We start from the raw sequence: 57,671 nt of genomic DNA on the forward strand, positions 1-57,671 counted from the left end.
GCGGATCTGTTAAACAGTGGCAGCAGCAACATTACTGTGACTGGCAGCAACGGTATCTTAACGATTACCGGTTACAACGCAGGCACGGGTGTCGTGAACTACAGCTACGATCCAACCGGCACCAGCACGGATCATGACACTGATAATGATGGCACTCAGGAGAACATCCTGGAGAGCTTTGGCCTGACAGTGACCGATATCCATGGGGATACGGACACCAACAGCGCGAGCCTGGATATCCTGATCACAGACACGGCGCCAGTGGCGAATGCGGATACCCGCACCGTGAGTGAAGATGACACAGGCATTACCGGAAACGTTGAAACGGGTGTCAACGCGACAGCGGATACGCTGGGTGCGGACAGCGCGGACATTACCGGCGTACAGGCAGGCACCACCAGTGCAGATATCAGCAGTGGGGTAGGCAGTGGCATCGCTGGTACATACGGGACACTGACCATCGGTGCAGACGGTGCGTACACATACGTGTTGAATGCAGCGGCACAGGCCCTGAATGATGGCGACGTTGAAACCGATACGTTCAGCTACACCCTGAAAGACAGCGACGGCAGCTTCAGCACCACGACAGTGACGTTCACCGTGAACGGTGTCTCTGAAGGTGTGCCAACGGTCAGCGTGCCGAACGACGGCACCGGTGTTGCCGGCAGCGATACCAGCGTGGCGGAAGATGCGACGGTAACTGGCACGTTCAGCATTACGGCACCGGATGGCTTACAGTCAGTGACTGTCGGCACGGCGGTGATCAGCACCGCGGATCTGTTAAACAGTGGCAGCAGCAACATTACTGTGACTGGCAGCAACGGTATCTTAACGATTACCGGTTACAACGCAGGCACGGGTGTCGTGAACTACAGCTACGATCCAACCGGCACCAGCACGGATCATGACACTGATAATGATGGCACTCAGGAGAACATCCTGGAGAGCTTTGGCCTGACAGTGACCGATATCCATGGGGATACGGACACCAACAGCGCGAGCCTGGATATCCTGATCACAGACACGGCGCCAGTGGCGAATGCGGATACCCGCACCGTGAGTGAAGATGACACAGGCATTACCGGAAACGTTGAAACGGGTGTCAACGCGACAGCGGATACGCTGGGTGCGGACAGCGCGGACATTACCGGCGTACAGGCAGGCACCACCAGTGCAGATATCAGCAGTGGGGTAGGCAGTGGCATCGCTGGTACATACGGGACACTGACCATCGGTGCAGACGGTGCGTACACATACGTGTTGAATGCAGCGGCACAGGCCCTGAATGATGGCGACGTTGAAACCGATACGTTCAGCTATACCCTGAAAGACAGCGACGGCAGCTTCAGCACCACGACAGTGACGTTCACCGTGAACGGCGCTGATGATCCAACTAGTCTGACAATCACAGCTAACTCTGTTGATGAGCAAGGCCTGGTTACCGGAACAGGTGAGCTGGCAGATGGTAATGCTTCTAATCAGAGTGACCAGTCAGAAGTTACTACCGGTAACTTCAGTTTCACTTCAATTGATAATCCTGCAGTCATCACTATTGCATATAATGGCAGCTCTATTACTGCTGCGGTTGGCCAGACTTTGGCTGGTCAGTACGGTACGTTAGAGATTACTTCGGTTACTGGTGGGCAGGTAGGTTATACCTATACGCTTACTAGTAATGCAAGCCATGCAGGAGGTGCAACACCGCAGGAATCATTTGCAGTTACTGTATCGGATAACGATGGTAACAGTGGCGATGACTCTACAGGTAATCTGGTTATTAACATTGTTGATGACGCACCGGAAACTGCTAATCAGACTCGGGTTATACCGATTAAAGTCGATACCATTAAAATTGATAACTACGAAGGTAGCTTTACTAATACTGTAGGTACTAACAGTTCTACGCCAACTCAGACAGATAATGACGCTGATGCCGGAATCGATCAGTTACGTTGGGGTAACAGTACTGGCAGCGGTCGTTCAGGCTATGACCTTGTTGATAACACTACCTATGTAAATGGTAATGGTACGAACAATGAAGTACATGTTGGTGACCTGATTCAATTTGGTACATTTACCCATCAGAACTTCCCGGTTACCGGTAATTCGCTGCAATCAACAACGCTTACTATTTCTATGGATATAGAAATTAACGGTGTTGTTACTGCTATATCGCTGAATGTACCGATTACTCATACGGAAACACCTAACAGTGGTGCAGATCCACGAGATATTATCTCTTTACCTAGTACCAGTCAGACAGTGACTGTTGGTGGCCAGGATTACATGGTTAGCCTGGTAGGTTTTGTTGATCCAAGTGATCCGACAAATCCTGACGGTACACCTAAGCTTGCAACTACCATCCTTACTGATGAAAATGCCAGTAATACCTTTAATTTGGTCGGTCAGGTAACGTCTACTGATCCGCTTCCGCAGATTGAAGGCCAGGTACATTTCACTGAAGGAGCTGATAACGACGCGACTACCGACGATGTGGTTTGGGCTACTCCTGCTAACACAGGCTACGGTACTTTTACTGGTAATGCCGATGGTTCTTACAGTTTCCAGATAAATCGTGAAACTAAAGATTCCCTGGATACCGGCGAAACTGAGACCTTTACAGTAAATTACACTGTTACAGATACTGACGGGACTGCCAGCACCAGTACCTTGTCGATTCTGTTGACAGGTAAGGGCACTATTGCTGGTACGAATGGCAGCGATACGCTAAATGGTACAGCAGGAAATGATGCGCTGTTAGGTGATTCAGGTAGCGATACTTTAGATGGTAATGGCGGTAATGACCTGCTAATCGGTGGTACTGGCAACGATATCCTGACTGGCGGTGCCGGTGATGATATCTTTGACTGGAATGCTGGTGACCAGGGAGCCTCAGGTAGCCCTGCTTTTGACCGGATAACTGATTTTGATGCTGCTAACGATAAGATTGACCTGTCAGATATGTTAGATGATATGGGTATTACCAATGGTACTGATTTGTCTACGTACCTGGACTTCCAGGATGGAGCAGGCGGTGTTGTGCTTAATGTCTCAAATTCATCTAATCAGGTTCAGCAGCAAATTCGTTTTGACGGAAAAACTCTGAGTGATCTACAGGGTGATACAGGTACTTCTAACGAGACCGAACTGTTGAATAAACTTGTGGCAGATACCACTTTAATAGTTTAATACGCGAAGGAGATAAGCCCCGTTGTTTTGTTTGAAATGAAGCAGCGGGGGTATTACATGGATCAGACTTACGATGGAGTCTATATAAAGTGACGCAGTTAGACGCTGACTGGGCTGTAGGTTCACGGCAAGAACATTTTGTCGACCCTCTGCTTGATGCGCTAGTATCTTTATCCAGGTATTACGGTATGCCGGCCTCTGTCGATTCTCTGACCAGTGGTTTACCTCTGGTTGATGGGCAGTTGAACGTAGAACTTTTCCCCCGGGCTGCTGATCGGGCTGGATTGTCAGCCAGACTGGCACGACAAAGTCTGCACCAAATCCATAACCTCTTGTTACCTTGTGTATTACTGCTCAAAGGACGGCGCTGCTGTATTCTGCTCAAGCTTGACCGTGAAAAGGGTGAGGCGCATATTCTTCAGCCTGAAGTTGGTGATGGCGAGATGGTTTTGCCAATCGATGAGTTGTCTGAAAACTTCAGTGGCAACGTTTTTTACGTTAAGAAAAAATATCAGTTTGATCAGCGTAGCCCAGATGTCCTCGGTGATAAAAAACAGCATTGGTTTTGGGGAACTGTTTCTCAGGTTACGCCTATATACAGAGATGTGTTGGTCGCTTCGTTGCTAATCAACTGTTTCGCTGTTGCATCACCTTTGTTTGTAATGAATGTTTATGACCGGATTGTACCAAACCTGGCATTCGATTCACTGTGGGTACTGGCTGTCGGTGTCTCTCTGGTGTTTTTGTTTGATTTTTTATTACGCAAACTTCGTTATTACTTCATAGATGTTGCCAGTAAAAAGCTTGATTTGCAGTTGTCTGCAAAAATTTTCTCCAGAGTAATGGGGATCAGGCTTGAAGCTCGGCCATTATCTGTAGGTGCTTTTGCTAATAACCTACAGTCATTTGAGTCGATAAGGGAGTTCATTACTTCTGCAACTATTAGTGCGTTGGTTGATCTGCCTTTCACTATAATATTCCTTTTGGTTATCTGGGTTGTCGGAGGGCATTGGTAGCAATACCGATTGTGGTTATTCTGATATTGCTGGGTTACAGCCTGTATCTGCAAAAGCCACTGGCAGAGCAAATAGAATTAACGTCTAAGCTATCTTCGCAAAAACAGGCAACCCTGATAGAGGGCCTATATGGCATTGAGGCAATAAAGATCACTGATTCGCAGAGTAAGTATCAGGTGCTTTGGGAGCAATCTATCAGTGAGATGGGTAAGCATGATATTAAAACTCGTCGTCTGACTAACAGTGCATCCAGCCTTTCTAATTTCTTGCAGCAGATGATGACAGTAGCCGTGATTATTGTGGGTGTTTACCTGGTTGCTGCGGGTGAGTTAACAATGGGCGGCATTATTGCTGCAGTGATGTTAGGCGGCAGGGCTGTAGGGCCTATGGCTCAAGTGTCATTACTGGCAACTCGTTACAATCAGGCAAAGTCTTCTATGACGCTGATAAATCAAGTTATGGAAATGCCACTTGAGCAGGAAGAAGGACGTAAATACGTCAGTCATTCTAAGCTAGATGGTAAAATCGAATTTGATAATGTCAGCTTCTCGTATCCCGGTTATGAGTCCACCGCACTAAATAATATAAGTTTCACTATCAACCCTGGCGAACGGGTTGCTCTCATCGGCAGTATCGGTGCAGGTAAAAGTACGCTTGAGAAACTGATTCTTGGTTTGTATGTACCAACCGGGGGCGATATTCGTATTGATGGTGTGAATATTCAGCAGCTTCATCCAGCTGAGCTTCGCCGTAATATTGGTTGTATCACTCAGGATACGCAGCTGTTTTTTGGCAGTATTCGCGACAACATTGTTTTAGGCACGCCGTTTGCCTCGGATGAAGCTTTATTACGTGCCGCTGACTGGGGCGGTGTAACAGAGTTCACGAATTATGATCCGGATGGATTGGAACGTCAGGTAGGTGAAGGTGGTCGTCAGCTTTCAGGAGGTCAGCGTCAGGCTGTTGCAGCAGCACGGGCGATGATAATGGATCCGCCGATTTTTGTACTTGATGAACCTACCAGTCAGTTGGATCGACGATCTGAACAGCGATTGCTTGAACAGCTTAAGAAACTGGATGAGACAAAAACTATTTTCCTCAGTACTCACAAATCAAGCATGTTGGATGTTGTAGACCGTATTATCGTGCTGGAAAAAGGTCGTTTGATTGCTGATGGTCCTAAGTTGGAAGTTATTAACTGGCTGCGAGAAGGTGGGCCGCGTAGTGGTCAGGCCCAGCAAAGGGATAATCGTTGATGACTAAGCAACAGGACCATTCAGCAATGGTAAAGCCGCCACTTGATAAAGATGTGCCCGATAATAACGAAACTGATGGCGAAGAGCTGAATAGTGAAGCAGTTAACGCTGATGGCCAAGATGCGGATATAAAAAATTCAGCGCAGGGAACTGCGAAACAGGCAATGTCTGAAATGTCCCGAGCATCAAAACTGGCAAAGCAGGAAAGTGTCAGTGTTGATCCTGAACTGCATGAATTTATAGACAGTGCTGCAGAGGCTGTTTTGCTGGATACGCCGCGCAGCTCGAGAGTGCTGTTGTGGGCTGTATTCGCGTTTTTAGTTGTGATTGTTGTCTGGGCATATTACGCAGAACTGGATGAAATTACTCGCGGCGAAGGCAGTGTTATTCCTTCTCAGCAATTGCAGGTTGTGCAGTACCTTGAAGGCGGAATAGTAGAAGAAATTTTTGTTAAAGAAGGCCAGGAAGTTTCACCTGGGCAGCCTTTGGTACGGATCGATGATACGCGTTTCTTATCTGATTTTAGGGAGCGGGAACAGGAAGCTGCGTTTCTTAAAGTATCAGTTGCTCGCTTACGTGCTGAATTAAAAAGTGTAGATATTGATGATAATGCTGCACCGGATGATTGGCAGGACAATGTAAAGATTATTGCTTCGCCAATAGATATTGAAGAGAACATACAGGCACAGTTTCCTTTAATGGTGGGTCGTGAGCAAGCGCAGTTGGCTGAGTACCAGCGGAATCTTCGCAATCAACTAAGTATTATTGGTAGTCAGATAGATCAAAAAGTTCAGGAACAGCGAGAGCTGGAGTCACGCATAAGTCACCTTGAACGTTCTTATAGTTTGAGTCTTGAAGAGCTTAAAATAACCAAGCCTTTGGCTGAGCAGGGTGTGATTCCGCGCATTGAAGTATTGCAGTTGGAACGGGAACTGAATGGGTTTAAGCAGGAACTTGAAGGTGCTCGTTTAGTTACACCGAAAATTCAGTCCGGTATTAAAGAAGCGGTGAACAAGCGCCGTGAAGTTGCATATGCGGCGCGATCAGAGAGTTTGGGCAAACTTAATGAGATGTTAGCCAGGCTGAATCAGACTAAAGAGGCGCAAGTAGGTCTTAAGGATCGGGTTGAAAGAACAACAGTTGTATCACCGGTTCAGGGAACGATTAAAACATTACTGGTTAATACACTGGGTGGCGTCATCCAGCCGGGAATGGATTTAGTCGAAATCGTTCCAACGGAAGATCAGTTACTAATTGAAGCGAAAATTGCACCGAAGGATATTGCCTTCCTTAGGCCTGGCTTGAAAGCCATCGTCAGGCTGACAGCATATGATTTTGCAATCTACGGTGGGCTTGAAGGTAAACTTGAGCATATCAGTGCCGATAGTATCGAAGATGAAAAAGGTAATGTGTATTACCTGATAAGAATTCGCACTGAAAACAGCAGTTTGGATAAAGGAAAAGACAATCTGCCAATCATTCCTGGAATGATGGCTACTGTCGATATTATGACGGGTAAGAAGAGTGTTTTAGATTATTTGCTAAAACCAATTTTTAAAGCTCAACAACGAGCGCTGAGGGAACGATGAAACTAACAGGGAAATTAGTTCGGGGGGAAAAGGGGAATATGTTTAAACTATCTAGGTATGGCCTGGCAGTTATGGTGGCTTGCGGAGGAGCCGCTCATACTCAGGCGCAGACGTTAATGGAAGCTGCAGCATATACAATCGAGAGTTCACCGGATGTTGGCATTATTAAAAGCCAGTATCTTAGTCGGACCGAGCAGATTGGCGTATCAAAAGCCGGCTTCTTACCTACAGTGGATCTAGCCTTGGGATATGGTCAGGAATGGACTGATAGCCCAAGTACGCGGACGCCACAAAACGGTCATGAAGATGTTGAGCTGACTCGTAAGGAAGCTTCGCTGACTCTGTCTCAGTTACTTTATGACGGCAGCCGAACCAGCAATGAAGTGGATCGGGTGAGTTCAGAAGCTACGGCTCATCGTTACCAACTTTGGTCTGCTGCAGAAAATATTACACTGGACGTCGCAGATGCATATCTGAATGTTATCCACGCACAGAATGAGCTGGAATTAGCCGAACAGAATCTAAATGACCACATTGAGATTCTTGAAGGTATCCGTGAGCGTTCTGAGTCTGGGCTGAGCTCTGCTTCCGATTTGTCTCAGGTGAAAGGTCGTTTAAGCCGTGCTCATGCAAATTATTTATCCACTGAAAATAACTTGCTGGATGCGAGAGCACGATTCTTCAAAATAGTTGGCCAGGATGCTGATAACCTGCAAGCTGTAAATGCAGTTGATGACAGCATGCCTCTTTCTTATGAAGATGCTCTGACAAATGCAGGTAAGGTACATCCGACTCTTCAGGCTGCACGCTTTGATGTAGATGCTGCCGAAGCTCAGCTACGGGTTCAGGATGCTGCTTTCCGTCCGGATGTACGTTTGGAGCTGGGCGGTACCTGGAACGATGATCTTGATGGTACTGTTGGTCATAATAATGACCGTACAGCAATGATTCGTATGCGTTATAACCTGTTTAATGGTAATGCAGATACGCACCGTGAGAAGCAGGCTTATCATCAACTGATGGAAGCCAGCGGTATTGAAGAGCGGGCTCAGCGGCAGGTTGCGGAAGGTTTGAGTCTTGCCTGGAACGCATATCAGCTACTTGATAAGCAGATGGTATTTCTGACAGGTTACGTAGAAGAAAGTGATAAAACACTTGTCGCGTATGAACAGCAGTTTGAGCTAAGCCGCCGTACTTTGGTTGACTTGCTTGATGCAGAAAATGAACTGTTTGAAGCCCGTCGTCAACTGCTGGCAGCTGAGCGTGATTTTACCTTATCAAAATATCGTGTACTGAATGCTATGGGTGAGTTGCTGGCTGTACTGAATATTGATCGCGCCAGTGTATTGTCTGAGGCGGAAGTTCAGCAAATTCAGGCGTTGAACTGATAGAGCCAGAGTTTGATAAACATCAATTGTAGATATTGATACCGAAAGCACCTTTTCTGAAAAGATCAGGTGCTTTTTTATTGCCTGTCATCCAGTCGATAAAGATCTGCGCAGAGTCAAACTCTGCCTGGCAGATATACTGCTAATGGCAATGAATTCCGTTATAATCGCCGCTTTTCAGAATCAACGTGAAAGTAACACCATGAGCGAAGCGCTGGACAAGGCAAACAAAACCCGGTTAAACAAGCTACAGAAGCGGTTACGTCGGGAGATGGGTCGCGCCATCGAAGACTTTAATATGATCGAAGACGGCGACAAGGTCATGGTGTGCCTGTCTGGTGGTAAAGATTCTTATGCCATGCTCGACATACTGATGAATCTGCAAAAAAGCGCACCCATTCATTTTGACATTCTGGCAGTGAATCTTGACCAGAAGCAGCCAGGCTTTCCTGAACATGTGTTACCGGAATATCTGTCTGAAGTTGGCGTGCCTTTCCACATTATTGAGCGCGATACTTATTCAGTTGTAAAAGAAGTTATTCCTGAAGGTAAGACGACCTGTTCTCTGTGTTCACGTTTACGCCGTGGTACTTTGTATGGCTTTGCCGAAGAAGTGGGCGCTAACAAGATTGCCCTGGGTCATCATCGCGATGACATTCTGGAAACCTTCTTTCTGAATATGTTTTATGGCGGCAAGCTGAAGTCTATGCCACCTAAACTGGTCAGCGACGATGGTAAGAACATGGTTATTCGTCCGCTGGCGTATGCCCGTGAAAAAGATATTGAAGCTTATGCGCAGTTGCGTGAATTCCCGATTATTCCTTGTAATCTCTGTGGTTCACAGGATGGCCTGCAACGTCAGGTTGTTAAAGACATGTTGCAGAGCTGGGATAAAACACACCCAGGGCGTATAGAAACAATGTTCAGATCCTTGCAGAATGTTGTACCTTCGCATTTGGCTGACATCGAACTGTTTGATTTTAAAGGTCTGCAGCGTGGATACGCCCACGGTATAGCAGATCCTGAAAATAAAGGCCTGAATCAGGCTGAGCCGGCAGCTATGCCAGAAATGATCGATATACTGGCTCTCTGATGACAGAAGCAGTTGAAGCACCGTTAACCGTTTGGGTTGATGCAGATGCCTGCCCAAATGTCATTAAAGACATTTTATATCGGGCTGCAGAGCGAAAGCAGGTACCTACAGTGCTGGTTGCTAATCAGTTCCTGCGGGTTCCTCAATCGGCTTATATACGTTCAGTTCAGGTAGCGGCGGGCTTTGATGTTGCAGATAACTACATAGCAGCTCACTGTCTGGGTGATGATCTGGTAATTACTGCAGATATTCCGCTTGCGGCTGAAGTAGTTGAAAAAGGTGTGCTGGCTATCAATCCCCGGGGTGAATTGTACACCGCAGAGAATATTCGTCAGCGGCTGAACATGCGTGATTTTATGGCTGAATTACGTGATGCCGGAATGGTCAGTGGTGGTCCACCTAAGCTCGGTCAGACGGATCGGCAACAGTTTGCAAATCAGCTGGATCGCTTACTGACACGCTTATTGCGTAAGCGATAAACTGTTAATTTGTTCAGATTGTTACATATACATCTTTAGGTGTATTTCTCAGTTTTTTACTGCTCAGCGTATCTCAATTTGCTAACTTCATAGCTTCTTATACTCATTTCTGAGGAAGCTATGGAACAGTCATTAGTAACACTTGATCGTCAGGATGCTTTGGTAATTCTGCGTCTTAACCGCCCACAGGCATATAACTCCCTTTCTCTTCAATTACTGGAAGCTTTACAAGCAGCTTTAATAGAGCTGGCGGATGACGAGAGTATAAGTGTCTTGGTTATTGCCGGAACCGGTCGCGGGTTTTGTTCGGGTCATGATCTGAAAGAAATGCGTAACGCTGAAGATGCCAGCTTACATCAGCGAATTTTTTCTACCTGTTCGGCAGTTATGCAGCAAATCATTGCGATGCCGATGCCTGTTATTGCCCAGGTGCACGGAATTGCAACTGCAGCCGGATGTCAGTTGGTTGCCAGCTGCGATCTTGCAGTAGCAGCAGATACCTCACGCTTTGCTACGCCGGGCGTGAATATAGGTTTGTTTTGCTCAACACCTATGGTTGCTCTCAGCCGGGCTGTGCAACCCAAACATGCGATGGAAATGCTATTGCTGGGAGACATGATCAGTGCACAGCGGGCAGCAGAAATAGGTCTGATTAACTGGTGTGTGCCAGCGGCAGATCTGGAAAGTTACACTCTTGAGGTTGCGAATAAAATTGCAGCACATTCCAGAGCAACCGTCAGGCTGGGTAAACAGGGTTTTTATCAACAGCTGAATCAGAATGTTGAAGATGCTTATGACAACTGTAGCCAGCGGATGGTGAATAACATGCAGCTTGAGGATTGTGTTGAAGGTATCGATGCCTTTGTAAATAAGCGCCATCCGGAATGGCAACACCGTTAGCTTTATCTATTTTTAAATCCTCCGTAAACATTATTGATTGATACTTGTTAGCAGGTTCGGTCGTCTGGTACATTTAGCCTTATGAAATTTTATAGCTAAAAGTTGTTTGTATATTTCGTTTAGTTATATTTTATTCTTATCGGCTATAAGGTCTCATGGCACAACAGGCATCGACTTCCAGTTTCGATCAGTGCAGTGACTTCAAAACAATAAAAAGCAGTATGGAAGCTCATGTGAGCAACGCTCTCATCAGGCTTCCGATATGCACGAAGGAGGGATTTCGATGCATAAGCAATACATCTCAATGTTTGTGGCAGGCGCAGTATTGTCTCTGGCAGGAGGTGTGCATGCTGCAACCTCTGAGGCCCTTATTGAACAGGGGCGGGATGTTTTCCTGAACAAGTCCAAAGGCAACTGTATTTCCTGTCACCAGATAAATGATCCGGGCGCCAAACTTGCCGGTCATCAGGGGCCGCCAATGGTTGCTATGGCTCAGCGGTTTCCGGATAAGCGAAAATTGCGTGCTCAGATCTGGGATCCGACAGTTAAAAACCCTTTGACAATCATGCCACCACTCGGCAAACACTGGATTCTGTCTGAAGATCAGATTGATGCAGTGGTTGAATATATTTATCAGTTTTAAGTTGCGCAAAAGCGCGTATTTGAGGACACGATTATGACTATGCATCGTCGTACTGTGGTTAAAGCTATGCTTGCCTGCGGTGCTTTAGTGGGTTTGGGTGCGGTAATTCCGGGAGTAGCATTTGCTGCCCGTAACAAAGGTGCGTTCGGTTCGGACGATCAGGCAAAGGCAATGCAGGCATTATTTGATGCCGAGCCTGCAGACAGCCCCGATATTGTATTAAAAGCGCCTAGCATTGCAGAAAATGGTGCTGTAGTGCCGGTAACAGTCAGCACCGAAATGACGAACGTTGAAAGTATCAGTATTTTTGTTGCTGATAACCCAACGCCTCTGGTCGCTGAATTTATGATTCCAGCTGGTACCGAAGCGAAAGTTGCTACGCGTATCCGTATGGGTAAAACCTCAACAATTACTGCTGTGGTAAAAGCGGACGGAAAGCTATTTAGCACTGCCCGTGAAACGAAAGTCACTATCGGTGGCTGTGGCGGTTAAAAGAATATAACGGAGGGTTTTCCCATGGCGGGTATTTTTAAAGTTAAAGCAAAAGCTAAAGGCGGTGTGACCAAAGTTAAGATGCTGGCAAAGCATGTTATGGAAACCGGTCAGCGCAAAGATAAGAAAACCGGCGATATTATCCCGGCGAAGTTTATTCAGGAACTTACTGTTCAGCATGCGGGCAATACAGTTTTCTCAGGACAACTGGGAACTGCTGTATCTAAAAACCCGTATTTTTCTTTTACCTTTGCCGGCGGTGCAAAAGGTGATGAGCTGTCAATCAGCTGGGCGGAAAATACCGGTACTTCTGCAACTGAGACTGCCAAGATTAAATAAGATCGGTCGTTGCTGAGAAGGGCTTATTGCGGAGAAGGATCATGAGAATAATAACAAGCATAGTGGCGGCGGGAATATTATCGCTGGGAATGCCACTGCAGGCTGCGGACAGTGGTTTTAACCTGGAAACAGTTAACCCGGAAGCTGACCGTCTGGCATTGCAGGCGTACTATCAGAAGCGTTATCCGGGTGTGCCAATAGATGACTATGTAAATGGTATCTATGCGCTGGATGCAGAGTCCCGAGAGCAGTGGGAGGAGATTGAAGAGTTTCCGCCTTATGAGTTTTCCATTGAAGAAGGTGAAGTACTATTTAATACACCTTTTGCAAATGGCAAAAGTTATGCTGACTGTTTTGATAACGGTGGCGTAGGCATCCGTCAGAATTTTCCCTACTGGGATAAAGAAAACGGGACTGTTATAACGCTGGAATATGCGATTAACGAATGCCGTAAAGACAATGGCGAGAAACCTTATAAGTGGGGTAAAGGCGACATCGCCCGTGTTTCCGCTTATATGGCATGGACGTCCCGGGATAATGTTTTCGATATCCAGATTCCGGAAGATGATTCCCGTGCAATGCAGGCTTATCTGGACGGTAAAAAGTTCTTTTATACCAAGCGTGGCCAGCTGAATTTGTCTTGTGCTAATTGTCATCTTCAGGGCTCGAATGTACGGATTCGTGCTGATTTACCCGGTCCTATGTTGGGTCAGGTAACACACTGGCCAGTGTTCCGTTCGAAGTGGGGTAACCTGGGTACACTGCATCGCCGTTATGCCGGTTGCCACAGGGACTCCCGTTCGAAGCCGCTTAAGCCACAGGCAGAAGGTTTCCGTAATCTTGAGTATTTCCAGACCTATATGAGCAACGGTTTAGTTGTGAATGGTCCGGGTGCGCGTAAGTAAACTGACTGCAGGAGATGATCATGAAAAAAGTAATGGCCTTATGTGCAGCAGTATTATTTTCTCAGGCGGTTGCTGCTGAAACCTATCAGGAAGCTTTCGATAAAGCCCGTGCTATGTATGGCAAGGGGCATGAGTTTCAGTGGCAGGGTAAAACGTATCAAACTCTGCATGAAGAAGAAATTGAAGCAGGTGTTGAAGCGAGTGAAGCAAATGCCAGACAGTTACTGGACAAAGCGATTGCTGCAAACAAAAAAGTAGCAGCAGTAGGTTTTGAATGGAAGCTGACAGGCGGTTTGTTGAAAAAGTCTGAGCAGGCAATCACTGATGGTGATTACCGTAAAGCACTGGATTTGGCGGCACAAGCTAAGTATCACGCCCGCATTGGCTTAGCGCAGTATGAGTATTCCGAAGCAAACTGGTATAAAGCAGTACCCCAGTAACCGGACTTGAAAAGTAATCATCTATAGTACTTTTTTAACGCCCAAGTCAGTTGGGCGTTTCTATTTCAGAGAGAAGCAATCATGTCGATGACGCGACGGGAATTCGCGCAGTTACTGGGCCTGGCTGGTGCCGCCGGATTACTGCCATTACAGGGATTTGCAGCAAAGAAACAGCCTGCAGATCTGTATGAGCTGGCCAACTTCGGCAATGTACGTTTATTACATATGACAGATTGCCATGCGCAATTGCAGCCGGTGTATTTCCGTGAGCCAAACGTTAACCTGGGGGTTGGTAATGCATTGGGGAAAGCGCCGCATCTGGTAGGTAAATACCTTTTAGAGCACTTTTCTATTCAGCCGAATACGCTGGAAGCCCATGCGTTTAGCTGTCTGAATTTTCAGCAGGATGCCAGTCGGTATGGCAAGGTTGGTGGTTTTGCTCACATCCGCACCTTAGTTGAGCGTTTACGTCAGAGCTATGGCAGTGAAAATACTTTATTGCTGGATGGTGGCGACACCTGGCAGGGCTCAGGTACCGCGTATAAAGCCCGTGGTATGGATATGGTGAAAGCCGCTAACTTGCTCGGCGTAGATGTGATGACAGGGCACTGGGAATTTACTTACCATCAGCAGGAAATTCTGCAGAATATCCAAGCCTTTAACGGTGAGTTCCTGGCACAGAATGTTTTTATCACTGAAGATGCCTTGTTTGAAGGGGCGGATGAGTATGTCTTTGATGAAGACAGTGGCCGGGTTTTTAAACCTTATACTATTCGCGAAATGGGCGGTGCCCGTGTCGCCGTTATAGGCCAGTGTTTCCCCCGTACCAAAATTGCCAACCCTGCCCGGTTTATCCCTGACTGGACCTTCGATATTTACGATGAAAACTTGCAGGAACTGGTCGATGAAGTGCGTCAGGCTGAGTCTGTAGATGCTGTTATTTTACTCTCCCACAATGGCATGGATGTCGATTTAGAGCTGGCGCGTCGGGTGAGCGGAATTGATGTGATTCTTGGTGGTCATACACATGATGGCATGCCTGAACCGTCACTGGTGAAAAATCAGGGTGGTAAAACCCTGGTATGTAACGTCGGTTCTAACGGTAAGTTCATTGGCGTAATGGATCTGGATATCCGTAACGGCAAAGTGCAGGGTTACCGCTACCGTTTGTTACCTGTATTCTCTGAGCTTTTGCCTGCTGATGCTGAAATGAGCCAGTTAATTACAGATATCCGGGCGCCGCATCTGAGTTGGCTAAACGAAGAGTTGGCTGTTGCCGACGAACTGATGTTCCGCAGAGGTAATTTTAACGGCACCTTTGATCAGCTGATCTGTGATGCATTACGCGAACGGAAGGATGCCGAGATTTCTCTGTCGCCGGGTTTCCGCTGGGGGACAACTGTTTTACAGGGGCAGATGGTGACCATGGAGCATGTTCTGGATCAGACCTGTCTGACCTACCCGGAAACATACGTCCGTGAAATGACCGGCCAGGAGTTGAAGCTGATTCTCGAAGATGTTGCCGACAACCTGTTTAACCCTAATCCGTATCTGCAATCAGGAGGCGATATGGTCAGAGTAGGAGGATTTGATTATGTGTGTGATCCACTGGCACCCATAGGCAAACGTATTTCTCAGATGACGCTGGATGACGGTACGCTTATAGAGGCCGGCAAAGCCTATAAAGTATCGGGTTGGGCAACCGTTGGTGCACGTTCAGAAGGTGCGGACATATGGGATGTGGTTGCTGATTATCTGCGTGACCACAAGACCGCCCGAATAGATAAGTTAAATACACCTAAGTTACTTAATGTTAAGGGTAATCCGGGTATTGTTGATTACAGTTAAATATTGCTAAGCCTGATACAAATCAAGCCGGCTTTATGCCGGTTTGTTTGTATCAGGGTATTCAGTTGGCGGCGGCAGTTCAGTTGTTTAGAATGTGCGGGCGGCAGGGTGATTTTTCGATTTTCCAGAGGCTTCAACTTCATGATGTATCAGCGGATTGTATATGGTCTGGCTATTACGGCGCTATTGGCCGGGTGTAATGGCGCGAATGTTCAGCCTGGTGGCACAGTTGATCAGCAGAGCTTTCCTGCTGAACCTGCGATTGATGCTGCAGGACAACCTGTAATGCAGGCTTCTCAGACAGTACCTCAGGCAACTGCACCCGTTAGTACAGCACCACCTCAGATGGAAGCGTTGGAAAATATTAATAACCGCATCACCTTATTACAGGAACAGATTCTACAGCTGAAAGTGCAAAATGGCGGTCTGGCTGAACGCAGTCAGTTGCTGCTAACCCAGTTTCAGGTATTAGCACAGAATGTAAAGATGGCAGGCCGGGGCTTGGGAGGGCAGCAGAATTCTGCGGGTCAGCAAGCACCAGCCAGTGACGTTGATCAGTTAATTGGTCGTCTTGATCAGCAGCTGATGGCGTTAGAGCAATTAGCACCTGCCCTGGGTGGCGGTAATGCTTTTCGCCTGGCGACAACCTATAGCGCTAAGCGTAAGTGGATTCTGGTGCGTTATAACCGTCTGACCGGTGAAAGCTGGATATCAGAAGGTGGTAGCTGGGAACCATTAGCGGATGATTTTCAATTGCCTATCTCTGAGTACGAAATTCAGATTAAGAGCGCTGGCGGTGATGCCAAAGGCTACGTAGCAGCGCGGATAGACAATAATAACGGCGATACCTGGTGGCTTAATAATCAGCAATGGGTGTCGTACGAATAATGTCAGCCATGAACACATCTCTGTCTGAAACAGCACCGTCTGAGTTCCAGCATTTGCATGCCCCCACGGTTATTCTGGATCAGGATGTACAGCGTTTAATCGAGGTGTTTAACCGCTGTTTCGCTGTTAGCCATAATACTTTGCTTGTCAGTGGCGATGATGAACCGGTTTATCTGCCAGCAGATGAACAGTGTGAATATCATCGAATTATTTTTGCACACGGATTTTTTGCCAGTGCTTTACATGAAATCCATGCATCTCTTTTAAGGTTGACATACTAAGAAACTCTTGTTTGGATGATGTACATCCTGCGGGGATTTAATAAGTATGAAAACCACACTTAATGATCTATTCACATCAACAGCGAGAGTTATCCATTTAAGCCACTTTCATAAGGGGCGATTGATTTGGGAAGAGGGAAAGGCGGTAGACGAATATGAATATCGCTTTTCCCACGTAGAAGGCCGCGGTTATTTTCCAAAGATGCCAGTCATTCTTCAATCAAATGGACTCCCCTGGGATATTGGCAATGCCTACCTGCTAGGCCAATTAGAAAAGCCAAACCTTTCTAATATGAGAACGCTCACAGCAAGAGCAACCCACTTAAAGTACTATCTCCAGTACCTAGAAGACACAGGGCAGCACTTTCTAGATCTTCCTAAACTTTACTACGAACGTGCACCACAAAAATTCAGGGTGTTCATGAGCCAAGTTTTGGACAATCACGATTTTAGTGCTGAAACCATTAATAACGTGCTTTCTACGGTTGCCCACTTCTATAAAAACATCCGCTATGAATCTCTGGTGACTGAAGAAAGTTTAGAAAATAAACCATTCACTCCGATAAGAAAGTCGATAATGATCACCAATAGGGTAGGTTTAGTTCGGAGCACTCAGGTCATTACAAATGACCTTAGAATTAAGAGCAGTAGACATCAAAACTCCCCACTTGGGAAGCTAAGAGACGGAGGGAGCTTGTGTCCTTTAACTCCGGAAGATCAGCAGATTATTTTTGATGGATTTAGAAAAAATTACGCCTCGATAGAACTGGAGTTAATGATTCGAACCGCACTCGAAACAGGAGCAAGGCAGCAAACCGTATGCACTTTAAGTATCGGCTGTATCAAACAAGCTCATGGTGAATTAGAACAAACACCTTCAATGACTCATGTTGTTATAAATGGAGGTCAGCGCTACAAGGCTGACACGAAAGGCAGCAGATTAAATAGGCTAATTTTTAGACGTGAGCTAATTTATGATCTGATGGTCTATATCGACTGTAAGCATGCAGAAGACCGTAGACTCCATAAGAATAGCTTTTATGGTGATACAGACGATAACTATGTATTTTTAACCCGAGATGGAAATCCTTACTATACAGCCCAACGAGAGATACAGGATCGCCAATATCCTAACATAGCCTGGAATACTAACGCGTCCGTCATGGTGCCCAAGAATGGCCAGTCTCTCAGGAATGAGTTAGTTCGGTTTATTTCTCGCATCCAGAAAACCGAAGCAAACTTTAAAGTCTTCACCTTTCATGATCTCAGGGCAACGATGGGTATGAATATCGTGAGATCTATGAGAGCAAACGGCTATCCTGATTCAAAAATCTTTGACCATGTTAGGCAACGTTTAAATCACAGCAATTTTAAAACGACTGAAGGGTATCTCAACTTCGACTCTGAACTTTCCGAGTTTTATGGTATTCAAGAAGCTTTTGGCGAGATGATGCGTGGGTACGACAATGAGTGACTCTATCGCAAGCCGTCCTTTAGTTGAAATCACCTCTAAAAAGTTGCCCCAAGTGTACGCTCCTCAAGCGGTAGTAATAAGGGGAGTCCAGTCGGACGGTATACACTTTAAAGTAGATATTGGCAGAGTCTGTTATTTGGAACGCGCAATGGATTCAGAGGGCTTCCTGAGCGGTAAACATTATATTCCCAGCTCGGTTCATACCAATTCTTTATCGTTAGAAAGAGTAGAGTGGCTAAGAAACTATTTGTATACCGCATTTCACAAAGGGTGGCGCGATGAAACGCTTAGGCAAAACCTGCATTGCTTGCGGCATTTCTTTCACTTTTGTGACTTTGACGGAGGCTTGAAGCCAACCACATTAGCAGGGTTAGTGAGTGAGTATCAGCGCTATCAAAATATACTTGATCAAAAAGGTAGATTGAATGGTAATTCGTCTCTAAAACCATCGTCGATTTTAAAACGCTTAAATACGGCACGAAATTTTATTCAGTGGGCACTTCAGCTATCGGATAATGAGGTTCTTGCTCTTATTCCCAAACGACGTAGCCGGCAGTCTAATACAGTAAACGAAAGCAGGTCTGTAAGCCTTCAAGATGGACAGGACTACTTACGTGCGTGCGCTGTTTATTTCAATCAATTTGCTGACTCTATCTTAAATAATCAATATCCCATTCCGGTTAGCCTACCGTATGATGAGCGTGAACATCTATATTGGCACTCAAATTTAGGAACTTCTTTGGTTAGTTTGCAAAATTGCTTTACTAAAGAAGGAGAACCACTGCCGTTTCAAGCAATAAAAGATGTGCTGGCAATGAACTTTAAAAGCAAGTCATCGGAAAAATTCGAATTCTATAGTAGAGCGCTTGTTCGTAATAGAAATGAATGGATAGGAGGGAAGTTAACGCCTCAAAAGGTCTATGCCTATAACTTAAGCTCATTCTGTTTTTTTCAGATTTATCTTGCGTTCACAGCAGCAAATGTACAGCCAACACTTGATCTTAAAATTACCGATATAGATCTCAGTAAGGTAGGGGCTAGTGCTTTTGCAAAGAAGCATAAATTTCGTGCTGGAAGAATAGTGAGGTTTGAAGCCCCCAGCCATTTAAAGCGAGAGATCATAAAGTTTTTAAAATTAAGAGCTTGGGCTGAATCTCTTGAACTGCCTGGAGATGGCCAAGAGTACCTGTTCGTCAAAATTGGTGAGAGCAATAAGTTACAACGATTACATAGAAGTGCTGGTGCAACCCTCACCAGAAAGTCCCTCCTTTTTAAACGGCTTACAAAAATATCGTCTAGGGATATAAGACAGCTTGTCGGTGAATATTTTATTCGAAAATCACAAGGCAAAGTTTCTCTAGTTGCTAAGAAACTAAACAACTCAGTGACAATGACTGCAAGGGCTTATACGTCAATTGATATAGAAGCTCAGGCTAAGGAAATGAATCGTTATCATGAGGAGCTGAGCTCTCAAGTTAGATATTTTAATCGCACAACTCACACTCCTTTGCCAGTGAACTTTGCAAGTGAAGACGAATCTGAACGAATCGCCTCCGGATCCTGTACCAACATGAACGGCGTAATCCCTTTAAGGGCCAAGGGGTTTAACTCTAAAGCCCCTGAGCCAAGCTGTGGTACGTTCGAAAGCTGTCTTTTCTGTGAATACTTCGCAGTCCATGAAGATTTTGAAGATATCCATAAACTTTTGAGTCTGAGAGAAGCGCTAAATGCCACGTCAATGATTCGAAATGACTCAGAGCATCATGAAGTGGTTGTTAAACCCGCAATATTTAGGATTGATGAAATCTTAGGTTTTGTAAGCAAAAATAATCGTGTGCTTGGGGGGGTGATAAGGCAGGTCGAAGACGAGATAGAAATGGGGAACTATAACCGACATTGGAGTAGGCAGATTGAGATTTTGACCCGTTTGGCTAGCAGCGCAGGAAGAGGGTTATAGTTTGTCGAAATTAATGTCGCGTAACCCTGTTGTTAAAGAGGTCAATCCACTAAATGAATTTTCAGACCTAAAACCTGCTGATGATATGGTGGTTACGATCAATAAAGATGGAAGCCCTAGATCGATATTTCGGGATGATATATGGGATTACAGCGCCACAAGCTCAACGTTGCGATTACTTAATTTCAGAGCAAAGATTGAGAGTATTAGCCCGGTTGAAGGGGTAACACTAGCAAGCAAAAATAGTTTAAATGTCGCTAATGAGTTTCTTAAAACTCTTACGTTAAATTGGATAAGTGCGCTGGGTGGCTGTTCAATGTCCAAGCTTAACGGCGATGTGACGGCAATTTCGTTTTTGGTGCGATACTGTGCAGACAGAGAGATACCCCCGGGAAATATATTTTCTACCCCTGACTCAATCGATTTCTTAGCGAGCCGAGCTTCTACAACAAAACAAGTAGGACTTTTTCTCGGAAAAATTCAGCGTATATCTGATACCGCAACGGTACTCAGCAATAACAGATTCTGGCAAGGAATAAGGCCCTCGGTTGAGTTCCTCAATAGATTGAAAAGAACTCGAAAAAAGTTCCCAGAAACCACGGACTCAGTACAGACGTTACTTATTCCTTCAGATATCTATCAAAGTGTGCTCAAGAAAACTATTGACGATCTGGATTGTTTCTTGCGGCACGAAAAAGCTATAAAGCTTACCTTTGCATTGCGAAGCCTTGCAAGAGATAAAGGGGTTGCGCTGGATAGGAGCTTAGTTCCTACCGCAACAACAAGAGGCCAGAATGGGCGTATCCAATACTACTGGAAAAAGTTACTGCTTGAGAATGTGGATGTTTCTACAGCACTGAAAGAGCTTTATGAAGCAGGTATTTCAAAAAGTGAAAGCTGGGCTGGCCTCGTCGGAAACCTGAAGCGCTGGCAGCTCCGGTGTGCCATTTTAATATCTGCGTTTACTGGTATGCGCAAGAGTGAATTGTTGGCCATTCCTCTTAACGGATTAAAGACAATAAATACCGAAAATGGCCCTGTTCCAGTTGTTTGGTCGACAACAACAAAGCTTGAAGCCAATGGTGCTCCTCGGTTTACTAAATGGGTGACATGCTCAGCAGTCGAAGCTGCTTTTAAGGTTGCAAAGATAATTACTGAAGGTGTTCTTGAATGGTCTGGCGACAGGCGAATAATTGATATCCAAGAACAAGAAATACCTCTTTTTTTGTCAATTGAACACGGGAAAAGCGGTATTCCACACCGACAGTTCAAGTTTACAACAGCCACTTTCTGCTTAAAACGTATTAATGAAGATCTCTACAGTAAAGAACTAACAGTCACAGATAAGGATGTAGCAGAAATAAGTTGGTTTCTGTATGGGGATGGTGTGCCAGAGACTATCAAAGTCGGTAAAGTCTGGCCTCTAACATTTCATCAGTTCAGGCGGTCAATGACAGTCTATGCAGCAGCTAGCGGAATGGTGTCCTACCCAGTACTTAAGGCACAGCTTAAACATATCAGCATGGTGATGACAGTATATTACTCAGACTCCAATTCCAGAGTTATAAATATTCTGGGTGAAGAATCTGAGATTAAATCTTTGCGTGCTGAGTGGTCAGATGCCAAAGCACGTGCTGAAGCGGATAGCATCTATACACTACTAGAAAGTGATCAGCCATTAGAGGGTATCGGGGGCAGAAGGTTGAAAGCCCACAAAGATAGAGATGAACTGCCCATGTTCTTGGAGAGCAGGGCGTCGACTAAGCAAGCGGTAAAAAAGGGAAAATTTCGTTATCGGCCCACATTGGTTGGAGGATGTATATCTGTGGCGGCTTGTAATAAAGGCGCTGGCGTGCTCGCATCCGCCTGTGTCAGTTGCGAAAATGCCGTATTTCTTCCAGGGTCAAGAGCCGCACTAGAGCAGACAAAAGAGTTTTATGAAGCTCAGTTAGCGGAAGGCGCTCCAAAGCGTGCGCGACAAGAATACGGGACCAATATTAAACATATTGATAGCTTTTTGCAGAGACTTGTTGAAACAGAGGAGGTAACTTGAAAACACGCAGTAAAATCGAAGAGGAGTATTGGGAAGCCCTTGAACGCTTGAAGAGTGGTACAACCAAGATTGTCGATACCAAGTCTGTTCGATTTAAATTTACTAAAGATGCAGTGGGGCGTGAGGCTGGTCGAGGAAAAGGGTACGTGCGTTATGAAAGATATCCTTTACTATGTGAAGCCATTGCAGATGCAGAAGTAGCTAGACAGCAAAACACTCCAGCAAAGCCAACGGCGAGCGCTAAGATTGAACAACAGAAAGCGCTAAAACAAAAAGTGATAAGTGACTATAATCAGCTAAAGCAAGAATACGACCTGTTGATGACGGAATACCTTAATGTAGTGAGACGCAATTTCGAGCTTGAAACAGGGATGGCAGAGGCTAAGGATGTTAAAATTATTAGAATGCCAAATATGCGATAAGTACGCGTATTAAAAATAGAACGTTTTTTATCTATCTGTTTTTCGATGCTTTTTCGAGTTGTCAGTTCGTATCAGGAAGTGAATAAATGAGTGTGTGCAGTACCGATGATGAATACTGTGAAAGTTTGATAAGTGCATTTGCGGGCATTCTCCCCAACTTAACAATAAAGGGTGATGCAGATGAGCCATTTTACGAAGCTCCTGCAGCGAATAATCATGCAATTCTATATTTTAGAAGTAACTATCCACGCAGCCTTTTGCATGAATTATCGCATTATTGTTTAGCGGGTGATCGGCGAAGAGGTTTGGAAGATTTCGGTTACTGGTACGCTCCGTGTGGAAGAACAGCCGAAGAGCAGCAGCGTTTTGAAGAAGTTGAAGCGAGGCCACAAGGGTTAGAAAAAGCCATGTGTGAAATTGTTGGCCTCAAGTTTTCACCAAGCCTTGACGATTTTTCAGGGCGGCCAGTGTCGGAAAGTTTTCTGCAAGAGTTAGAACTAGCTTATCAAGAGATGCAAGTAAATCCACCACCCACCGCCAAGAAGGTGTTGTCTGGATTGAAAAGCTATTGGAAAACAAAAGTATTAACTAATCTGAAAATAGTTAGGTTAACCTGATAGGTAGCAGCTTTTCCCTCATTATCAGTATTCCGCGAAGTAAAGATTTAGATCGGGTTTGCTCAAAGCAGACTAAACGTTTAAACAACCGAATGTCTGCAAAGCGCCATTCACTACCTGTCGCGTTTCTGTTGTTGACGCGTCAGGGTAAAGCGAGATCCGAGATCGTAGACGATACAGAACGGGCTGTTAACATGAGTAAGTAATCCTACATGCTATGAGCATGACTGATCCGCATTTGATGGAGATGGGTGTTTACTATGAGTAATCAGACAAATAAGAACGAGAGTAACGCATGAAAAATGTCAAAAATACGGAAGCTAAATCTTCAGGGTGTCGTCTACTCAGCCAGCAAGAAATCCAAGATCTTCGAGAAGATATGCTGCAGGCGAGTAAAAAGATGAAGGAATATCTAAGGAATAAACGTTTGAGTCAGACAAAATTGCAGAAGGCTAACCCTTTTTCTAAAATGTAAAAACTCAGACTAAATTAGACAGTGCCCGCTTTCGATACATACTATAAGCCATGTCCGCTCTGTGACAAAAGATGACATTGTTGTTCGATTACATTGAAATGTTTTATAACTCAATTAGGATGCATGCTACACTAAAAAACTGTCTCTAATCGAATTTTTGAAAAGCAGCAGTTAAGCAACTAGTAGAGTTGTCTACGAAAAGCTGGTCAATTCACTAAAATGGAGTCTCTATAGATCTAGTATAATTGATCATTGCCGAGTAACGAGTTCTGGCATCTTGCAAAGTTTGATAGTATTTAAAAAGTTCACGTATTGCTGAAGCCAAGTCCTTATAAGAAGCAAGAGATGCTACAAGAGCACCTAGTGATAATTTTCCCTCAATTACCAAATACCCACCAACAGTATAAAAAAAGAATGGCGTTAAGTTCATAATAAAATTATTTAAAGACTTCATTATAAACTTTGTTTTAAATAATTTTAATCGCAAAAAGTATAGCTTATTGAACGATAAGCGTATCAGTCTTTGTCCAGCATTAATTTTATTGTCTTTTTCCTTAACTATCTGTTCATTTAAAACTCGAACTTCTTGTAACCTTTCGTATACTAAAGCATTAATTCTACGTTGAAAAATTGGAATAACGATCAACTGAACTGGTAATAACGCAATAACAGCAGCTCCCAAAGCTACATTTTGTAAGAGCATAAAAGTTATGATCGTAAAAACTGTCCCCCCCTGAATTAAAGGCACCGCAACCGAATCCCCTGAAAATGCACATATTGGCTCAACCTCCTGTAAGATAACAGGAGCTAAATGCTCTGACCTTTTATCTTTATCACTGCGTCGATGTAAACTAAAAATCATTAGCCTAAGTCTTTTTATTAATCCCTCACTGATACTCCCTTTGTAAAAATTCAAAATAAATTTAAGACCACCATTTACAGCAAGCGATATTAAATAAAGACCACACAAAAAGAATAGAAAATTAATTTGGGACAGGGACAAGAAAGTAGTACTCTGATCGTAACTATCACCATCCAATGCATTGTTTATTATTTGCTTTGGCAATTCTAAAGTAGCATAAGTTACAGGTAATATTAACAATGCACCAAGAGCGATATATATCTGTTTCTTATACGTATACTTTTTAATAAACAGAGTTATTCTTCCAGGAAGGTTTAAACTACAAACTTTTGAATTAGAAGAACGATTTTTTCTCTCTACTAATTCCCTGTTTATAACACGATATATATATGTAACCGCTAACATTAATAGCGTTAGAGGTGTGACTACTAATATCAAATGAATAATAACATGCAGCCAATGATGATCATGATCAAAGAACAACAGTGTCAGCTGACTACTTAAAGAGTGTATTTCATCCATTTATTTACTTGATTGCCTTCTTCTTAAAAGCGTTAGAGTTCAAAGATTTGCGAAGTGCAAAATCACATATGTAAATTGCAACCAGCACTTCACCTAAAAAAATTTTAATGATGTCCGCCAGAACTCTTTCCCCTTGCAGTTATAACTTGATACTGCTCTTCAGTCAGGTCTGGTAACCGTTTTATGAAAGCAATCATATTCCAGATTCTTTCATCATCATGACCAGGTGCCCAGGCAGGCATTCCTGATGCTTTAATCCCGTGCTTGATTATCCAAAAATTTCTTTGGTAATAAGCTGTCTCATCAGACATATCAAAGGTTAATTTAGTTAAAGCAGGAGGACTTGGATAAAGCCCTAATGTGAAATCAGTTTCATTAGTACCCGGTTTTAGATGACATCCAGCGCACATATCATTGTAATCGGCACCGCCTCTCAGTAAACGTTTAGGTTCGTTTAAATCTGTAGGTACCTGAATATCACCAGACGCTCTGGCTATGGAGCTTTCACGTAGAGTCTCTAATGCCCAAGTAGTTACATCATAGTGAGGATCATCAGCACCCATTGAATATAGCCCTGAGTAAAGGAAAGCGATCGCCGTAATAAAAAGTGTAACTAAAGTAATTATCAGATGTTTGAAGTATGATGTTTGCTTAATAAACTTCATTATATTCACCCTAATTAAAAACCAGCCCCGTATCGTCAAGACAATAAGGGGCAGGAAAAGCCTCTAGTGATGATCATCCTGATCAGAATGTTTTTTCTTGCCTTCATCACTATGAGAGTCTGATTTATTATTTTCTGGATGGTGATCGTTCATTTTATCCTTACACTGTTCCATCATAGCTACCATTACAGGATCACTCATATCCATTTTACTGTGGTCCATTCCTTTCATAGCCTCACAGTTTGGATCTTCAGCATTTTCCATATGTTCTGCTTCACTATGAGCCTGAACAGTCATCACTGAAAAAACTAAAGGTAATGCAATTAAAGACATGTAAAATTTTTTATTCATAATTCAATCCTAAAAGAAGTCATCGTTCTTATTTATTTTCAAAACCAGAATTTAATACCAACCAGATATTGAGTATCCTGAACCGACTCACCCTCACTTCTCGCAAAGTCAGCTGTTTTACCAAACTTATCAGTCCACTCAATACCTATATAGGGAGCAAACTGGCGGGTAATTTCATAACGCAGACGAAGCCCTAAAGCTGCTTGTGAAAGACCAGAGCCAATTCCATTTATTTCATCATCTTTGCCATAGAAACTAAGTTCAGCACGCGGCTGTAAAACCAACTTCTGAGTCAGTAACAGTTCATACTCAGCTTCCACTGAAAGCGCAGTACGGCCGCTGTCGCCTAAATAGGCAGTCATATCTACTTCAAACCAATATGGTGCGAGACCTTGCATGCCTGCTGCCAACCATTGCCGATCTTTTCCCTCACGAGACTGATCGACTCTGATACCTAACTGTGTATCAAAATATGCGTTATATGCATGGCTCCACAAAATATCGGTTTCGCTCTCCTGAAGACGACCATCTTCAACTTCACCTTCCGACTTTATGTAAAGTCGGTCATATGTTGTTCCATACCATCCCTGTACATCGAAAACTCCAGTTTCACTATCAGTATCGTATTCAAACCGATCACCAATAAATGCCCAAAACTTATGCTCGTCCGCTAGTTTTAACTGGCGCTCTTCCTGCGAATAAGGGCCCCTTTCAAAAGTAAAACCATCTGAATAAGCGTGAGGGTCCCGGGCATCCGGAGGAGCACTTCCTCCCTGAGGTTGCCCGATATCTGTTTCGGCTGAGAAGGCGACACTGGATAAAGTTGTTACAGCTAAAGCAAGAACTGCTTTATGAAAATTTTGCTTTAGTCCGACGATTGACGAATTCATGATACGACCACCTGGCGGAACATACCCGCGTCCATATGAAAGAGAAGATGGCAATGCCATGCCCAGCGACCTAAATCATGAGGCGTTGTCAGAAAGCTGATCCGTTGAGCTGGTTGCACAGAAATAGTATGGCGACGAACTAAAAGCTCACCTTCGGGAGATTCGAGATCGCTCCACATACCATGTAGATGCATTGGATGGGTCATCATTGTGTCATTTTGCAAAATGACCCGAATGCGTTCGCCCTGCTTCATGTATATAGGTGTGCTTTTGCCAAATTCGAGACCATCAATCGACCAGCTATAGCGTTCCATATTGCCAGTTAAATGAAGCTCGATTTCTCTGGTCGGCACCCGGTTATCATCCAAAATTCCATCTACGGATCTAAGATCAGAAAAAGTAAGAACTCTTCGATTATTATTTCTCAGCCCAATTCCTGGATCATCTAAATTAGTGCGGGGCATATCTACACGCATATCGACAGAAGGGCCATACTCAGTACTCGCATGCCGGACTTTCTGTGAAGGAACTGCCAGCGACGATGAACTTCCCTTCATTGAGTGCCCCATCGAACTATGATCCATCTCTGCTGCATCTGATTTCATGCTGTGGCCCATAGCACTGTGGTCCATCCTGGCTGAATCTGACTTCATGCCGTGGCCCATAGCACTATGGTCCATCTTGGCTGAATCTGACTTCATGCCATGACCCATAGCACTATGATCCATCCCGGCTGTATCCGACTTCATGTCATGACCCATACCGTGCCCCATCGCACTATGATCCATAGCTCCCATCATGTCTGACATTTCAAGCCATTGAGCGGAATCAAGCTCTGGAATCTGAGCAGTTACAGCTTCATTAACAGCCAGTGTTCCCCGTGCATATCCAGATCGATCCATACTTTGCGCAAAGATCGTGTAAGCATCATTTTTGGGTTCAACAATTACATCGTATGTTTCACCCGGACCAAAACGGAACTCATCTACATCGACTGGTTTTATATTTTGCCCATCAGCCTGCACAACTTTTAAAGATAAACCCGGTATCCGTACATCAAAGAAACTGTTACTTGATCCATTAATAAAACGTAAGCGAACCTTTTCACCTTGCTTAAACAGAGCACGCCAATCACCAGCTGGTGTTATGCCATTCATCAAGAAGGTAAAAGTTTCAGCTGATAGGTCGGCGAGATCAGTTGGATTCATACGCATCTGATTCCACATCCGCCGCTTTGCCAAAGCTCCGGAAGTTCCCATTGTGGAAACATCGTCAATGAAATCACCAACCACAGGCTGGTTAAAGTTGTAGATATCACTCTGGACTTTGAGCTTAGAAAAAACAGACATAGGATCTTCATCTGTCCAGTCTGAAAGCACTATGATTTGTTCCTGATCGGAAGCAATTGGATCTGCTTCCCGAGGATCTATAATCAATGCTCCATACATCCCGGTCATTTCCTGAAATCCACTGTGTGAGTGATACCAATAGGTGCCGCTCTGCTTTAAAGTGAATTGATACACAAACGTCTCACCAGGCTCTATCCCACTGAAACTGACACCCGGCACGCCGTCCATCTCAAAGGGAAGAATGATTCCATGCCAATGGATTGAAGTAGCTACTTTGAGACGATTTGTTACACGAATCGTAACTTCATCCCCTTCACGAAAGCGCAATGTAGGGGCAGGAATGGAGCCGTTGATAGTCGTTGCTATACGAGTAACACCGGTAAAGTTAACCGGCATTTCTTCTACAACTAAATCAACCACATTACCGCTTAATACGGGCGCTGATCCTAGCTGTGCATTTCCAACACTGGCCTGAAGCACGTTGGGCATTGCAGATAACAAGCCACCTGCTGCCAAACCTTTAACAAAAAGCCTGCGAGAAAAAGACTTCTGGAAAGCTGGCATTGATTTATCGGGTTTCATTTTCTTTTTTTCTCCGGCGTATCCTTTAATAAAGCATCGATAACATGCTTAAAAATTTCTTAATCTATAACTTTCAATAAACATCTTAGTAGCACGTAATTTACTCAAGCATGACCGACACATTACAAAGCTGTAATCTAAGAATTTAGACAAAATAATTGATATATAATGGCTTTATCAGGAAGGGCTAAGAAGGAGACATCAGAGTGCGACTGCTAATAGTCGAGGATCAGGAGAAAATCGGTGATTACATACGCCAGGGATTATCAGAGGCTGGCTTCACTGTCAGCTTAGCCCGAACAGGACTTGACGGTTACCATCTGGCTGTATCGGAACAATTCGATCTGATCATTCTGGATGTCATGCTGCCAGACGTTGACGGCTGGTTCATTCTGAAGTCTTTCAGAGAAGCGGGCCACAACACTCCTATACTCTTTCTGACAGCACTAGACAGTGTGGACGACAAGGTAAAAGGTCTGGAGTTAGGCGCTGATGATTATCTTGTTAAACCTTTTGCATTCGCAGAGCTTCTTGCACGAATCCGAACCTTGCTAAGGCGTGGCACTTCCGCACAAGTTTCAAATCAAATTAGCATTGCAGATCTGACACTTGACCTACCCAAAAGACGAGTAACCAGAAATGGGCAAAAAATCACACTAAGCCAAAAAGAATTTTCCTTATTGGAGTTCCTAGTCCGACGACAAGGAGAGGTACTGACGCGTACACTGATTGCTTCTGAAGTTTGGGATATGAACTTTAGCAGCGATACAAATGTTATAGATGTAGCTATACGTAGATTACGTTCCAAGATTGACGACGATTTTTCACCTAAACTCATTCATACAATCCGAGGCATGGGCTATAAGGTTGAAGTGGAAGATGAATAATACTAACCGTCCTATATCTCTTACACTTCGCACATTAATTTTCGCAAGTATAGCGATCAGTGTAAGCCTGTTAGTTACCGCCTTGTTAATAATGTCATCGGTACGCTATCACTTTATTGAACAAGATATAGATGAACTCAAAGTTATAAAAAAATCAATTGAACGTGTCCTGAAACAAAATAAAGACCCCAATAAACTGACCAACGAATTAATGCATGCAGTCTCAGGACATCATAGCGTTTACTACAGAGTTAAAAGTGAAAGCAATAATTTTACTTTTAATTCTAGCAAGATAAGTTTTCATCAAAACTCGATGCATTTATCACCAAGCAATACAACTAAGAGCGAAGATTTACATGTCTGGAATTATAATGACATAACCCTTCGAGGGATTGTGACGAAAGTAAATATAGGCGATACATCTTATCGGATTACTATAGCTACTGATATGGAACTTCATCTCGAGTTTCTCAAGAAACTAAAACGAAGTTTATGGCTTGTTATGATTGGTACAGGCATTGCTACAATTTTCATGACATGGTTTGGCATTCGGCGAGGACTCATACCTCTTAGAAAGCTAAGTAACAACATGAGCAAAGTAAAAGCTAATCACCTTAACCTAAGCATTGATATTGATACGGTTCCTATCGAGCTACAAGAACTTACAGAATCATTCAATCTAATGATTACCCGCCTGGAAGAAGGCGTTGAGCGCTTGACTCACTTTTCTTCTGACATTGCACATGAGTTAAGAACACCTTTAACAAACCTAACTACTCAAATCCAAGTCACACTTAGCAAGGCAAGAAGTTCAGATATTTATTTAGATTTACTGTATTCCAACCTTGAAGAACTGAACCGCTTAAACAAGATGGTTAATGAAATGCTATGGCTAGCTAAAAGTGATAACGAGCTAGTTAACCTAGACACTGAGTGCTTAAATTTGCTGACAGAAACAGAAGAAATTTGTGACTTCTATTCTGTGTTAGCAGAAGATAAAAATATCACTATTAATATTACTGGTGATTCAGTTTTTGTTTTTGGTGATAAATTACTACTAAAGCAAGCTATATCCAATCTTTTATCTAACGCCATTAACTACTCACCGCCAGAAGAAAATATTTCGATCAAAATAGAAAGTGATGAAGAAAATATTGCAAAAATACAAATTTCAAATACAAGCTACTGTGTTTCCAACAATGATTTAAAAAAGCTATTCAATAAATTCTACCGAGTATCATCTGACTCAAATGAAAATAAGCAAGGTGCCGGGCTGGGCCTTTCTATAACCAGATCTGTTTTTAAAACACATGATGGAAACATTGAAGCATCATTAAAAAACAACACTATAACCTTTGAAGCAAAAATCCCAAGAAACAGATAAAACCTGCCTTAACAAACTTAATAAACGCCAAATAAAATGATTAAAAATATAATAGTTTTACTAACATTAAGCATTACCTTGTCGGGATGCTTAGATAACGAGCCTAAAATTGAAGGTCGTTGGTATACACAAGTCCAAGTCGATCAAGGACAGGAAATATACACTACGAACTGTGCCGTTTGTCACGGTTCTGCTGCACAGGGAACTAGGGAATGGAACAAGCCCTTACCTGATGGTAAATACCCACCACCGCCGCTGAATGGTACTGCACATGCCTGGCATCATCCTCTAAAAGGGTTGAAAACATCTATCAGGGAGGGTGGAGTAAAACTGGGAGGCTCTATGCCTGCTTTTAAAGATAAACTTAGCGAAGATCAACAGGAAGCCGTAATAGCGTTCTTCCAAAATAAATGGCCTCCTCAAATCTATAACGCCTGGCTAGAACGAGGCGGGTTACGCTGACCCCTGTAATGTATAATTTGAAAGCTCTACTTTACTTCAGAAGTAACATATCTCTAATTAATACTCTCTCTTCCCTGTTGGAGAAGCTTTAGTGAAAAGACTGCATCTGGCCCTTGCATCAATATTTGGTATATTTTTTATTTTACTTGGCATCACGGGATCAACGCTTGTTTATCGTGACACTTTTACACAGATATCAGCACCTAAACTGGATATAAACTACCTTGATTACGAAGTGCATGACATAGATAGACTTATCACCGAATTAGAAAGCCACTATACAGAGTTAAAGGTTCGTTCAATCAAGTTGCCTGCTCACCCCAGAGATCACTACCTTTTTTCTATACGCTATCTGAACGATCAACAAGCCCAGTCTACTCAGATCTATATAAATCCCGTCTCAATGGCAATCAGTCCGGCTATCGAGCACAGAAATCCGATTGAAGCATTCGTCTATGAGTTCCATAGCAGCTACTTTATGGAAGAAAACGGAACAACACTTGTTGGTATCACGGGAGCTGGCATCAGCGTACTGGTTCTTATCGGGTTCTATATTTGGATGCCAAGTTCAGGCAGATTTAAACAATCGCTTCGAGTTCCTGAGAAATCAACAGGAGCAGTGCTTCTCTCATGGCTACACAGAACCTCAGGAGCTTGTTTTACCCCACTTCTTTTGATCATTTCATTAACAGGCTTGATGCTCGTCTTCAGGCCAGCCATGATTTTGCCTTTTTCCTCAAGCCCTGTTATCAGTCAGGTAGATAGTAAAACAATCACCTTTACATGCTTTAGCTCTCCAGGCATAGACGACTATCTATACTCAGCTGAACAGCTATTTCCTCAAGCTGATGCTACTCACATCAAATTGCCTAAGCGTGACTCCCGCCTAGTTGAGATAACTTTGCGTCATGATGACGAAGTAAACTCTGCACTTGGCCTTACCAAGGTTTATCTGGATACAAACTGCGCAGCTCCAGTAAAGTACAGAGATGGAAGAGCGCTGACACTAAGTGAGGCACTGACAGAAACAATAGTGTCTTTGCACAATGGCTCATTTTTTGGAGTTACCGGACAACTTATCTACTTATTGACAGGCATCTTGCCTCTATTTTTTGGCTTGAGTGGGGGAATCTTGTGGCTCAGCAGAAGACGTTTAAGAAGAGCTCGATAGTCTGGTGGTTTTACCCCGATTTGTCGGACACCTAGTTAAGAGTAGTTGGACTTACGCCATATCAGCGGACACTCATCTGAGTAATGTGGACTTACGCCATATCAGCGGACACTCATCTGAGTAATGCCATCTGCTCTTCATATGCCACAGGACTGATGTTGCCTATGTGTGCGTGGCGTCTTGCTCGATTATAAAAGACTTCAATATAATCGAATATTTCAGATCTCGCTTCTTCTCTGGTTTTAAATATATATCGACGAATCTTTTCTTTCTTCAGACTGCTAAAAAATGACTCAGCTGCTGCATTATCATAACAGTTACCACGTCGACTCATACTTGGCATTAAATTATGAGAAGCACAGAACCTATACCACTCATCACTGCTGTATTGAGAGCCCTGATCAGAATGAATAATGACTTCTTGTTGTGGGTTTCGCCGCCATACGGCCATTAGGATGGCATCTAATACTATTTCTTTCGCTAAAGTCGCTTTCATTGACCAGCCAATAATTTTTCGTGAATAAAGATCCATCACTACCGCAAGGTACAGCCAGCCTTCATAGGTACGTATGTAAGTAATATCGGTTACCCAAGCTCTGTCTGGCTGGTCAATGGTAAATTGCTGCTGTAGACGATTTGGTACAGCAACTAACGGCTTATGATATTTATAGCCAGGACGCTTATAACCACGTACGGCCTTGATTTTGTTCGCTTGCATGATTCTGGCAACTCGGTTAAGGCTGACTTTTTCACCAATTTCTCGCAAGTCTATCCAGATTCTCGGTGCGCCATAAATTTGATTACTCGCTTGATGAGAATCATGAATCAATTCCAATAGTCGTTGGTTTTCGAGAGATCGCCTGGAAGGCGGCCTGTTCAACCAGTCATAATAACCACTGTGCGAAATACCTAAAGCACGGCACATCCGACGAATGGGATAGCATCCCCGATGTTGCAAAACAAACGCATACTTTAGTCGGGGTTCTTGGCGAAGTATACGGCGGCCTTTTTTAGTATTTCTCGATCTTCTTTAACCCGCTGGAGTTCGGCCTTTAACTTTAGATTTTCTCGCCTGATCTCACGAATTTCTGCTTCGAAACGATCTTTTTCATCAGGCTCACATGCTTTAACCCATTTATATAAACTCTGAGCCGAAACGCCTAACCGCTTCGCTACATCAGGGACGGTATAGCCCCTTTCGATGACCTGCTTAACAGCCTCATCTTTGAATTCTTCGGTAAATCTTGCCTTGGTCATGGATCTCTCCCATATGCTTTAAATTAAAGTATACGAGTGTCCGTCGAAATGAAGGAAGTCCACTGGCTTAACATCAATCATTCTTATAGTAATTGGTTTACCCCACCATATAGGGCACCTGGTTATCATGACTGCTTCTGGCACAAAACAGGCATCCTCAGCTAGATCAGGTCGGACAGGTATTGTCAGATTCAGTCCCGATTTTTACACCTGAGAACGAGGAAAAAGGTCTGCTACATCAATCTCAAGAGCATCGCTGATCTGATAGATTTTTGTAAGTGTGATATTTTTTTCGCCCCGTTCAATGTGTCCCATATAGCTGCGATCAACTCCTGCCAAGGCTGCCATTGCCTCTTGAGACAATCCTCTGTTTTTGCGTAATTCTCTCACTCTTTGCCCGAAAGAAATTAACTTCTCGTTTCGCATCTACTCAGTCCCGCTTCAAAGAGTAGAACTATCACGAGACACTGCATACAATTCCACGGACTATAATACCCATTTGGAGAATTTGGATGCTTTTAGAAGTCAAATCTGATGTGAAAAGTCTTGTTGATTTATGTAAAGACTACTGGCAACTAAATGATCAAGATTCGTTTACCTATACAGTTAAAGAAATTGCCGAAAAGCATTCTATGGAAGCCCATGTCGTTAGCAACCTCGTTAGTAAGCGTGCCTATGTATCGTTCGAGGATATCTGCTGTCAGAGCTGTCGGGTTCCATATCGTCTGACTTCACGTTCTCAGTACAAAAGCCGTAATCTATATGCAGATACCCTCTGTAAGACTTGTTCAGATGCCGAGCATCAAGCGTTGATTTATAAAAAGTTGAGCATTATCGAGTCAATTAAGGGGGCAGTATTAAGTGATCAAAAGGATACACAGCAACTTAGCTTACAAGATAAAGTCTATCTTGCTTCTGCAATACAAGCTTTAGGGCATGAAAACCTAGCGCAACTTACATCATTAGCTGATAACTCATCTTGTAGATTATCACCAGAAACCGCTTACGACAGGATGATTCTGAAGCACCTCATTGATAAGCGAATTTCATGGATTAGTGATAGCACACCACTAACATCGATCCGAATTCAAGACAATGATGTTTTGAATTTAGACTTTGCCAATTGCTGCCTTGAGATACCCTTTCAGTCGTCCAAATTGATGAGTCTTATCGATGAGTTTTCTTTAGATAGTTATCAAAAAGAGCTCAAGCAAAGCGACGAATTTTTCCATCTATGTTCTGAAGTTCAGCTATTCGAGTGTTTAGCATTTCTGAAGTACAAGCTGACCGAGCATCAGTTGCATTTTTCCCCAGGTGACAAAACACGGTTGGTTATGTCTCAGTGCCTTAGATACTTTAGTGTTGCTCAGACGTACAACTTCATATGGCGAGCGGTAAAAGACTCAGCTGCATATTACATGAGAGGTGGGATTGGAAAGCGACAAGCAGCCAACTCCGTAGTAGGAAATATTTGCAAAAATATGGACAGGGCCTTAGTCAACAGTTGGGAAGTGACGCCCTTTAAAAGAAACTACAAGCTGCCTCAGTCAGCAATTAGCCAGCTTTTATTCAATACTGTTTTAAGAACTGATGATGGAGGCTTTCACTATAAGTTGAGTGATCTTAAGTCATTACATTGCGATGTCAGCACGCAGCCTCTTGCAATGGGGTAGGGAGCCGTACAGAATGTGATTAAGGCATCAGCTAGGTTGATGGGTTGTTAGGTACATCACTTAAATATAGACTGAGTTTGATGTACAAATCAGTGTCCCATGAGCGTTTTTTGTACACTTTTAAGCAAATTTCCAATGATTAGCCCGTTTTAACTTTTTCGATATTAACCAGAGAGTTATCTATGTACATTAATGATTATGATGTTAGTAGAGCTCAGCCACTGGTGTGTAGCAGGACCCAACCGTTGGCACTTAGAAGATTTTGGCTACTGGTATAAGCCCGATGGCCGCAGTGCTGCAGAACAAGCTGAATTTGAACGGGTAGAGATAAAACCACAGGCATTCGAATGGTTATTCAGCCATGCTGCCGGACGAAGGTTTCATTTCAGTGCGGATAATCTGGCCAGTGATATCGGTGCCAGTGAAAGCTTTAAACAAAATGTTGTTGCACAGGTTCAGCAGTTTTTATCTGATGGGCTGCCGTCCAGACCTGCATTACTGATTGCTGCTCTGCAGGAAGAGTTTGCAACTGAGCATCTGCAAGCAGAAGAGTTTACCCTGGATTAAAAAAGCGGCTGATATGAATGTCAGCCGCCCTTGCTATCAATGGTGGTGTTTTTTACCCATCGCAGCCATTACTGATTTCACCGGTACGCTGAGTTCCTGTTTGGTGCCATCATCAAACTCAAGTGTCAGATCAATGCTATCGCCTTCAGCCAAAGCCTTTTTAAGGCCAATCAGCATGATGTGATGTCCGCCTGGCTTCAGTACAACACGTTCTTTACCGAACATTGTAATTTGAGGAATCTGGCGCATTTGCATTTCGCCGTTTTCGCCGTGCTTATGGGTGTGCATTTCAACTTTATCAGCCACTGAACTGTCTACTTTAATCAGGGCAACCTGTTCCTTACCTTTGTTGTTCAGGTCCATGAAGGCGGCACTGTTCATTTGTCCCGGTGGCACAGCACGGGCATAAGGGTGATCAACTTCCACTTCCGCAAAAGCAGCACTGCTGACAGTCAGGCCGGCTAAAAATAGTCCGGTTGATAGCAAGCGGTTGAGTGACTGAGGGAATAAATTGCGCATAGTGGTTCCTTTTATGCAGTTGTGCTGATGCGGTTTAATTTTCTGGATGTAACTGGTCAGATTCAGATCAGGTGTGATGAGCCATTTTTGCTTCGGGCATCAGCCCTGAGCCAGCAGTTCACGAATGGCTAAGGCGACATCATCCGGTGAGGTGCCGTGTGACAGTGCTTTCGAAAACTGACCACGCTGATCAATCAGATAAGTGCGTGAAGAATGATCTACGGCGTATCCCATCGCTGAATCGCCCATATCGACTATTTTATAGAATGCACCGTAACGTTTGACGATATCGTCTATCGCGGTTCTTTCGCCTGTCAGGCCAACCATGGTTGGAAAGAAGAACTTGCTGTATTGCGCCAGTTTTTCAGGAGTATCCCGTTCAGGGTCAACGCTGATAAATACCGACTGTACCTGAGCGGCATCTTCAGGGGAAAGGTTCTTCAGTGCCTGGGACATAATTGCCAGTGAAGTAGGGCAGACGTCAGGACAGGATGCGTAACCGATATACATAGCAACGACTTTACCGCGGTAGTCGGAAAGCGAAACTTTGCCCTCAGCAGATTCTAAGGTAAATTCCCCACCTAACTGATTTAAGCCATTAGTGTTAGATTTCTCGGGTGAGAGGTAAAGCGCCACTGCCAAACCTGTCAGCAGGCAGAGTGTCAGAATCAGCAAATTACGTAGCGTAGAAAATGAAGTCATTATTTTGCCTTAAAACCGAACTGAGATTTGATTGTGCCGTTTGGCGTGTCGACTAATACAGTGGCCTGCCAGTGCATTTCTCCGGTGGTGCAAACGCCCAGTACTGCCTGACCCTGAAATAAGCCTGCCTGATCCTGCGCCGGTGAAAATTGTGTCTGATTCGGCCCCATGAACATATCCACACCCTGAAGGTCGAGCATTACGTTACTGGTTTCTATTCCTTCTACCTTAACCTGCCATTCGGTGGGTTGCATAGAAGAGATCTCCGCAGATACCGGTTCTAAGGTGACGCTGAAGCCGTCGCCCTGTGCGGTACAGGCGGACAAGCTAACGTCACAGTCAGGTACAGAGAGTTCGATTTCGGCCGGCTCAAGCAGGTTAAAGTGCTCGGCAAACAGCCAAAGAACAGCTAAAGCTGCAACTAACAGTAAAGTACTGAGCACAGGCAATAAAGACTTCTTGCCAGAAGAAACTGTGTTACTGGTCATCGGGTTACATCTAATATTCAGAATATAGGCTTATTATCGTTATAAATCTGTCAGATAGCTATGTGGCAGATTGTCGCAATTGTGCTGAAGTTGCATTTAGCAGGCGACTTGGCTAACGTCAAAATGACATCAGCGCACCTGTACACAAGGAAATACTGCATGGTTATGCAATGGGATCGGTTACTGACAACAAAGCGTTACGGACACGAGCAGGTAACACCGGAAGAAATTGGCCGCAGCCATTTTCATAAAGATCACGACCGGATCATCTTTTCCAGTGCCTTCCGGCGGTTGGGGCGTAAGACTCAGGTGCACCCTTTAGCGCTGAATGATCATATACATACTCGGTTGACGCACAGTATAGAAGTAGGCAGTGTTGGCCGCAGTCTGGGTATCCGGGTAGGGGAACTGTTACAGGACCAGCTGCCGCACTGGGTATCCGCTTATGATCTCGGCACTATCGTTCAGTCTGCCTGTCTGGCACATGATATTGGTAACCCACCTTTTGGGCATGCCGGTGAATATGCTATCCGCGACTGGTTTAAGCATAAGGCCGGCGACAGGTTACTTGACGGCGTATCGGACCTGCAGCGCAAAGATCTGGAAACCTTTGAAGGTAACGCTCAGGGCTTTCGGGTTGTCACCCGTATTGAAAACCACCTGTTTAATGGTGGCCTGCGTCTGACGTTTCCTACCTTAGGTACCTTACTTAAGTATCCCTGGACGGTTGAAAATGCCAGTACTAAAGGTAAGTTCAGCTGTTTTCTGACTGAGCTGGAAATAATGCACAGCCTGAGTAAAGAACTTGGTCTGGTTCAATTGGGTGATAATCACTGGTGCCGTCACCCGCTGGCGTATCTGATGGAAGCGGCAGATGACATTTGCTATGCCATTCTTGATCTGGAAGACGCTATCGAACTGAATATTCTTGGCTTTGAAGATATCAAACCGATTCTGCTGCAGCTTTGTGGTGACTTGGAATACGACGATGAGATTTTTGCGACCCAGGCGTCTGCCCGCCGTAAAATCTCTGCTCTTCGGGGTAAAGCCATGGAGAACATGGTTGAGTCCACGGTACAGGCGTACATGGCAAACCTGCCTGCCATTATGAATGGCGAGTATCAGGGGGAGTTGTTAAGTGACGGCAGCACCGATGTGCGAGATGGTTTAAAGAAGGCTAAAGCGCTGGCACGGGACAGGGTCTTTCCGGATAACCGTAAAGCAGAATTAGAAGTGGGTGCGTACAGTACATTAGGTACCTTGCTGGATGCTTTTTGTCATGCTGCCTATGAGTTACATTGTGGTGGTCATGAGAACCTGAGCTATCGTAGCCAGAAGATTATCAGCCTGATGGGCATTCACAGTCCGCAACCGGAATGGGATTTATATCCTTCTTACATGCGGGTACTCGATTTCATCGGTGGGATGACCGATAATTACGCAGCCTATCTGGCCCGGCAAATTGGTGGAATGGCAAATTCCTGACCGGGCTGAGTTTATAAATTCTGGAGTATTGAACAGTGTCCATGCGTGATCAGTTAAGTGGCTTGGTATTTTCGACTGAGAAAGGGCAGATGTGTCCGGGATGTCAGCAAGCCGTGGATGAATGTGCCTGTAACTCGCTGGCAGAAGAACAACGCCTGGAACAGTTAGACGGTGTGGTACGTATCCGCCGTGAAACTGCAGGCCGTAAAGGCAAAGGCGTGACTACTGTGACCGGCGTACCGCTGGCCGAGAAAGCACTCAAGCAACTGGCGAAAAAGTTAAAACAGCAATGCGGCACCGGCGGTTCGGTTAAAGACGGCATCATCGAAATTCAGGGTGACCACCGGGATACGCTGAAACTGGCATTAGAAAAGCAAGGCTATACAGTAAAACTGGCCGGTGGCTGAACCTAAAGAACTAACAGGAAGAAAGATGCGATGAAGAAGAGTAAACGTATTTGTACTACCTGCCTGATGCTGAGGTTCATGCTGGTATTTCTTGCCTGTGTTGGCGTGTTCCTGCTGAACGGTGTTTATCAGTTTTGGGGCTGAGTTTCAGTTTCTTATTAACAGTCCGTTTTCGATCCCGTTTTGAAAGTCCGCTTTTAGAGCTCGTATTAAAAGTCAGCTTATAGAGCAGGGTTTGTAGAAACCGGTTTTGGAATTGGAATAAACAAAAAGCCCTGCAAATGCAGGGCTTTTTTGTTGAGAGCTTTTACAAGCTGTTTTATCTAGAGCTTTGCTCTGATGCTATGCCTTGTAAATGTCTCAGGCAATATTAGCCAGCGGTGGCGTATCGAAGTCCTGTAAATGCTGTTCTGCCAGATTCAGTTCCAGCGTTGCCTTAAGCAGTTTGAACAAACGAATAGTGCCGTCGATCTCTTCCTTACGGTTAGTCAGGCTTTCAATGTTAAGCCCTAAAGGAATTCCTAACTCAACACAGGCATCGATAATCTGCTGCAGGTTATTGCGGCATACGCGAATCGATTCAGCCAGTGGGTTATTCGCCTCAATAATCTGTTCACGGGTGTTCTGCGGTACAGAAATACCCAACCACTGCATAAAGTCCAAAGTCTTCTCGCTGCCGCACGGGCTGAAGGTCAGAATCAGTCGCTTCGGCTGTAACTTCTGACGGCGGCACTCAGCGGCATAATCCTTACACAGCTGAATGGTCGCTTCCGGGTTATAGACCGCCTGAGTGATGAAATACTCACAACCCTGCTGAGTCTTTTCAATCAAACGTAAGTGCTCATTAGCTTTGCTGGCGTGTCGCTCTGCAATGGCCACACCGCCCAGGTGAAAGTCCAGCGGGTGCTGCTGTAGCGCATGGTAAGCCGCCGGCAACGGAAAATTTGTACCCTGGCTAGTTGCCGGGCTACCAACTAATACCAAATCGCGAACGCCATTTGGGCTCCAGGCTGTATCCAGCCACTGATCAAACTCCAGGCGGTTTTCTTCAGCGGCACTTTTATAAGTGATTACTGGCAGGCCTGATGTAGTGCGTAGCAGGGCTGAGTAATCACGGGAGTCATGGGTACGGCAGAAGGGAAAAGGCCTTGGTTCCGGATTACGGGAGGTCTCGTCCTGAATGTCATATACCACCAGGCCGTCGTACTCGATGTTTTCCAGACGCTGTACCAGCTTAGCAGCAATGGTCTGCATCTCCATCATAGCAACCGTACGCTTAGGTGGCGTGGTGCCGATGAAGTAAACTCCACGGCCTGGATCGCTAAACTTGGTCTTAAGAGATGATTCGAACATGATTGTTTCCGCTATGCTTTATAGAAGTACGAGTTGTTAGTTAGAGGCTTTTAGGTACAAGCTTTAACTGCGAGACAGTGTAACAATGAACGTAATTCATGTAATTGGTAAAATACTTGAAATTATTTTGATTAAAAGTGAATCTCGTTAATGTAACTTGGCGAAAACTTAATATGCCTGCTCTGTGAGTAAGCTTGTTTTAGGAAATATCCCGTGTCTAAGAAGACGTTAGACCTGGCAGAAGTAGCCGGGCAGCTTAAAGAACATCAGAAAACCCGATCGCTACCTCCAGTGCATTTATGGAAACCGGATTTCAGTGGCGACATTGATATGCAGATCCGTGCCGACGGCACCTGGTGGCATGAAGGCGGGCAAATCAAACGCCCGGCAATGGTGACTATGTTTGCCAGTATTCTGTGGCATGAAGCTGACGAATACTTTCTGGTAACACCGGTCGAAAAAGTCCGCATTCAGGTGGAAGACGTACCGCTGTTTGTCACAGAAATGAAGGTGGAAGAGGTTGATGGCCTGCAGGTGCTAACCTTTATTACCAGCACAGAAGACGAAATCACCGCAGGTGTGGATCATCTTATACGGGTTGAAACCGACCCCGAAACGGAAGAACCTTCGCCCTACATTATGGTGCGCTACGGTATGGAAGCACGCTTAAACCGCAATGTGTTCTACCAACTGGCAGAACTGGCCTACGAGGTAGAGATTAGCGGTCAGCAACATCTAATGGTAGACAGCGCGGGCATGCAGTTCAGTCTCGGGACTTTTTAATAGAGTAATTTTTACAAGCCGATACGCTGGCGACAGTGATATTGGCTTGTGTATTTTCCAGTCATCGTTTCTGTGTAAATGAACAGTTTATTGTGAAATATGCGAAAAGCAGGCTAAGCAGGCAGAGTGCCGAAATCGTGAAAAAATTTAACAAGTCAATCAACTTCGCTCCTTCGCGCCGGACGCGTTAAAGCGTTTTGGTATTGAGGCGTTAGCTGTTAAGGATAGATCATGAGATTACTGAGACATTTTACTGCAAACGAAGAACAATTAGAGAGTTTCCCATTTAAAAGGGAACTTTCTATGGAATCTTATCTAGTCGAAAACGAAGGAATACTGGCATTAGATCGTGAGAACTATTCGGATGTTACTATTGTTCAAGAGGAGCTTACTCTCAAGCAAGGACGTTCAAGCAAAGATACTGATGGACGAATAGATATTCTTGCTACTTACTCTAATGAATACATTGGTGTTGTTGAGCTAAAGATGGGCGAGTTAAATGAAATACACCTAACGCAACTCGAAGATTATTTAATTGAAAAGTACCAGATACTGGAGCAATTTCCAGACATATTAGATAAAAATATATCTCCTGAACCTAAATGGGTTGGTGTTCTTGTCGGCTCTAGTATCCATCCTGATTTAGCACATAAGATAAATAATGGTTACTCAACCAAATGTGGTGTTCCAGTAGCTGCTCTATCAGTTCAGAGGTTCAAGGGAGAAAATGGCGGTGTGTATGTTACTACGGACGTGTTTTTCAAAAATAATTTATCTGTTAAAGATACAACAAAATACTTATTCAATGGAGGTAACTATGGAAAAGGCCGCCTCGTATTAGCTGTATTAAAAAAGTTTGTAGAAGAGAACCCAAAGGTTACCTATTCGGAGCTTGAGAGTACTTTTTACAAGAGCTTACAAGGTTCTAGCGGTGTATTTTCGACTCAGTGTGATGCAAAGGAAGTTTTCGCTAAAACTTCAAGATGGCGTCATTTTATAAAGCCCGAAGAGTTAATTAAGTTATCCGACTCTACTATCGCTGTAAGTAGCCAATGGGGTGTCGGGAATATTGATAGGTTAATTCAAAAAGCTATAGAATTAGGCTACAAAATTGGTAGTTAACAATCTGAAGTAAGGGACTGTCAAATCTGTTACTCAAATTTCCGCGCAATTACGTGCGGGCTGTGCTTGGCGTTAGTGTTCCCAAGGAGGAATAGATTGTGCCAGTTGAGGATATAGCCGTTGGACTCTTGGGTGGTCTTGTTCGACTCTGTACATGGTTTATAGTGGAAACCTTCTTCCATAGTATTTGCTGGGGAATTGGGTGGGCACATTAAAAATATTCACTCTCGGCGCCTACCCTAAGTCTGAAACAAAAATTGAGTATGTAATAGTTGTAGGTATAGCTGTATTGCTAATTCCAATAATTGGATTCGCTATCTATCTATCTATCTATCGTAAAATACTAACAATTTTAAGCAGCACAGCTACTGTGTGGCTGGACAGTTTCTCCGCGGCTTCGCCGGTACAAGGTTGCCGTTGTTTCAGGCGTAATGCCTTTGAACAGCTGTCGCGTTAAATAAGGTTATTAGCATGCTCTGTTACCGAATTGCCTCGTTCATTCTCAGCTTGATACTGAGCCAAAGTTTGTTCGCCAGTCCTGTAGTCATAGCCCATAGAGGGGCATCAGGATACCTGCCAGAACATACCTTGGAAGCCGTAACCTTAGCCATTGCCCAGGGAGCTGATTATATCGAGCAGGATCTGGTGTTAAGTAAAGACCTTGTACCTGTGGTATTACATGATATTCATCTGGATAGGGTTACTGATGTTGCGCTGAAATACCCGGAACGAAAGCGACAAGACGGGCGTTTTTATACCTTTGACTTTACTCTTGCCGAATTGAAAACTTTAAAGGTACATGAAAGAACTCGTGAAAATGGTAGCAAAGTCTTTGCTAATCGATATCAGGGTAACGCTGATTTTTCTATTGCGACTTTTGAAGATCAGATAGAGTTAGTAACTGAGTTAAATCGTCAACGGGCTGAAAATATTGGCTTTTACCCAGAAATTAAAGCTCCGGCATGGCACAAAAGTCAGGGGGCAGATATCAGTAAAATAGTACTGGATATATTACGGAAGCATCACCTTGATGATGCCGATAAGCCAGTTTATATACAGTGTTTTGATTTTTCAGAAACACAGCGGTTACGTAACGATTTAGGTGCCAAGGTTAAACTGGTTCAATTGATAGGAGAAAATAGCTGGGAGATATCTGATACAGACTATTCGTATTTGCAAACACCTTCCGGACTAAGTGAAATAGTTAAAGTTGCTCAGGGTATTGGTCCGTCTATTTCACATTTGATAGATATAGAAAGCAAGCAAATTACAGATCTTTCATCAAAGGCTAAAAAGGCAGGCTTAGCAATCCATCCTTATACACTTCGCGTAGATGCTTTACCAAAAGGGTTCAGCAATTCTACGTTATTAGATATGTTATTTAGACAGGTAAAAATAGAGGGTTTGTTTACTGACTTTCCCGATGTGGTTGTGGGCTACCTGAAGCAATAAAACCAGCGTTTATATGGATGAAGATACATGCTGTTTTAATGGATTTATATTTGATCAAATATTCGTTTTAACACAGCATACATACAAAATTATTATGTCGAAATTAGTATATGAATTCGGTACCTATAATAAGCATCTGTAATCAGGTCTCGGTGATTGAAGTAGGTGCCAGGAATAAGTTTTTTTATAGAAAATAAGCAGTTTTAAATTTTGAATTGAAGTGGTGTGGCAAAAATATTTGGCTTAAAGGAGTTGATGAGTGTCTGTTATATTGAAGTGTTTTTTTGTTATAGGCGTAACCGCAACTGTTATATTTTCAATTGCTCTATATTTAGATATAAGAGAAATGGATAAAACTGATGGTGGTTATGAACCTCCTTATACCGGTGTGACAGGGGAAATAATTGATTGGGATAATATGGATTTAACCAGTACCGGTCTTGTAAGACGAGGTCATGTTATAAACTTTATCGTCAACGGAACGACCGGAATGATTAGTTTGGAGTTTTTTGGAATAGAGTTTGAGGCGCGTAAACTTTCTGAAAGAGCTATTGTTGTTCACAAGCCAAGAGAAGCATTTATCCGTAGAGGGTTCCATCCTGAGTTTTAGTACTGAGTATTCGTTAATACACTGCAATAACTGGATCAGGTCTTTCTTCTTGCCTGCTCCACACTAGGTAACTCTGCAGGGCACTCAAAATTGAGTGCCTTTCTTGTTTTTAGTCAAGGCATAGCATCTCTGTAAGTGAATAATCATCTCTATGAAAAGATTATTCCTTGTCCTGTTTACACTCATGTTCAACATTCAGTCAGCCTTAGCCGCGACTGTGCGTGTTGATATCTTGAAGTTCGAATATTCCCCCCAGCAGATCACTATTAATGCGGGTGATACTGTCATCTGGACTAACCGGGAAAAGCGTCAGTATCACAACGTCTGGTTCAAAGATTTAGACAGTGAAGAGCCTGATATCTTTTTCCCCGGTGAAACTTACCAGCGCACATTTCCTGACGCAGGCACCTTTAATTATGAGTGTGGCCCGCACCCCAAGATGAAAGGCAGTGTTTTAGTGGAATAAGGAAAATGAGAGGAGTAAGGAAGGTTAGAGAGCGGCCAGAAAAGCAACATGATAAGTAATGATGTTTAGCAGTGGTAGGTTAACCCGATAGGTACAGAGTATGAGTAAAATATTTCGATTAGCTGGCATTTCTTCTATAGCGGCAGCATGCCTTTTTCTGCTTGCCGGTTGCGGTGCGCATCCCAGTTCTGGTTATTGGGTCAGTGAGCAACAATCTGGTACTGACGCGATTTACAGCGCGCTTGAGCTGGAGTTTGATGGCACAGGCAGGCTACATCCGAATAAAGCATATTCAGGGCAAGAAAGCAGCGAGAGCTTCCGGTGTTTATGGCAGGCGAAGTCTGAGGGCGCGGTCGATGTGCAGTGTGGTAATGCCAGTGTTGATAAAATACGTTTTGAGCTTATTGTTACTGAAGCAGCAGAAGAGGGTGGTCGCAGTGAGGCCCGTTTGATGCGGGATGGCAAGCTAGTTACCAGCTTTATGCGCAGAGGTTGAGCAGTGCGATAGAGTGCTAATGAATAATGCTTGTTTCGAAGACTGTTTATTAGCTGTAGTAATTAGCGGCTTTTATCTTGGCAGTAAGATCATCATTGCTACACAAAAAATCAACAGACCGACAAAGAACACAGGAAAGCTGATGCCTTTCCATTTTGCTGTAGCTTGAGTACTGCGAATGGGGTGTGTGCATTTAGGGCACATCTTGTCATCAATATGTACGGGGGTTTTGCAGTTGTCACAGATCTTCGAATCGGTGTTATTTGCGGTATTCATGGGTACTCTAACTCTGCTTCGTTGTTCAGTTTATCTGAAAAGTTTATCTAAGCAGTTTGCCACAAGTTGAATGAGTGTAACGGCCTAACGAATGAAACCCTGATACGGGTCAAAGGCAGTTACTAAAGAGGTAGGGAGTAGCGGAAGCGTGTAGGAAAAGGAGTACAGAGAAAGTCGTTCACCTTCTCTGTTGGGCTGGAAATGTGAGAGGTATTAGCCCTGTTCGGCTAACAGATCTTCAAGCAAATCATCTATTTCAGCTTTAAGGTCTTTGTCTTCAATCTTATTGGCGCTGATTTTAGCGTCCTGAAGGTTCTTAATAGCGGCTTCTGTCTGGCCCAGCTCAACCTGCATTGATGCCATAGAGAATGCGATGGATGACATATGGTCTTTGGAGTTTATCGCAATGGCTTTTTTTAGGGCTTTCTCGTAGCCGACAATTGCGTCTTCCAGTTCTTCGGTGAAGTCTGCCAGGGTTTCCCACTGTTCCGGGTGGTCTTTGTCGGTGTCTTCGTTATCGGTACATATCGCTTTTAGCTCTGCATACAGTGCGTCGAAGGTTTCTCTGTCGTCCTTACTGGCAGCCTTCATGAGTTCTTCAGACAGGCTGTAAACGGCTTTGTATATCTTGGTGTTGATCATGGTGTGTTACCTTTTTTGCTATTACCTGTAGGCGGTGAGGCTGTTACAGGTTTAGCCATAAACGTTTTATGTTCAGTACCGGTGGATTTCCGTTGTGTTGGAATCTGTTTTACCGGCCTGTTCATCTCTTAATTCTTTTTCTTAATTCTTAACTTTTGTTTCTGAGCAGGTCTCTCAGAACAGTTCAATAGCCGGTGCCTGCAGGGCTGCCAGCTGTTCTCTTAATTCCAGAATATGATCACTCCAGTACCGCACAGTATTGAACCAAGGAAAGCTGTGAGGAAATGCCGGGTCTTCCCAGCGGCGTGCCAGCCAGGCGCTGTAATACATCATTCGCAGGGTGCGTAGTGGTTCTATTAACGCCAGTTCCTGTGGTCTGAAATCGTAGAATTCATTGTAACCATCTACGATTTCAGAAATCTGACGGCGCTGTCTGTCGATGTCGCCGGATAACAGCATCCAGATGTCCTGAATGGCGGGGGCCATACGGGAGTCATCGAAGTCGACAAAGTGTGGTGCTTCGTCCCGCCAGAGCAGGTTACCGCCGTGGCAGTCACCGTGTACCCGGATATGGGTGATGTCGCCGGCATTGGCAAACGCTTTGTCGATCAGTGGCAGCAGGTCAGCGGTGAGGCTGTCGTAAGCCAGTTTCAATTCTTTGGGAATGAAGTGATTACTGATCAGTTCAACGCTATCGTGACCGAAGGTTTGCGGGTTAATCGAAGGACGATGCTGATAGGGCTTGCTGGCACCGATTAAGTGCATACGGCCAAGCAGGCGTCCCATGGTAAACAGGTTGTCCAGATCGTCCAGTTCCGGGCCGCGTCCGCCTTTACGTTCGAACACGGACATCATGAATGGGCCGTATTCGAACAGGCTTTCGCCGTTGTCGTTGCGGGTTGGCGCAACCACAGGCAGTTCATGATCGACCAGTTCATAGCTGTAGCTGTGTTCTTCGAGTATCTGCTCGCGGCTCCAGCGTTCCGGGCGATAAAACTTAACGATAACAGGTAACTCTTCTTCGATACCTACCTGGTAAACCCGGTTTTCGTAGCTGTTAAGCGCCAGGTTTCGGCCGTCACAGAGGTAGCCGAGACTTTCTACCGCATCCATGATGAAGCTGGGTGTGAGGGTTTCGAAAGGGTGTTGATTGCTCATAGCCACTTACCAGTTAGAGTAGGGGTTATCGATCAGGCTGGAGTTGTAATAACGGGATTCGCCGGTTACTTCCTCTCGTACCCAGTCTGGTAAAGTGACAGTTTCGTTTTCGCTGTCCAGTTCAACTTCGGCAACTACTAAGCCCTGATTGTTACCGCTGAATATATCCACTTCCCAGGTATGACCTGCATGCTCAATCAGGTAGCGAATTTTATCCACCAGCTGGCCATTACAGAGTTCTGCCAGCATTGCATCGGCATCTTCAACCGGAATGGGGTATTCGAATTCGCTGCGAACGGCACCCTGGTTTGCGCCTTTAATGGTCAGAAATGCCAGTTCACCTTTAAGGCGAATGCGTACCGCTGTTTTGCCCTGAGTAGGAATGTATCCCTGTACGATGCGGGTACCGGCTGGCAGTGTGCCGAGGGTATCCAGATCGATCAGAAATTTACGTTCTATTTCCTGAGCCATTATGATTCATCTCCAGAGACAAAAAAGGGCAACTCCCGTAAGAGATGCCCTTATCAGTGTTATCTATTCAGACGTGGATTACATAATCCGCATGCCTGGCTGAGCGCCTTCGTGCGGTTCAAGAATCCACAGATCCTTACCGCCCGGGCCTGCTGCCAGTACCATGCCTTCAGACATACCGAACTTCATTTTGCGCGGTGCTAAGTTAGCCACCATGACTGTCAGCTTACCTTCCAGTTCTTCCGGCGCGTATGCAGACTTGATGCCGGCAAAGACGTTGCGGGTTTCGCCGCCCAGATCCAGTGTCAGCTGCAGCAACTTGTCAGCCCCCTTAACGTGTTCTGCCTTGGCGATCAGTGCGACGCGAAGGTCTACTTTAGCGAATTCGTCAAAAGTGATCTCGTCAGCAATAGGTGTTTCTGCCAGCGGTGTTTTTTCTGCTTTAACAGCAGCCGGCTGAGCAGCTGCAGCTGCTGCCAGAGTTTGCTTGCTGTCTTCCAGCATGGCATTTACCTGATCTTCTTCAACACGCTGCATCAGCGGCTTGAACTTATTGATCTTATGATCCAGCAATGGTGTTTTAACGCTATCCCATGCCAGAGAATCAAGGTTCATGAATTTGGCTGCTTCTTCAGCTACCTGCGGTAATACCGGTGCCAGGTAAGTGATGATGGCGCGGAACAGGTTAATACCCATAGTGCAGCAGTCCTGCACTTCCTGTTCTTTACCTTCCTGTTTAGCCAGTACCCATGGTTCCGCTGCGTCGATGTATTGGTTGGCTTTATCAGCCAAGGCCATAATTTCACGCATTGCTTTGCCGTATTCACGGGCTTCATAGGCGGCAGCGATTGTGTCACCGGCTGCTACTGCAGTGTTGTATAGCTCAGCTTCAACTAACTGACTGCCCAGCTCACCATCAAACTTCTTCTTGATGAAGCCAGCACAACGGGAAGCGATGTTAATCACTTTGTTAACCAGATCGGCATTTACGCGCATACGGAAATCGTCCATGCTCAGATCGATATCGTCGATGCCGGAGCCAAGCTTGGCTGCAAAGTAGTAACGCAGGTATTCAGGACGCAGGTGCTTCAGGTAAGTCTCTGCCATGATGAAGGTGCCGCGTGACTTGGACATCTTCTGACCGTTGACTGTCAGGAAGCCGTGGCAGAATACGCCGGTAGGCTTACGGAAACCTGCGCCTTCCAGCATGGCAGGCCAGAACAGGGTATGGAAGTAAGCGATGTCTTTACCGATGAAGTGGTACAGCTCAGCATCTGAATCGGCTTTCCAGTATTCGTCAAAATCTACGCCGTTTTTGTCAGCCCAGTTTTTGAAGCTGGCCATGTAGCCAATAGGAGCATCCAGCCAAACGTAAAAGTATTTGCCTGGTGCGTCTGGAATTTCGAAACCCCAGTAAGGTGCATCACGGGAGATATCCCAGTTCTGCAAGCCGGATTCGAACCATTCATTCAACTTGTGAATCATGTGTTCCTGAACATGGTCATCGTTGTTTACCCAGTCACGCAGAAAACTTTCAAAATCACCCAACTTGAAGAAGTAGTGTTCAGATTCTTTCTCGATTGGCTTCGCACCGGAGACGGCAGAATACGCATTCTTCATCTCTACAGGGCTGTAAGTCGCACCACATTTTTCACAGTTATCGCCGTACTGGTCCGGTTCGTTACATTTCGGGCAGTCACCCTTCACGAAACGGTCCGGCAGGAACATTTCTTTTTCAGGGTCATACGCCTGGGTAATCGTTTTTTGGGCAATGTGGCCGGCATCACGCAGACGGGTGTACACCAGAGAAGAGAACGCTTTGTTTTCTTCTGAATGCGTGGAGTAGTAATTGTCGAAGCCAACCATGAAACCGGCGAAATCACGCTGATGTTCTTCACTCACCTGATCAATCAGTTGCTGTGGGCTGATACCCATCTGATCTGCCTTGAGCATGATAGGTGTGCCGTGAGCATCGTCGGCGCAAACGTAAGTACAGTTGTTGCCGCGCTGGTTCTGAAAACGCGCCCAGATATCGGTTTGAATATATTCCACCAGATGGCCAAGGTGGATCGGACCGTTCGCGTAAGGCAAAGCGCTGGTCACAAGAATTTTGCGTTGTTTTTCGGTCATGGCTCTCAACTGATTCAAAGTTGGCAAATAAGCCGGCAATTTTACCTTTAAAGCCGGGTTATTGCAGCCTGATTTAGAGTGAAATATGTAATGTGGGGCTTTTTCTCAGGGAATTGCGCGGGCGGCAGGTTTTACAGGCAGAGGATACTTAAGGATTGTTCATAACTGCGGTGATTAATCCTTTCATGAGTTGATGTGCTAGCGAGTGTCTTAGCTAATAGTCACTGGCCTGATCTGCTGGTAGAATGCGCGCCTCTTTTATATCTATTTGTTCTTCCGGTCTCCGAGGTAATCATGGCGCTGCCAAATGTCGATCCTTCTATTTACGACGCTCAGTTAAGCGAAAAGCAGGCGCAGATTGTGCAGCAATTTGCTGAGTTTACGCTGCCTGATATTGAGGTGTTCGAATCGGAGCGTACCGCATACCGCCAGCGGGCAGAGTTTCGTGTTTGGCATGAAGGTGATGACCTTTACTACGTGATGTTTACGCCGGGTAGCAAACGTGAGCATCAGCAGCTGACCAGTTGTCCTATGGTGTCTGAACGTATTCAGGCGGTGATGTTTGAACTGCTGGATTCAATTCGTTCGAATGAACTGCTGCGCCGGCGTCTGTTTCAGGTAGATTTCCTCAGTACGCTTAGCGGTGAGCTGGTGGTCAGTATGCTGTACCACAAAGCTTTAGATGAAAGTTGGCTGGAAGAAGCGGCGTTCTTACGTGAGAAATTTAACATTAACCTGATTGGCCGGAGCCGCAAAACCAAGCTGGTGCTGGGTGATGACTTCGCTGTTGAAAAGATGCAGGTGAATGACCGTGAGTTGCTATACAAACAGGTAGAAAACAGTTTTACGCAGCCGAATGCCGGTGTCTGTCAGCATATGCTGGAATGGGCTGTAGACATTACTAAGGATGCCGGCGGTGACCTGGTAGAACTGTACTGTGGTAACGGCAACTTTACTTTGGCGCTGGCGCAAAACTTCCGTTCGGTGGTTGCGACAGAAATTGCTAAAGTATCTGTGCGGGCGGCTGAGTATAATATCGACGTGAATAAGATCGATAATGTTCAGGTGCTGCGTATGTCCAGCGAAGAGTTTTCTCAGGCGTTGCAGGGTGTGCGGGAATTTCGTCGTTTGAAGGAAAAGAATATCGATCTGAACAGTTTTAATTTCAGTACAGTGCTGGTAGACCCGCCGCGCAGTGGCCTGGACGATGAAACTGTTAAGCAGGTTACAGCGTATGACAACATTGTTTATGTTTCCTGTAATCCGGATACGCTGGTTGATAACCTTCGCGAACTGACTAAAACGCACCGTATCGAACGGTTCGCCATTTTTGATCAGTTCCCTTATACCCATCACCTTGAGTGTGGTGTATATCTGACCCGTATCTGATTCGTCTGTATTTTAAAAATGCCGCTATTAGCGGCATTTTTTTTGCCTGTTTATTAGTTTTCATAAATTCTTTCTTGCCTAATTAAACAGTGTTTACTAAACTCCTCACAAGTTAATTGAACAGTGTTTAATAAGAGTCAGGAATTTAATTATGGCCCGACGTAATGATCATACCCGTGAAGAGCTGCATGAGATGGCGTTGGCAGCTGCACAGGTATTACTGGATGAGCAGGGTGTTACTGCTCTCAGTACCCGTAAAGTTGCTGCTGCCATTGGTTATTCAGTAGGTAGCCTGTATCAGCTTTTTAATAATCTTGATGATCTGTGCTGGCAACTGAATGCCCGGACTCTGGCGCAATTTCAGGGGGAGCTGAGTGCTATTCCGGAAGGAGAACCCCGTGAGATTATTCTTGGATATGGCCGGGCTTATCTGGAGTTTGCCCATAAGTGGCCACATCGCTGGCATTTGCTGTTTGAGCATAAGAGTCAGGCCAGCGATATTCCTGATGCTTTGCAGGGGAAAATCTCCGGCATGTTTGAGTATCTGGAAGCGGCACTGGCGCAACAGTTTCCGCAAGCGAATGCGGAAAGCTTGCAGCGCTCTGCGCGAACACTTTGGGCGGCGGTACACGGCATTGCTGTACTGGCGTCTCTGGACAAACTTTTTCTTAATCAGCCGGCACTGGAACAGCAAATGTTAAATGAAGTGATTGGCCGTTATCTGAGCGGTTGGCAACAGGAGAATATGGTATGAAAGCGTTACTTAGCATTCGTGGCTTTCTGGCGTTTATCAGCGTGGCATTCATAAATGCGTTTGTTGATCTTGGCCATAAGATTATTATTCAGAATACCCTGTTCAAGAGCTACGACGGTGATATTCAGATTATTCTGACGGCGGTGATCAATGGTTTGATCTTGCTGCCTTTTATCATGCTCTTTACGCCATCAGGCTTCGTGTCTGACAAGTATCCTAAACATAAGGTCATGAAGTTTTCTGCGCTGGCTGCTGTGGCAATTACCTTGCTGATCACGCTCAGTTATTACCAGGGTTGGTTTATGGCCGCCTTTGGTTTGACGTTCGTGCTGGCTCTTCAGAGTGCATTTTACTCGCCATCTAAATATGGCTATATCAAAGAGCTGGTGGGCGTCGACAATATCAGCGAGGGTAACGGTTGGGTTCAGGCCGTGACTATGGTGGCGATTCTTTCCGGCATAGTTGTGTTCTCACTGTTATATGAAACCAGGGTAGCTGAATTATTACTAATTACTCCTGAGTTAAGTCTTACTTCTATAGCGCCGCTGGGCTGGTTGCTGGTGGCCGGTTCCCTGATTGAGCTAGTACTGGCGTTACGTTTACCAGCTACCCGACCGCTTGATCAGGAAACCAAATTTGACTGGTCTGCATACCGTACCGGTAAGACGCTGATGAGTAATCTGGGCCTGATTTATCGTAGCCGTACAATTTGGCTTTCAATAATCGGGATTGGTATTTTCTGGTCGATTTGTCAGATGATGCTGGCGGTATTTCCAGCTTTTGCCGAAGACCGTTTAGGACAAACTAATACCTTTATTATTCAGGGCACAATGGCAATGTCCGGTATTGGCATCATGGTAGGTGCAATGCTGGCAGGGCGTTTATCCAGTCATTACATTAATACCGGTTTGATCCCGTTGGGCGCAGCTGGCGTTACTCTTGGACTGTTTTTCCTACCGCAGCTGGATTCTATGACGGCTCAGGCGGCTGCTTTCTTTCTGATCGGTGTAAGCGGCTCGTTACTGAATGTACCTCTGAATGCCTTAGTACAGTTCCATGCCAGTGCTGAAGATACCGGTAAAGTACTGGCGGGTAATAACTTCATTCAGAATTTGATGATGCTTAGCTTTTTAGCGCTGACGGCTATGTTTGCATACTTCAGCCTGGATGCTATCTGGCTGATGTGGCTGCTGGTTGTTCTTGCTTTAGGTGGAGCGGTGTTTGCGATATGTACTTTGCCGGAAGCACTGATTCGGGTTATTGCCGCAATCCTGATGCGTCGTAAGTACAACCTGAAAGTATTAGGTTTTGAAAACCTGCCACGTTCCGGCACAGGTGTACTGATGCTGGGTAACCATATTAGTTGGCTGGACTGGGCGATGATCCAGATGGCCTGCCCGCGTCATATACATTTTGTGATGGAAAAGGCGATTTATGAGCGCTGGTATCTGAAGTGGTTCATGTCGCTGTACAAAGTAGTGCCAATTTCTGCGGGCAGTAACCGTACCGCGCTGAACAAAGTACGTGACCTTTTGAATGACGGCCAGGTGGTATGTCTGTTCCCGGAAGGTGCGATTAGCCATACAGGTCAGATCGGTGAGTTTAAGCGCGGCTTCGAAAAAGCCTGTGAAGATGCTCAGGGCGTGATTCTGCCGTTCTATCTGCGTGGTTTGTGGGGAAGCCGTTTTTCACGCTCTACCGATAAAATGAAGAGCCTGCGAAGTACTGGCATGAAGCGCGATGTTATTGTTGCTTACGGTAAGCCGCTGCCGATTGAAAGTACTGCTATTACTGTGAAGAAGAAAGTAGCTGAACTGTCTATCCATGCATGGGATGAGCATACCAATGGCTTTGAAGCGTTACCGCAAAGTTTTATCCGGACAGCAAAGCAGAGCATGTCGGATATGGCGATTGCAGATGTACAGGGTGAGCCACTGAGCTACCGTCGTCTGTTAACTGCCTGTACTATTTTTAGCCGCCGTCTGAGCAGTGCTGAAGGACAGCGCTTAGCAATTCTGATGCCTACGTCCAGTGCCGGTGCGATTGCTAATATGGCGGCACTGTTTGCCGGTAAAACACTGGTCAATCTTAACTTCACTGCCTCCCAGCAAGCGCTGTTATCTGCTATGGAGCAGGCTGAGGTAAAGACTATTCTCACTGCGCATAAGTTCATCACTAAGTTGAACGCACGGGGAATTGATACAGCGCCACTGTTAGCTGGTAAAAATGTAATTTACATGGAAGATGTTAAGGCGGGTGTATCTAAAGCAGAAGGCTTGCTGACAATGCTGATGGTTAGTGCTATGCCCAGTGGTATTCTGAGCCGCTGGTATGGTCGTCACAGTCACTTGCATGATACGGCAGCTATTTTGTTCTCTTCCGGCAGTGAAGGCGCCCCGAAAGGTGTAATGCTGAGTCACCGTAATATTCTGGCTAACCTTAAACAAATTGCAGATGTACTGAACGTTCGGGATGACGATTGCATCATGGCGACACTGCCGTTATTCCATGCGTTTGGTTTAACAGTGACCTGCTTCATGCCGCTGATGGAAGGTATTCCGGTGGTGTGTCATCCGGATCCGACCGATGCACAGAACATTGGTAAAGGCGTTGCCCGTTACAAGGCAACCATGATGTGCGCAACCTCTACTTTCCTGCGTTTGTATATGCGTAATAAGCGTTTGCATCCCCTGATGTTCAGCAGTCTGCGTATTGCTGTAGCCGGTGCTGAACGCTTAGATCCAAAAATTCAGCAGGACTTTGAACAACGCTTTAAGGTGCCGATTGTAGAAGGTTATGGCTGTACGGAAACAACCCCGGTTGCCGGTGTGAATTTACCTGATCATTTATCTACTGAAGGTTGGTTTGTTCAGGAGGGTACCCGTGCCGGTACTGTAGGTCTGGCATTGCCGGGTTCTACTTTCCGTATCGTTGATCCGGTGAGTCTGGATGAATTACCAACCGGTGATGAAGGGCTTATTCTGATTGGTGGCACACAGATTATGCAGGGGTATCTGGATAATCCGGAGAAGACTGCTGATGTGGTCGTCGAAATGGATGGTTTACGTTGGTACAAGAGTGGAGATAAAGGCCGGGTTGATGAAGACGGTTTCCTGACAATCGTTGACCGGTATTCGCGCTTTGCCAAGCTGGGTGGCGAGATGGTTAGTCTGGGGGCTGTTGAAGCTGAGATTCGTACGCTTATTCAGCGAGATGGTCTGCATGATGACTTGCGGTTGGTGGCGGTGAATTTACCGGACGAGAAGAAAGGCGAGAAGGTTGTCTTACTAACTGAAGCGGTGACAGATATGGCACCTGATCAGATGCGTAGCTATCTGGTTGATGCCGGATTACAGCCGCTGATGTTACCTGCGAAGATATTTACGGTGGATGAGTTACCGATTTTAGGTAGCGGTAAAACTGATTATCCTGCAGCTAAACTGCTGGCCGAAGCAGCTCTTGGTTAACTACTTAACTGACCCAATTGTTGATCTTTGTTCAGGCAAGGTACGGAGGAATCATTAATAATAAAGATGATTCCTCCGGTATATAGCTGGTGGAACTGGACAGAGCAGGACAGGGATAAGCGATATGCATAGGGTACACGGAACCATCCGTTTAAGTGTTGAAGGCAGAATCCTGACCATTGAAGGTCGGGGCCCGTGGAATATTGAATCAATAGATCTGAGTGTTGATTCTATTGGCGATGATTTGCGGGCGTTATATGGTGCCCCCTGGGGTGCGTTGGTTCTAGTTGAAGGTGATTCTATTTTGGTGCCGGATGCTGAAGCCCGGTTGATTGATGTTGTTAGAGAAGACCGGCATAAAGGTCGCCTCGCTACCGCGTTGGTATTAGGTGAGTGTTCAGTGCCAGGCCTGGTTACTCAGCATCTGGAAAATGTGTATACCTCCGCAGGAGATTCTTTTCGGGTATTCAGTGATGCTGAAACAGCCCGTTGCTGGCTTAACACGCAGATTGCGGCCGTTGGCTGAGTTACAGGTCCGTCTGTTCCATTTCAGACCATAGCTGCTTACATAATGACTCAACGGGCGTCTGGCAATTACCGGCAATCCATTCTGCCAGTGCCGTCGCCACATCGGGATATTTAATTGCCTGTGGCGCCGGTTTCGACAGCCATGCCTGAAAGCCTTCAACCGTTAAATCTTCGAAACAGTCTGCCAGCTGCAAGTGCTCGAGCACTGCAGCATTTGAACGTTGTTCTGGCTGGCCGGTAAGCGGCTTGGTTAATAGTTTCTTTCCTGACTGTAATACTTCACTTGCCAGACCAAAGCCGCTGTTCGCGATCACGCCAGCGCTGCTTTGCATGTCCGCCGGAAAATCCTCTCTTGAGAATGGACACAGTTTAATATGGCCGATTTGCTTAGTTTGCTTGATATCGCAGTATACAAAGAAGCGATAGTTATTCAGCGGTTCCAGCCATTTAATGATTTGGTCCAGTGATTCAAACGGCAGATAAACAAGAATTTTATCTGCTTCAAGGTTTTTATTTACCGGTTGACTGTTGATCATTGGTGGCAGAATAGGTGCGTTGAAATGATTCCAGTGTAAGCCTATTGGTACACTGGCAGGCGCAAACAGGC

55 protein-coding genes and 1 pseudogene (2 of these 56 cut by a window edge) are annotated in these 57,671 nt (G+C 44.9%); 40 read left to right on the forward strand and 16 right to left on the reverse strand.

Annotated elements, in window-relative coordinates:
* From OCU49_RS08410 to OCU49_RS08515, 22 genes and pseudogenes are all read left to right on the forward strand, one after another.
* On the forward strand, positions 1 to 3,189 hold the 3' portion of the coding sequence (locus tag OCU49_RS08410; RefSeq protein ID WP_261844533.1) for a retention module-containing protein. The gene continues 2,895 nt to the left of window position 1, outside the view; the window shows 3,189 of its 6,084 coding nt (coding positions 2,896-6,084); the start codon falls outside the window, past its left edge; the stop codon is at positions 3,187 to 3,189.
* A gap of 89 nt (positions 3,190 to 3,278) precedes the next feature.
* Entirely contained in the window at positions 3,279 to 4,205 is a 927-nt protein-coding gene (locus OCU49_RS08415) for a cysteine peptidase family C39 domain-containing protein (protein WP_261844534.1), read from the forward strand.
* The gene (locus OCU49_RS08420) at positions 4,199 to 5,461 is read left to right on the forward strand and encodes an ATP-binding cassette domain-containing protein (protein ID WP_261844535.1); all 1,263 of its coding nucleotides are present in this window, start codon (positions 4,199 to 4,201) and stop codon (positions 5,459 to 5,461) included. Before OCU49_RS08415 ends, OCU49_RS08420 begins: the two co-directional genes overlap by 7 nt.
* Positions 5,461 to 7,050, forward strand: a complete 1,590-nt coding sequence (locus OCU49_RS08425; protein ID WP_261844536.1) for an HlyD family type I secretion periplasmic adaptor subunit — start codon at positions 5,461 to 5,463, stop codon at positions 7,048 to 7,050. Before OCU49_RS08420 ends, OCU49_RS08425 begins: the two co-directional genes overlap by 1 nt.
* Before the next feature lie 38 nt (positions 7,051 to 7,088).
* Positions 7,089 to 8,438 carry a TolC family outer membrane protein gene (locus tag OCU49_RS08430; RefSeq protein WP_261844537.1) on the forward strand — a complete coding sequence of 450 codons (1,350 nt, stop codon included), beginning with the start codon at positions 7,089 to 7,091 and terminating at the stop codon, positions 8,436 to 8,438.
* A gap of 202 nt (positions 8,439 to 8,640) precedes the next feature.
* Complete coding sequence (gene ttcA / locus OCU49_RS08435) at positions 8,641 to 9,531, forward strand: tRNA 2-thiocytidine(32) synthetase TtcA (RefSeq protein WP_261845213.1); 891 nt, start codon at positions 8,641 to 8,643, stop codon at positions 9,529 to 9,531.
* The gene (locus tag OCU49_RS08440; protein WP_261844538.1) at positions 9,531 to 10,010 is read left to right on the forward strand and encodes a YaiI/YqxD family protein; all 480 of its coding nucleotides are present in this window, start codon (positions 9,531 to 9,533) and stop codon (positions 10,008 to 10,010) included. Before ttcA ends, OCU49_RS08440 begins: the two co-directional genes overlap by 1 nt.
* 120 nt (positions 10,011 to 10,130) lie before the next feature.
* The gene (locus tag OCU49_RS08445) at positions 10,131 to 10,910 is read left to right on the forward strand and encodes an enoyl-CoA hydratase (protein WP_261844539.1); all 780 of its coding nucleotides are present in this window, start codon (positions 10,131 to 10,133) and stop codon (positions 10,908 to 10,910) included.
* A 283-nt stretch (positions 10,911 to 11,193) separates the two neighbouring features.
* Entirely contained in the window at positions 11,194 to 11,553 is a 360-nt protein-coding gene (soxX, locus tag OCU49_RS08450) for a sulfur oxidation c-type cytochrome SoxX (RefSeq protein WP_261844540.1), read from the forward strand.
* A gap of 33 nt (positions 11,554 to 11,586) precedes the next feature.
* Complete coding sequence (gene soxY, locus OCU49_RS08455) at positions 11,587 to 12,045, forward strand: thiosulfate oxidation carrier protein SoxY (RefSeq protein WP_261844541.1); 459 nt, start codon at positions 11,587 to 11,589, stop codon at positions 12,043 to 12,045.
* Between the two features lie 24 nt (positions 12,046 to 12,069).
* Positions 12,070 to 12,384, forward strand: a complete 315-nt coding sequence (gene soxZ / locus OCU49_RS08460; RefSeq protein WP_261844542.1) for a thiosulfate oxidation carrier complex protein SoxZ — start codon at positions 12,070 to 12,072, stop codon at positions 12,382 to 12,384.
* Positions 12,385 to 12,425: 41 nt separating this feature from the next.
* Entirely contained in the window at positions 12,426 to 13,289 is an 864-nt protein-coding gene (gene soxA, locus OCU49_RS08465; RefSeq protein ID WP_261844543.1) for a sulfur oxidation c-type cytochrome SoxA, read from the forward strand.
* Between the two features lie 20 nt (positions 13,290 to 13,309).
* Positions 13,310 to 13,729, forward strand: coding sequence for a SoxAX-binding protein (locus tag OCU49_RS08470; RefSeq protein ID WP_261844544.1), 420 nt, complete (start codon positions 13,310 to 13,312; stop codon positions 13,727 to 13,729).
* An 81-nt stretch (positions 13,730 to 13,810) separates the two neighbouring features.
* Positions 13,811 to 15,577 carry a thiosulfohydrolase SoxB gene (soxB, locus tag OCU49_RS08475; protein ID WP_261844545.1) on the forward strand — a complete coding sequence of 589 codons (1,767 nt, stop codon included), beginning with the start codon at positions 13,811 to 13,813 and terminating at the stop codon, positions 15,575 to 15,577.
* 108 nt (positions 15,578 to 15,685) lie between these two features.
* On the forward strand, positions 15,686 to 16,465 hold the full coding sequence (locus OCU49_RS08480) for a hypothetical protein (RefSeq protein WP_261844546.1): 780 nt from the start codon (positions 15,686 to 15,688) through the stop codon (positions 16,463 to 16,465).
* A gap of 71 nt (positions 16,466 to 16,536) precedes the next feature.
* Positions 16,537 to 16,716: pseudogene (locus OCU49_RS08485) on the forward strand (elongation factor P hydroxylase); the annotation flags it as partial.
* Positions 16,717 to 16,792: 76 nt separating this feature from the next.
* A complete protein-coding gene (locus OCU49_RS08490; RefSeq protein WP_261844547.1) occupies positions 16,793 to 18,220 on the forward strand; it encodes a site-specific integrase in 1,428 nt (475 codons plus the stop codon).
* Positions 18,213 to 20,177 carry a site-specific integrase gene (locus OCU49_RS08495; protein ID WP_261844548.1) on the forward strand — a complete coding sequence of 655 codons (1,965 nt, stop codon included), beginning with the start codon at positions 18,213 to 18,215 and terminating at the stop codon, positions 20,175 to 20,177. Before OCU49_RS08490 ends, OCU49_RS08495 begins: the two co-directional genes overlap by 8 nt.
* 1 nt (position 20,178) lies before the next feature.
* Positions 20,179 to 22,230 (forward strand): hypothetical protein, encoded by a 2,052-nt coding sequence (locus OCU49_RS08500; RefSeq protein ID WP_261844549.1) that lies wholly within the window; start codon positions 20,179 to 20,181, stop codon positions 22,228 to 22,230.
* Positions 22,227 to 22,652: a hypothetical protein gene (locus OCU49_RS08505; protein WP_261844550.1), complete on the forward strand. Its 426-nt coding sequence runs from the start codon at positions 22,227 to 22,229 to the stop codon at positions 22,650 to 22,652. Before OCU49_RS08500 ends, OCU49_RS08505 begins: the two co-directional genes overlap by 4 nt.
* A gap of 86 nt (positions 22,653 to 22,738) precedes the next feature.
* On the forward strand, positions 22,739 to 23,269 hold the full coding sequence (locus OCU49_RS08510; RefSeq protein WP_261844551.1) for an elongation factor P hydroxylase: 531 nt from the start codon (positions 22,739 to 22,741) through the stop codon (positions 23,267 to 23,269).
* A gap of 295 nt (positions 23,270 to 23,564) precedes the next feature.
* Complete coding sequence (locus tag OCU49_RS08515) at positions 23,565 to 23,744, forward strand: hypothetical protein (protein WP_261844552.1); 180 nt, start codon at positions 23,565 to 23,567, stop codon at positions 23,742 to 23,744.
* 214 nt (positions 23,745 to 23,958) lie between these two features.
* On the opposite strand, the gene OCU49_RS08520 is transcribed toward OCU49_RS08515, so the two are convergent.
* The 5 genes from OCU49_RS08520 to OCU49_RS08540 form a co-directional block, all read right to left on the reverse strand.
* On the reverse strand, positions 23,959 to 25,128 hold the full coding sequence (locus tag OCU49_RS08520; RefSeq protein WP_261844553.1) for an ABC transporter ATP-binding protein: 1,170 nt from the start codon (positions 25,126 to 25,128) through the stop codon (positions 23,959 to 23,961).
* 104 nt (positions 25,129 to 25,232) lie between these two features.
* Complete coding sequence (locus OCU49_RS08525) at positions 25,233 to 25,793, reverse strand: c-type cytochrome (protein ID WP_261844554.1); 561 nt, start codon at positions 25,791 to 25,793, stop codon at positions 25,233 to 25,235.
* Between the two features lie 63 nt (positions 25,794 to 25,856).
* On the reverse strand, positions 25,857 to 26,144 hold the full coding sequence (locus tag OCU49_RS08530; protein ID WP_261844555.1) for a hypothetical protein: 288 nt from the start codon (positions 26,142 to 26,144) through the stop codon (positions 25,857 to 25,859).
* 38 nt (positions 26,145 to 26,182) lie between these two features.
* Positions 26,183 to 27,034, reverse strand: a complete 852-nt coding sequence (locus OCU49_RS08535) for a copper resistance protein B (RefSeq protein WP_261844556.1) — start codon at positions 27,032 to 27,034, stop codon at positions 26,183 to 26,185.
* Positions 27,031 to 28,965, reverse strand: a complete 1,935-nt coding sequence (locus OCU49_RS08540; RefSeq protein ID WP_261844557.1) for a copper resistance system multicopper oxidase — start codon at positions 28,963 to 28,965, stop codon at positions 27,031 to 27,033. The genes OCU49_RS08535 and OCU49_RS08540 overlap by 4 nt, the downstream gene beginning before the upstream one ends.
* A 206-nt stretch (positions 28,966 to 29,171) precedes the next feature.
* On the opposite strand from OCU49_RS08540, the gene OCU49_RS08545 reads away from it, so the two are divergent.
* From OCU49_RS08545 to OCU49_RS08560, 4 genes are all read left to right on the forward strand, one after another.
* Complete coding sequence (locus OCU49_RS08545) at positions 29,172 to 29,852, forward strand: heavy metal response regulator transcription factor (protein ID WP_261844558.1); 681 nt, start codon at positions 29,172 to 29,174, stop codon at positions 29,850 to 29,852.
* The gene (locus OCU49_RS08550; protein WP_261844559.1) at positions 29,845 to 31,236 is read left to right on the forward strand and encodes a heavy metal sensor histidine kinase; all 1,392 of its coding nucleotides are present in this window, start codon (positions 29,845 to 29,847) and stop codon (positions 31,234 to 31,236) included. The genes OCU49_RS08545 and OCU49_RS08550 overlap by 8 nt, the downstream gene beginning before the upstream one ends.
* Before the next feature lie 36 nt (positions 31,237 to 31,272).
* Positions 31,273 to 31,698: a c-type cytochrome gene (locus OCU49_RS08555; protein WP_261844560.1), complete on the forward strand. Its 426-nt coding sequence runs from the start codon at positions 31,273 to 31,275 to the stop codon at positions 31,696 to 31,698.
* A 91-nt stretch (positions 31,699 to 31,789) separates the two neighbouring features.
* Positions 31,790 to 32,869 carry a PepSY-associated TM helix domain-containing protein gene (locus OCU49_RS08560; RefSeq protein WP_261844561.1) on the forward strand — a complete coding sequence of 360 codons (1,080 nt, stop codon included), beginning with the start codon at positions 31,790 to 31,792 and terminating at the stop codon, positions 32,867 to 32,869.
* Between the two features lie 112 nt (positions 32,870 to 32,981).
* On the opposite strand, the gene OCU49_RS08565 is transcribed toward OCU49_RS08560, so the two are convergent.
* Both OCU49_RS08565 and OCU49_RS08570 read right to left on the reverse strand, forming a co-directional pair.
* A protein-coding gene (locus OCU49_RS08565) for an IS3 family transposase (RefSeq protein WP_261844562.1) occupies positions 32,982 to 34,126 on the reverse strand; the annotation gives its coding sequence in 2 pieces (ribosomal slippage) (positions 32,982 to 33,883 and positions 33,883 to 34,126; 1,146 coding nt in all).
* A gap of 204 nt (positions 34,127 to 34,330) precedes the next feature.
* The gene (locus tag OCU49_RS08570; protein WP_261844563.1) at positions 34,331 to 34,552 is read right to left on the reverse strand and encodes a helix-turn-helix domain-containing protein; all 222 of its coding nucleotides are present in this window, start codon (positions 34,550 to 34,552) and stop codon (positions 34,331 to 34,333) included.
* Between the two features lie 86 nt (positions 34,553 to 34,638).
* Here OCU49_RS08570 and OCU49_RS08575 point away from each other — a divergent pair, with 86 nt between their 5' ends.
* Both OCU49_RS08575 and OCU49_RS08580 read left to right on the forward strand, forming a co-directional pair.
* Entirely contained in the window at positions 34,639 to 35,799 is a 1,161-nt protein-coding gene (locus OCU49_RS08575) for a hypothetical protein (protein WP_261844564.1), read from the forward strand.
* Between the two features lie 192 nt (positions 35,800 to 35,991).
* Entirely contained in the window at positions 35,992 to 36,366 is a 375-nt protein-coding gene (locus OCU49_RS08580) for an elongation factor P hydroxylase (RefSeq protein WP_261844565.1), read from the forward strand.
* Between the two features lie 36 nt (positions 36,367 to 36,402).
* Here the strand turns inward: OCU49_RS08580 and OCU49_RS08585 are convergent, their stop codons facing one another.
* The 3 genes from OCU49_RS08585 to OCU49_RS08595 all read right to left on the reverse strand — a co-directional run bounded on the left by OCU49_RS08585 (position 36,403) and on the right by OCU49_RS08595 (position 38,075).
* On the reverse strand, positions 36,403 to 36,885 hold the full coding sequence (locus OCU49_RS08585; protein ID WP_261844566.1) for a copper chaperone PCu(A)C: 483 nt from the start codon (positions 36,883 to 36,885) through the stop codon (positions 36,403 to 36,405).
* A 99-nt stretch (positions 36,886 to 36,984) separates the two neighbouring features.
* Complete coding sequence (locus tag OCU49_RS08590; protein WP_261844567.1) at positions 36,985 to 37,587, reverse strand: SCO family protein; 603 nt, start codon at positions 37,585 to 37,587, stop codon at positions 36,985 to 36,987.
* On the reverse strand, positions 37,587 to 38,075 hold the full coding sequence (locus tag OCU49_RS08595) for a hypothetical protein (protein ID WP_261844568.1): 489 nt from the start codon (positions 38,073 to 38,075) through the stop codon (positions 37,587 to 37,589). Before OCU49_RS08595 ends, OCU49_RS08590 begins: the two co-directional genes overlap by 1 nt.
* Before the next feature lie 159 nt (positions 38,076 to 38,234).
* Between OCU49_RS08595 and OCU49_RS08600 the strand changes: the two genes are divergently transcribed.
* Together OCU49_RS08600 and OCU49_RS08605 are read left to right on the forward strand one after the other, a co-directional pair.
* Entirely contained in the window at positions 38,235 to 39,560 is a 1,326-nt protein-coding gene (locus tag OCU49_RS08600) for a deoxyguanosinetriphosphate triphosphohydrolase (RefSeq protein ID WP_261844569.1), read from the forward strand.
* A gap of 41 nt (positions 39,561 to 39,601) precedes the next feature.
* Positions 39,602 to 39,967: a translation initiation factor Sui1 gene (locus tag OCU49_RS08605; RefSeq protein ID WP_261845214.1), complete on the forward strand. Its 366-nt coding sequence runs from the start codon at positions 39,602 to 39,604 to the stop codon at positions 39,965 to 39,967.
* Between the two features lie 360 nt (positions 39,968 to 40,327).
* Here OCU49_RS08605 and OCU49_RS08610 read toward each other — a convergent pair whose 3' ends face one another.
* A complete protein-coding gene (locus OCU49_RS08610; protein ID WP_261844570.1) occupies positions 40,328 to 41,320 on the reverse strand; it encodes a methylenetetrahydrofolate reductase in 993 nt (330 codons plus the stop codon).
* Positions 41,321 to 41,533: 213 nt separating this feature from the next.
* Here OCU49_RS08610 and OCU49_RS08615 point away from each other — a divergent pair, with 213 nt between their 5' ends.
* From OCU49_RS08615 to OCU49_RS08640, 6 genes are all read left to right on the forward strand, one after another.
* Positions 41,534 to 42,103 (forward strand): DUF1285 domain-containing protein, encoded by a 570-nt coding sequence (locus OCU49_RS08615; RefSeq protein ID WP_261844571.1) that lies wholly within the window; start codon positions 41,534 to 41,536, stop codon positions 42,101 to 42,103.
* 231 nt (positions 42,104 to 42,334) lie between these two features.
* Positions 42,335 to 43,225, forward strand: coding sequence for a hypothetical protein (locus OCU49_RS08620; RefSeq protein ID WP_261844572.1), 891 nt, complete (start codon positions 42,335 to 42,337; stop codon positions 43,223 to 43,225).
* A gap of 471 nt (positions 43,226 to 43,696) precedes the next feature.
* Positions 43,697 to 44,677 carry a glycerophosphodiester phosphodiesterase gene (gene glpQ / locus OCU49_RS08625; protein ID WP_261844573.1) on the forward strand — a complete coding sequence of 327 codons (981 nt, stop codon included), beginning with the start codon at positions 43,697 to 43,699 and terminating at the stop codon, positions 44,675 to 44,677.
* Positions 44,678 to 44,936: 259 nt separating this feature from the next.
* On the forward strand, positions 44,937 to 45,287 hold the full coding sequence (locus OCU49_RS08630; protein ID WP_261844574.1) for a hypothetical protein: 351 nt from the start codon (positions 44,937 to 44,939) through the stop codon (positions 45,285 to 45,287).
* A 151-nt stretch (positions 45,288 to 45,438) separates the two neighbouring features.
* A complete protein-coding gene (locus OCU49_RS08635) occupies positions 45,439 to 45,753 on the forward strand; it encodes a cupredoxin domain-containing protein (protein ID WP_261844575.1) in 315 nt (104 codons plus the stop codon).
* 100 nt (positions 45,754 to 45,853) lie between these two features.
* On the forward strand, positions 45,854 to 46,249 hold the full coding sequence (locus OCU49_RS08640) for a putative periplasmic lipoprotein (RefSeq protein ID WP_261844576.1): 396 nt from the start codon (positions 45,854 to 45,856) through the stop codon (positions 46,247 to 46,249).
* Between the two features lie 489 nt (positions 46,250 to 46,738).
* Here the strand turns inward: OCU49_RS08640 and OCU49_RS08645 are convergent, their stop codons facing one another.
* From OCU49_RS08645 to metG, 4 genes are all read right to left on the reverse strand, one after another.
* Positions 46,739 to 47,167, reverse strand: coding sequence for a tetratricopeptide repeat protein (locus OCU49_RS08645; protein ID WP_261844577.1), 429 nt, complete (start codon positions 47,165 to 47,167; stop codon positions 46,739 to 46,741).
* 174 nt (positions 47,168 to 47,341) lie between these two features.
* Positions 47,342 to 48,325, reverse strand: coding sequence for an SrkA family protein kinase (locus tag OCU49_RS08650; protein ID WP_261844578.1), 984 nt, complete (start codon positions 48,323 to 48,325; stop codon positions 47,342 to 47,344).
* 6 nt (positions 48,326 to 48,331) lie between these two features.
* The gene (locus tag OCU49_RS08655; RefSeq protein ID WP_261844579.1) at positions 48,332 to 48,796 is read right to left on the reverse strand and encodes a CYTH domain-containing protein; all 465 of its coding nucleotides are present in this window, start codon (positions 48,794 to 48,796) and stop codon (positions 48,332 to 48,334) included.
* A 78-nt stretch (positions 48,797 to 48,874) separates the two neighbouring features.
* On the reverse strand, positions 48,875 to 50,926 hold the full coding sequence (gene metG, locus OCU49_RS08660; protein ID WP_261844580.1) for a methionine--tRNA ligase: 2,052 nt from the start codon (positions 50,924 to 50,926) through the stop codon (positions 48,875 to 48,877).
* A gap of 294 nt (positions 50,927 to 51,220) precedes the next feature.
* Between metG and trmA the strand changes: the two genes are divergently transcribed.
* From trmA to OCU49_RS08680, 4 genes are all read left to right on the forward strand, one after another.
* Entirely contained in the window at positions 51,221 to 52,315 is a 1,095-nt protein-coding gene (trmA, locus tag OCU49_RS08665; protein ID WP_261844581.1) for a tRNA (uridine(54)-C5)-methyltransferase TrmA, read from the forward strand.
* Between the two features lie 151 nt (positions 52,316 to 52,466).
* Entirely contained in the window at positions 52,467 to 53,069 is a 603-nt protein-coding gene (locus OCU49_RS08670; protein ID WP_261844582.1) for a TetR/AcrR family transcriptional regulator, read from the forward strand.
* A complete protein-coding gene (locus OCU49_RS08675) occupies positions 53,066 to 56,536 on the forward strand; it encodes an acyl-[ACP]--phospholipid O-acyltransferase (protein ID WP_261844583.1) in 3,471 nt (1,156 codons plus the stop codon). The genes OCU49_RS08670 and OCU49_RS08675 overlap by 4 nt, the downstream gene beginning before the upstream one ends.
* A 124-nt stretch (positions 56,537 to 56,660) precedes the next feature.
* Positions 56,661 to 57,062 carry a hypothetical protein gene (locus OCU49_RS08680; protein ID WP_261844584.1) on the forward strand — a complete coding sequence of 134 codons (402 nt, stop codon included), beginning with the start codon at positions 56,661 to 56,663 and terminating at the stop codon, positions 57,060 to 57,062.
* Position 57,063: 1 nt separating this feature from the next.
* Here OCU49_RS08680 and OCU49_RS08685 read toward each other — a convergent pair whose 3' ends face one another.
* On the reverse strand, positions 57,064 to 57,671 hold the 3' portion of the coding sequence (locus tag OCU49_RS08685; protein WP_261844585.1) for an MJ1255/VC2487 family glycosyltransferase. 427 nt of this gene lie beyond the right edge of the window; only the last 608 of its 1,035 coding nucleotides appear in the window; the start codon falls outside the window, past its right edge; its stop codon occupies positions 57,064 to 57,066.

The organism is Aliamphritea ceti (genome assembly GCF_024347215.1).
Taxonomy (GTDB): Bacteria; Pseudomonadota; Gammaproteobacteria; order Pseudomonadales; family Balneatricaceae; genus Amphritea; species Amphritea ceti.

What these genes read in the sequence shown, in the direction of transcription:
- metG (WP_261844580.1), bottom strand. Translation starts at nt 50,926, where the DNA reads ATGACCGAAAAACAACGCAAAATTCTTGTGACCAGCGCTTTGCCTTAC.
- trmA (WP_261844581.1), top strand. Translation starts at nt 51,221, where the DNA reads ATGGCGCTGCCAAATGTCGATCCTTCTATTTACGACGCTCAGTTAAGC.
- OCU49_RS08445 (WP_261844539.1), top strand. Translation starts at nt 10,131, where the DNA reads ATGGAACAGTCATTAGTAACACTTGATCGTCAGGATGCTTTGGTAATT.
- OCU49_RS08515 (WP_261844552.1), top strand. Translation starts at nt 23,565, where the DNA reads ATGAAAAATGTCAAAAATACGGAAGCTAAATCTTCAGGGTGTCGTCTA.
- OCU49_RS08580 (WP_261844565.1), top strand. Translation starts at nt 35,992, where the DNA reads ATGATTATGATGTTAGTAGAGCTCAGCCACTGGTGTGTAGCAGGACCC.
- OCU49_RS08550 (WP_261844559.1), top strand. Translation starts at nt 29,845, where the DNA reads ATGAATAATACTAACCGTCCTATATCTCTTACACTTCGCACATTAATT.
- soxB (WP_261844545.1), top strand. Translation starts at nt 13,811, where the DNA reads ATGTCGATGACGCGACGGGAATTCGCGCAGTTACTGGGCCTGGCTGGT.
- OCU49_RS08595 (WP_261844568.1), bottom strand. Translation starts at nt 38,075, where the DNA reads ATGACCAGTAACACAGTTTCTTCTGGCAAGAAGTCTTTATTGCCTGTG.
- OCU49_RS08535 (WP_261844556.1), bottom strand. Translation starts at nt 27,034, where the DNA reads ATGAATTCGTCAATCGTCGGACTAAAGCAAAATTTTCATAAAGCAGTT.
- OCU49_RS08495 (WP_261844548.1), top strand. Translation starts at nt 18,213, where the DNA reads ATGAGTGACTCTATCGCAAGCCGTCCTTTAGTTGAAATCACCTCTAAA.
- soxZ (WP_261844542.1), top strand. Translation starts at nt 12,070, where the DNA reads ATGGCGGGTATTTTTAAAGTTAAAGCAAAAGCTAAAGGCGGTGTGACC.
- OCU49_RS08620 (WP_261844572.1), top strand. Translation starts at nt 42,335, where the DNA reads ATGAGATTACTGAGACATTTTACTGCAAACGAAGAACAATTAGAGAGT.
- OCU49_RS08570 (WP_261844563.1), bottom strand. Translation starts at nt 34,552, where the DNA reads ATGCGAAACGAGAAGTTAATTTCTTTCGGGCAAAGAGTGAGAGAATTA.
- OCU49_RS08540 (WP_261844557.1), bottom strand. Translation starts at nt 28,965, where the DNA reads ATGAAACCCGATAAATCAATGCCAGCTTTCCAGAAGTCTTTTTCTCGC.
- OCU49_RS08555 (WP_261844560.1), top strand. Translation starts at nt 31,273, where the DNA reads ATGATTAAAAATATAATAGTTTTACTAACATTAAGCATTACCTTGTCG.
- OCU49_RS08650 (WP_261844578.1), bottom strand. Translation starts at nt 48,325, where the DNA reads ATGAGCAATCAACACCCTTTCGAAACCCTCACACCCAGCTTCATCATG.
- OCU49_RS08635 (WP_261844575.1), top strand. Translation starts at nt 45,439, where the DNA reads ATGAAAAGATTATTCCTTGTCCTGTTTACACTCATGTTCAACATTCAG.
- OCU49_RS08645 (WP_261844577.1), bottom strand. Translation starts at nt 47,167, where the DNA reads ATGATCAACACCAAGATATACAAAGCCGTTTACAGCCTGTCTGAAGAA.
- ttcA (WP_261845213.1), top strand. Translation starts at nt 8,641, where the DNA reads ATGAGCGAAGCGCTGGACAAGGCAAACAAAACCCGGTTAAACAAGCTA.
- OCU49_RS08680 (WP_261844584.1), top strand. Translation starts at nt 56,661, where the DNA reads ATGCATAGGGTACACGGAACCATCCGTTTAAGTGTTGAAGGCAGAATC.
- OCU49_RS08530 (WP_261844555.1), bottom strand. Translation starts at nt 26,144, where the DNA reads ATGAATAAAAAATTTTACATGTCTTTAATTGCATTACCTTTAGTTTTT.
- OCU49_RS08670 (WP_261844582.1), top strand. Translation starts at nt 52,467, where the DNA reads ATGGCCCGACGTAATGATCATACCCGTGAAGAGCTGCATGAGATGGCG.
- OCU49_RS08640 (WP_261844576.1), top strand. Translation starts at nt 45,854, where the DNA reads ATGAGTAAAATATTTCGATTAGCTGGCATTTCTTCTATAGCGGCAGCA.
- OCU49_RS08610 (WP_261844570.1), bottom strand. Translation starts at nt 41,320, where the DNA reads ATGTTCGAATCATCTCTTAAGACCAAGTTTAGCGATCCAGGCCGTGGA.
- soxA (WP_261844543.1), top strand. Translation starts at nt 12,426, where the DNA reads ATGAGAATAATAACAAGCATAGTGGCGGCGGGAATATTATCGCTGGGA.
- OCU49_RS08425 (WP_261844536.1), top strand. Translation starts at nt 5,461, where the DNA reads ATGACTAAGCAACAGGACCATTCAGCAATGGTAAAGCCGCCACTTGAT.
- OCU49_RS08440 (WP_261844538.1), top strand. Translation starts at nt 9,531, where the DNA reads ATGACAGAAGCAGTTGAAGCACCGTTAACCGTTTGGGTTGATGCAGAT.
- soxX (WP_261844540.1), top strand. Translation starts at nt 11,194, where the DNA reads ATGCATAAGCAATACATCTCAATGTTTGTGGCAGGCGCAGTATTGTCT.
- OCU49_RS08490 (WP_261844547.1), top strand. Translation starts at nt 16,793, where the DNA reads ATGAAAACCACACTTAATGATCTATTCACATCAACAGCGAGAGTTATC.
- OCU49_RS08600 (WP_261844569.1), top strand. Translation starts at nt 38,235, where the DNA reads ATGGTTATGCAATGGGATCGGTTACTGACAACAAAGCGTTACGGACAC.
- glpQ (WP_261844573.1), top strand. Translation starts at nt 43,697, where the DNA reads ATGCTCTGTTACCGAATTGCCTCGTTCATTCTCAGCTTGATACTGAGC.
- OCU49_RS08430 (WP_261844537.1), top strand. Translation starts at nt 7,089, where the DNA reads ATGTTTAAACTATCTAGGTATGGCCTGGCAGTTATGGTGGCTTGCGGA.
- OCU49_RS08510 (WP_261844551.1), top strand. Translation starts at nt 22,739, where the DNA reads ATGAGTGTGTGCAGTACCGATGATGAATACTGTGAAAGTTTGATAAGT.
- OCU49_RS08675 (WP_261844583.1), top strand. Translation starts at nt 53,066, where the DNA reads ATGAAAGCGTTACTTAGCATTCGTGGCTTTCTGGCGTTTATCAGCGTG.
- soxY (WP_261844541.1), top strand. Translation starts at nt 11,587, where the DNA reads ATGACTATGCATCGTCGTACTGTGGTTAAAGCTATGCTTGCCTGCGGT.
- OCU49_RS08585 (WP_261844566.1), bottom strand. Translation starts at nt 36,885, where the DNA reads ATGCGCAATTTATTCCCTCAGTCACTCAACCGCTTGCTATCAACCGGA.
- OCU49_RS08655 (WP_261844579.1), bottom strand. Translation starts at nt 48,796, where the DNA reads ATGGCTCAGGAAATAGAACGTAAATTTCTGATCGATCTGGATACCCTC.
- OCU49_RS08520 (WP_261844553.1), bottom strand. Translation starts at nt 25,128, where the DNA reads ATGGATGAAATACACTCTTTAAGTAGTCAGCTGACACTGTTGTTCTTT.
- OCU49_RS08575 (WP_261844564.1), top strand. Translation starts at nt 34,639, where the DNA reads ATGCTTTTAGAAGTCAAATCTGATGTGAAAAGTCTTGTTGATTTATGT.
- OCU49_RS08470 (WP_261844544.1), top strand. Translation starts at nt 13,310, where the DNA reads ATGAAAAAAGTAATGGCCTTATGTGCAGCAGTATTATTTTCTCAGGCG.
- OCU49_RS08590 (WP_261844567.1), bottom strand. Translation starts at nt 37,587, where the DNA reads ATGACTTCATTTTCTACGCTACGTAATTTGCTGATTCTGACACTCTGC.
- OCU49_RS08525 (WP_261844554.1), bottom strand. Translation starts at nt 25,793, where the DNA reads ATGAAGTTTATTAAGCAAACATCATACTTCAAACATCTGATAATTACT.
- OCU49_RS08605 (WP_261845214.1), top strand. Translation starts at nt 39,602, where the DNA reads ATGCGTGATCAGTTAAGTGGCTTGGTATTTTCGACTGAGAAAGGGCAG.